At 44.5% G+C, this 57,671-nt stretch carries 51 protein-coding genes, 4 tRNA genes and 1 other RNA gene (2 of these 56 only partly in view); 33 read left to right on the forward strand and 23 right to left on the reverse strand.

All coding sequences use genetic code 11. The annotated features are described in order from the left end of the window. Positions 1-482, forward strand: partial view of a polyprenyl synthetase family protein gene (locus tag RTL34_RS01570; RefSeq protein ID WP_312114258.1) — the 3' portion only. The gene continues 439 nt to the left of window position 1, outside the view; the window shows 482 of its 921 coding nt (coding positions 440-921); its start codon lies off the left edge, out of view; it ends in the stop codon at positions 480-482. Between the two features lie 183 nt (positions 483-665). Then, the gene (locus tag RTL34_RS01575; protein ID WP_312114028.1) at positions 666-1,775 is read left to right on the forward strand and encodes an alpha/beta fold hydrolase; all 1,110 of its coding nucleotides are present in this window, start codon (positions 666-668) and stop codon (positions 1,773-1,775) included. Here the strand turns inward: RTL34_RS01575 and RTL34_RS01580 are convergent. After that, positions 1,772-2,350 (reverse strand): TetR/AcrR family transcriptional regulator, encoded by a 579-nt coding sequence (locus RTL34_RS01580; RefSeq protein ID WP_312114030.1) that lies wholly within the window; start codon positions 2,348-2,350, stop codon positions 1,772-1,774. The two genes, RTL34_RS01575 and RTL34_RS01580, sit on opposite strands and share 4 nt — an antisense overlap. A gap of 286 nt (positions 2,351-2,636) precedes the next feature. Here RTL34_RS01580 and RTL34_RS01585 point away from each other — a divergent pair, with 286 nt between their 5' ends. The 3 genes from RTL34_RS01585 to RTL34_RS01595 all read left to right on the forward strand — a co-directional run bounded on the left by RTL34_RS01585 (position 2,637) and on the right by RTL34_RS01595 (position 8,978). Continuing rightward, positions 2,637-4,022 (forward strand): efflux RND transporter periplasmic adaptor subunit, encoded by a 1,386-nt coding sequence (locus RTL34_RS01585; RefSeq protein ID WP_312114032.1) that lies wholly within the window; start codon positions 2,637-2,639, stop codon positions 4,020-4,022. A 14-nt stretch (positions 4,023-4,036) separates the two neighbouring features. Continuing rightward, a complete protein-coding gene (locus tag RTL34_RS01590; protein WP_312114033.1) occupies positions 4,037-7,309 on the forward strand; it encodes an efflux RND transporter permease subunit in 3,273 nt (1,090 codons plus the stop codon). 76 nt (positions 7,310-7,385) lie between these two features. Next, on the forward strand, positions 7,386-8,978 hold the full coding sequence (locus RTL34_RS01595; protein ID WP_312114035.1) for an efflux transporter outer membrane subunit: 1,593 nt from the start codon (positions 7,386-7,388) through the stop codon (positions 8,976-8,978). Positions 8,979-9,077: 99 nt separating this feature from the next. Here the strand turns inward: RTL34_RS01595 and RTL34_RS01600 are convergent, their stop codons facing one another. After that, positions 9,078-9,686 (reverse strand): thioesterase family protein, encoded by a 609-nt coding sequence (locus tag RTL34_RS01600; RefSeq protein WP_312114037.1) that lies wholly within the window; start codon positions 9,684-9,686, stop codon positions 9,078-9,080. Between the two features lie 150 nt (positions 9,687-9,836). Here RTL34_RS01600 and hemB point away from each other — a divergent pair, with 150 nt between their 5' ends. From hemB to RTL34_RS01640, 8 genes are all read left to right on the forward strand, one after another. Continuing rightward, complete coding sequence (gene hemB / locus RTL34_RS01605) at positions 9,837-10,841, forward strand: porphobilinogen synthase (protein ID WP_278932168.1); 1,005 nt, start codon at positions 9,837-9,839, stop codon at positions 10,839-10,841. A gap of 423 nt (positions 10,842-11,264) precedes the next feature. Further along, on the forward strand, positions 11,265-11,477 hold the full coding sequence (locus RTL34_RS01610; RefSeq protein WP_050324060.1) for a hypothetical protein: 213 nt from the start codon (positions 11,265-11,267) through the stop codon (positions 11,475-11,477). Between the two features lie 207 nt (positions 11,478-11,684). After that, complete coding sequence (locus RTL34_RS01615; protein ID WP_312114041.1) at positions 11,685-13,724, forward strand: UvrD-helicase domain-containing protein; 2,040 nt, start codon at positions 11,685-11,687, stop codon at positions 13,722-13,724. Between the two features lie 399 nt (positions 13,725-14,123). Next, complete coding sequence (locus tag RTL34_RS01620) at positions 14,124-14,693, forward strand: porin family protein (RefSeq protein ID WP_312114042.1); 570 nt, start codon at positions 14,124-14,126, stop codon at positions 14,691-14,693. A gap of 187 nt (positions 14,694-14,880) precedes the next feature. Next, positions 14,881-15,345 (forward strand): dUTP diphosphatase, encoded by a 465-nt coding sequence (gene dut, locus RTL34_RS01625; RefSeq protein WP_062334233.1) that lies wholly within the window; start codon positions 14,881-14,883, stop codon positions 15,343-15,345. A 110-nt stretch (positions 15,346-15,455) separates the two neighbouring features. Continuing rightward, a complete protein-coding gene (locus RTL34_RS01630) occupies positions 15,456-17,024 on the forward strand; it encodes a phosphomannomutase/phosphoglucomutase (protein WP_312114043.1) in 1,569 nt (522 codons plus the stop codon). A 61-nt stretch (positions 17,025-17,085) separates the two neighbouring features. After that, positions 17,086-17,982 carry an acetylglutamate kinase gene (argB, locus tag RTL34_RS01635; RefSeq protein WP_065252347.1) on the forward strand — a complete coding sequence of 299 codons (897 nt, stop codon included), beginning with the start codon at positions 17,086-17,088 and terminating at the stop codon, positions 17,980-17,982. A gap of 337 nt (positions 17,983-18,319) precedes the next feature. After that, positions 18,320-18,826, forward strand: a complete 507-nt coding sequence (locus tag RTL34_RS01640; RefSeq protein WP_050324054.1) for a BLUF domain-containing protein — start codon at positions 18,320-18,322, stop codon at positions 18,824-18,826. A gap of 133 nt (positions 18,827-18,959) precedes the next feature. On the opposite strand, the gene rnpB is transcribed toward RTL34_RS01640, so the two are convergent. The 4 genes from rnpB to coaD form a co-directional block, all read right to left on the reverse strand. Then, positions 18,960-19,314: RNase P RNA component class A (gene rnpB, locus RTL34_RS01645), an RNA gene on the reverse strand. A gap of 28 nt (positions 19,315-19,342) precedes the next feature. After that, positions 19,343-19,756: a PaaI family thioesterase gene (locus RTL34_RS01650; protein ID WP_007115445.1), complete on the reverse strand. Its 414-nt coding sequence runs from the start codon at positions 19,754-19,756 to the stop codon at positions 19,343-19,345. Positions 19,757-19,821: 65 nt separating this feature from the next. Further along, the gene (locus RTL34_RS01655; protein WP_007115444.1) at positions 19,822-20,085 is read right to left on the reverse strand and encodes a YfhL family 4Fe-4S dicluster ferredoxin; all 264 of its coding nucleotides are present in this window, start codon (positions 20,083-20,085) and stop codon (positions 19,822-19,824) included. A gap of 43 nt (positions 20,086-20,128) precedes the next feature. Then, positions 20,129-20,653 (reverse strand): pantetheine-phosphate adenylyltransferase, encoded by a 525-nt coding sequence (gene coaD, locus RTL34_RS01660; protein ID WP_051500269.1) that lies wholly within the window; start codon positions 20,651-20,653, stop codon positions 20,129-20,131. Between the two features lie 449 nt (positions 20,654-21,102). On the opposite strand from coaD, the gene smpB reads away from it, so the two are divergent. Further along, positions 21,103-21,573 carry an SsrA-binding protein SmpB gene (smpB, locus tag RTL34_RS01665; protein ID WP_007115442.1) on the forward strand — a complete coding sequence of 157 codons (471 nt, stop codon included), beginning with the start codon at positions 21,103-21,105 and terminating at the stop codon, positions 21,571-21,573. Further along, positions 21,570-22,361 (forward strand): methyltransferase domain-containing protein, encoded by a 792-nt coding sequence (locus RTL34_RS01670; protein ID WP_203171596.1) that lies wholly within the window; start codon positions 21,570-21,572, stop codon positions 22,359-22,361. Before smpB ends, RTL34_RS01670 begins: the two co-directional genes overlap by 4 nt. Here the strand turns inward: RTL34_RS01670 and RTL34_RS01675 are convergent. Both RTL34_RS01675 and RTL34_RS01680 read right to left on the reverse strand, forming a co-directional pair. Beyond that, positions 22,358-23,545, reverse strand: coding sequence for an extracellular solute-binding protein (locus tag RTL34_RS01675; protein ID WP_312114049.1), 1,188 nt, complete (start codon positions 23,543-23,545; stop codon positions 22,358-22,360). The two genes, RTL34_RS01670 and RTL34_RS01675, sit on opposite strands and share 4 nt — an antisense overlap. Positions 23,546-23,712: 167 nt before the next feature. After that, positions 23,713-24,393 (reverse strand): alpha/beta fold hydrolase, encoded by a 681-nt coding sequence (locus RTL34_RS01680; RefSeq protein ID WP_312114050.1) that lies wholly within the window; start codon positions 24,391-24,393, stop codon positions 23,713-23,715. Positions 24,394-24,667: 274 nt separating this feature from the next. Between RTL34_RS01680 and RTL34_RS01685 the strand changes: the two genes are divergently transcribed. Both RTL34_RS01685 and RTL34_RS01690 read left to right on the forward strand, forming a co-directional pair. Beyond that, positions 24,668-25,540 carry a rhomboid family intramembrane serine protease gene (locus RTL34_RS01685; RefSeq protein ID WP_312114052.1) on the forward strand — a complete coding sequence of 291 codons (873 nt, stop codon included), beginning with the start codon at positions 24,668-24,670 and terminating at the stop codon, positions 25,538-25,540. Positions 25,541-25,690: 150 nt separating this feature from the next. Continuing rightward, positions 25,691-27,229 (forward strand): fumarate hydratase, encoded by a 1,539-nt coding sequence (locus RTL34_RS01690; protein ID WP_312114054.1) that lies wholly within the window; start codon positions 25,691-25,693, stop codon positions 27,227-27,229. 223 nt (positions 27,230-27,452) lie between these two features. On the opposite strand, the gene RTL34_RS01695 is transcribed toward RTL34_RS01690, so the two are convergent. Further along, complete coding sequence (locus RTL34_RS01695; protein ID WP_096488610.1) at positions 27,453-27,674, reverse strand: PspC domain-containing protein; 222 nt, start codon at positions 27,672-27,674, stop codon at positions 27,453-27,455. A 485-nt stretch (positions 27,675-28,159) separates the two neighbouring features. On the opposite strand from RTL34_RS01695, the gene nadR reads away from it, so the two are divergent. From nadR to RTL34_RS01730, 7 genes are all read left to right on the forward strand, one after another. Then, positions 28,160-29,233 carry a multifunctional transcriptional regulator/nicotinamide-nucleotide adenylyltransferase/ribosylnicotinamide kinase NadR gene (gene nadR, locus RTL34_RS01700; protein ID WP_312114056.1) on the forward strand — a complete coding sequence of 358 codons (1,074 nt, stop codon included), beginning with the start codon at positions 28,160-28,162 and terminating at the stop codon, positions 29,231-29,233. Positions 29,234-29,354: 121 nt separating this feature from the next. Then, on the forward strand, positions 29,355-30,101 hold the full coding sequence (gene pnuC / locus RTL34_RS01705; protein ID WP_219333776.1) for a nicotinamide riboside transporter PnuC: 747 nt from the start codon (positions 29,355-29,357) through the stop codon (positions 30,099-30,101). Between the two features lie 183 nt (positions 30,102-30,284). After that, complete coding sequence (locus RTL34_RS01710; RefSeq protein ID WP_095356396.1) at positions 30,285-30,740, forward strand: Mpo1 family 2-hydroxy fatty acid dioxygenase; 456 nt, start codon at positions 30,285-30,287, stop codon at positions 30,738-30,740. Positions 30,741-30,890: 150 nt separating this feature from the next. Further along, positions 30,891-32,081, forward strand: coding sequence for a hypothetical protein (locus RTL34_RS01715; RefSeq protein WP_312114061.1), 1,191 nt, complete (start codon positions 30,891-30,893; stop codon positions 32,079-32,081). A 428-nt stretch (positions 32,082-32,509) separates the two neighbouring features. Then, positions 32,510-32,881 carry an HAD-IIIC family phosphatase gene (locus tag RTL34_RS01720; RefSeq protein ID WP_219330920.1) on the forward strand — a complete coding sequence of 124 codons (372 nt, stop codon included), beginning with the start codon at positions 32,510-32,512 and terminating at the stop codon, positions 32,879-32,881. A 43-nt stretch (positions 32,882-32,924) separates the two neighbouring features. Next, the gene (locus tag RTL34_RS01725) at positions 32,925-34,499 is read left to right on the forward strand and encodes an aminoglycoside phosphotransferase family protein (RefSeq protein ID WP_312114065.1); all 1,575 of its coding nucleotides are present in this window, start codon (positions 32,925-32,927) and stop codon (positions 34,497-34,499) included. Further along, entirely contained in the window at positions 34,490-35,233 is a 744-nt protein-coding gene (locus tag RTL34_RS01730) for a glycosyltransferase family 2 protein (protein ID WP_312114067.1), read from the forward strand. Before RTL34_RS01725 ends, RTL34_RS01730 begins: the two co-directional genes overlap by 10 nt. A 102-nt stretch (positions 35,234-35,335) precedes the next feature. Here RTL34_RS01730 and RTL34_RS01735 read toward each other — a convergent pair whose 3' ends face one another. The 6 genes from RTL34_RS01735 to RTL34_RS01760 form a co-directional block, all read right to left on the reverse strand. Then, positions 35,336-36,412 carry a WavE lipopolysaccharide synthesis family protein gene (locus RTL34_RS01735; RefSeq protein WP_239741660.1) on the reverse strand — a complete coding sequence of 359 codons (1,077 nt, stop codon included), beginning with the start codon at positions 36,410-36,412 and terminating at the stop codon, positions 35,336-35,338. Between the two features lie 188 nt (positions 36,413-36,600). After that, a complete protein-coding gene (locus RTL34_RS01740) occupies positions 36,601-37,572 on the reverse strand; it encodes an HpcH/HpaI aldolase/citrate lyase family protein (RefSeq protein ID WP_312114071.1) in 972 nt (323 codons plus the stop codon). A gap of 93 nt (positions 37,573-37,665) precedes the next feature. After that, positions 37,666-38,805, reverse strand: a complete 1,140-nt coding sequence (locus tag RTL34_RS01745; RefSeq protein WP_312114072.1) for a cysteine protease StiP domain-containing protein — start codon at positions 38,803-38,805, stop codon at positions 37,666-37,668. A 2-nt stretch (positions 38,806-38,807) separates the two neighbouring features. Next, entirely contained in the window at positions 38,808-39,638 is an 831-nt protein-coding gene (locus tag RTL34_RS01750; RefSeq protein WP_312114074.1) for an HAD family hydrolase, read from the reverse strand. Between the two features lie 96 nt (positions 39,639-39,734). After that, complete coding sequence (locus tag RTL34_RS01755) at positions 39,735-40,922, reverse strand: phosphoribosyltransferase domain-containing protein (RefSeq protein ID WP_312114075.1); 1,188 nt, start codon at positions 40,920-40,922, stop codon at positions 39,735-39,737. A 29-nt stretch (positions 40,923-40,951) separates the two neighbouring features. Continuing rightward, positions 40,952-42,034, reverse strand: a complete 1,083-nt coding sequence (locus RTL34_RS01760; protein WP_312114077.1) for an ATP-grasp domain-containing protein — start codon at positions 42,032-42,034, stop codon at positions 40,952-40,954. Between the two features lie 452 nt (positions 42,035-42,486). Between RTL34_RS01760 and RTL34_RS01765 the strand changes: the two genes are divergently transcribed. Beyond that, positions 42,487-44,538, forward strand: coding sequence for an OPT family oligopeptide transporter (locus RTL34_RS01765; protein WP_312114078.1), 2,052 nt, complete (start codon positions 42,487-42,489; stop codon positions 44,536-44,538). A gap of 181 nt (positions 44,539-44,719) precedes the next feature. Here the strand turns inward: RTL34_RS01765 and RTL34_RS01770 are convergent, their stop codons facing one another. Further along, complete coding sequence (locus tag RTL34_RS01770; protein ID WP_312114080.1) at positions 44,720-46,234, reverse strand: aminoacyl-histidine dipeptidase; 1,515 nt, start codon at positions 46,232-46,234, stop codon at positions 44,720-44,722. A 231-nt stretch (positions 46,235-46,465) separates the two neighbouring features. Here RTL34_RS01770 and RTL34_RS01775 point away from each other — a divergent pair, with 231 nt between their 5' ends. Further along, positions 46,466-46,648, forward strand: coding sequence for a hypothetical protein (locus RTL34_RS01775; RefSeq protein ID WP_007116939.1), 183 nt, complete (start codon positions 46,466-46,468; stop codon positions 46,646-46,648). On the opposite strand, the gene RTL34_RS01780 is transcribed toward RTL34_RS01775, so the two are convergent. Further along, on the reverse strand, positions 46,617-47,606 hold the full coding sequence (locus RTL34_RS01780) for an extracellular solute-binding protein (protein WP_082168221.1): 990 nt from the start codon (positions 47,604-47,606) through the stop codon (positions 46,617-46,619). The genes RTL34_RS01775 and RTL34_RS01780 overlap by 32 nt on opposite strands. A 182-nt stretch (positions 47,607-47,788) precedes the next feature. Between RTL34_RS01780 and RTL34_RS01785 the strand changes: the two genes are divergently transcribed. Further along, entirely contained in the window at positions 47,789-49,390 is a 1,602-nt protein-coding gene (locus RTL34_RS01785) for an ABC transporter permease (protein WP_219330910.1), read from the forward strand. Continuing rightward, on the forward strand, positions 49,387-50,463 hold the full coding sequence (locus RTL34_RS01790; protein WP_312114085.1) for an ABC transporter ATP-binding protein: 1,077 nt from the start codon (positions 49,387-49,389) through the stop codon (positions 50,461-50,463). Before RTL34_RS01785 ends, RTL34_RS01790 begins: the two co-directional genes overlap by 4 nt. A gap of 325 nt (positions 50,464-50,788) precedes the next feature. Here the strand turns inward: RTL34_RS01790 and RTL34_RS01795 are convergent. Beyond that, positions 50,789-50,864: transfer RNA gene (locus tag RTL34_RS01795), tRNA-Arg, on the reverse strand. Between the two features lie 290 nt (positions 50,865-51,154). On the opposite strand from RTL34_RS01795, the gene RTL34_RS01800 reads away from it, so the two are divergent. From RTL34_RS01800 to nagZ, 5 genes are all read left to right on the forward strand, one after another. Continuing rightward, positions 51,155-51,748 carry a c-type cytochrome gene (locus tag RTL34_RS01800; protein ID WP_076774537.1) on the forward strand — a complete coding sequence of 198 codons (594 nt, stop codon included), beginning with the start codon at positions 51,155-51,157 and terminating at the stop codon, positions 51,746-51,748. Positions 51,749-51,897: 149 nt separating this feature from the next. Further along, the gene (locus RTL34_RS01805) at positions 51,898-52,857 is read left to right on the forward strand and encodes an ABC transporter ATP-binding protein (protein ID WP_312114088.1); all 960 of its coding nucleotides are present in this window, start codon (positions 51,898-51,900) and stop codon (positions 52,855-52,857) included. Position 52,858: 1 nt separating this feature from the next. Further along, a complete protein-coding gene (locus RTL34_RS01810; protein WP_007116373.1) occupies positions 52,859-53,632 on the forward strand; it encodes an ABC transporter permease in 774 nt (257 codons plus the stop codon). A gap of 29 nt (positions 53,633-53,661) precedes the next feature. Further along, positions 53,662-54,513, forward strand: coding sequence for an NADPH-dependent 7-cyano-7-deazaguanine reductase QueF (gene queF, locus RTL34_RS01815; RefSeq protein WP_007116374.1), 852 nt, complete (start codon positions 53,662-53,664; stop codon positions 54,511-54,513). A 135-nt stretch (positions 54,514-54,648) separates the two neighbouring features. Then, positions 54,649-55,689 (forward strand): beta-N-acetylhexosaminidase, encoded by a 1,041-nt coding sequence (gene nagZ / locus RTL34_RS01820; protein WP_312114094.1) that lies wholly within the window; start codon positions 54,649-54,651, stop codon positions 55,687-55,689. A 161-nt stretch (positions 55,690-55,850) separates the two neighbouring features. Here the strand turns inward: nagZ and RTL34_RS01825 are convergent, their stop codons facing one another. The 5 genes from RTL34_RS01825 to nadA all read right to left on the reverse strand — a co-directional run. Beyond that, positions 55,851-56,411, reverse strand: a complete 561-nt coding sequence (locus tag RTL34_RS01825) for a hypothetical protein (protein ID WP_312114096.1) — start codon at positions 56,409-56,411, stop codon at positions 55,851-55,853. A 255-nt stretch (positions 56,412-56,666) separates the two neighbouring features. Continuing rightward, positions 56,667-56,742: transfer RNA gene (locus RTL34_RS01830), tRNA-His, on the reverse strand. A gap of 31 nt (positions 56,743-56,773) precedes the next feature. Next, positions 56,774-56,847: transfer RNA gene (locus RTL34_RS01835), tRNA-Arg, on the reverse strand. A gap of 62 nt (positions 56,848-56,909) precedes the next feature. After that, positions 56,910-56,986 (reverse strand) — tRNA-Pro (locus RTL34_RS01840). A gap of 153 nt (positions 56,987-57,139) precedes the next feature. Beyond that, positions 57,140-57,671 carry the 3' portion of a quinolinate synthase NadA gene (gene nadA, locus RTL34_RS01845; protein ID WP_312114097.1) on the reverse strand. 605 nt of this gene lie beyond the right edge of the window, so 532 of the gene's 1,137 nt are visible here — the last part of the coding sequence; its start codon lies beyond the right edge, outside the window — the gene reads right to left on this strand; the stop codon is at positions 57,140-57,142.

The following is a 57,671-nucleotide window of genomic DNA, read 5'->3' on the forward strand; positions in this document are numbered from 1 at the left end:
ATTATATGAAAATCATCGATGGTAAAACCTCTCGTCTATTTATGATGGCAAGTCAAGGCGTGGCTATTTTGGAAAATCGCCCTGAATACAATGACGCCTTCGCCAAATTTGGTCAGCACTTTGGTAATGCCTTCCAAATTATTGATGATATCTTAGACTTTGTCGGTGATAGTGAGGTGCTCGGCAAAAACGTGGGTGATGATATTGCTGAGGGCAAGCCCACCTTGCCGCTGATTAAAGCGCTTGAAATGACCACGGGTGATACGCATGAAAAATTACGGATTGCTATTCAGACAGGTGAAGTGCAAGACACGGGCGAGATTATTGAGATTGTCAAAAACAGCGGCGCACTGGCGTACTGCCGTGACAAAGCGATGCAAGAAAGCGAGATTGCTAGACAAGCCGTGCTGACCTTACCTGATTCACGATATCGCCAAGGTTTACTCGATTTGATGACGCTTGCCAGCCAACGGCTTTATTAATTGTTAATAAAGGCTGTGTGGTGATCAGTTTGATGTCCAATTCGATGGGCGGTAAATAATACGTCATTAAATCGTCATACAAGTTTGCTAATTTTTTGATAGTTTTTTGATTGATACTTTTATCATTAATAATTTTGTGATTGATGGCTTTTTGATGGTTAGCTTTAAGATTATGGATGCTGTATGTCTAATACTATCCCCTCTTCATTATCAGATATTAAACAACAACTTATCGAAGATAAAGCCAAAAAAACTCAAGAACTATCGGCATTAGATACCATTCAATCACTTGCCACGATCGACCCTGCTAACCCCACCACCATTGACATTAAATTTCGACCTTCCAAACACGCGGATTTTATGCAAGCCGCCAAGGTGCACACCCCAAAGTATAAATTCTACGTTGAAGTCGGTGGCGACCCTACCCACCCTACCATCGTACTGATTATGGGGCTAGGCGCGCAAAGCTTGGTATGGCCCAATGAATTCTGCTATGCATTAATCAATGCTGGGTTTCAGGTCGTACGATTTGACAATCGCGACATTGGCAAATCCAGCAAGCTTAAGCACAAAAAACTGACTCCCGCTCATGATTCGCCCATTTATAAAGCCAAATTGCTCGGCAGATTCGGACTGGGTTTACCGCTTAAAAACCTGCAAACACCGTATGATTTGTACGACATGGCAGAAGATGCCTATCAACTGCTCAAAATGTTGGGCATCAAAAAATACTTTGTGATTGGTCAATCGATGGGCGGTATGATTGCGCAAATCATGGCGGTGCGTTATCCACACCAAGTAGAAAAATTGGGACTATTATCCACCAGTAATAATCGACCCTTTTCGCGCCCGCCCGCCATTGAAGCCATCAGGGCCTTTACCCAGCCACTACCCAAAAGCCAAGATGCGGATGCATTGACCCAGCAGTTCGTGCAAACCATCAAGACCATCGCCAGCCCCAACTACTTTGATGAACAAGCGGCGTTCAGCAAAGCTAAAAAACTATTTAAACGACGTTTTTACCCAAAAGGTACGCAGCGGCAGTTACTGGCGATTTTGGCGACGGGGTCACTGGTCGATATTGACAAACAAATCCACCAGCCCACCCTCATCATTCATGGCAAACAAGACAAACTCATTCCATTTAGTCATGCCTATTCGCTTGCCAAGCATATTGCGCATAGTCAATTGATACTCATTGATGAGCTTGGTCACGATATGCCCGTGGCACTGGTCGAGGTATTAGCAAGTTATTTTATTAATCATTTTCGTTATGATAGCCAACTGGGCTAGCTTTTTATGATGTCCAGCATTTGTTGCCAATCCACTGGCAATTTCTTCGGTAATGGCAAATCTTTTTCAAAATAGTATTTCAAACTTGCCATAAAAATAGTTGCCATCATGGTGGCTTGGTAATCAATCGCCTCCGCCGTTAAATAGTCGGTCGCCTTTTGTTTTTTAGCCAGTTCAATAAAGTTTTGCTTACCCATCAAAAACATATCATGATAAAGATTGTGGTGTTGGGTACGGATTTTCCACAGGGCAAGCATCTGTTGGCGGCGTTCAAACAGCTTTTGTGAATGATTTTCCATAATCATTTGTAGCATTTGACTATCAGCATTGAGCCTGTCTTGAAATAGCTGGCTGACTTCCTGCTTGAAATCATCAATCATCTGCCCAGCCAAATCACCCTTACCACTGTAATATTTATAAAAAGTAGCGCGATTGACTTTGGCGCGCTCCAAAATTGCTTGGATAGCGATATCGTTGTACTCCTGCTCGGACAACAACATAATAAAGGCTTCACGGATGGCTTTATGGGTTTTGACAACACGTAAATCAGGTGACTTGTTACGACTTAAAGTCATGCGCAAATGCTTCCTTATTAAAAAAATCTATCAATGGCTTTGACATTTTAAAATTTTTATCCATACAAATAGGCGATAATTGTTGCTTAAACACTTACTTTGTTTAATATTGTTGGTTTCCCAATTGGAGATTTTTTTTTAAAATAATGGCTGCCGATAACTGGTAGTAATGTAGCTATCATTTAGTTATCCTAAAGTTTTGTGTCTTATCGTAAATATTGCAACAACAATGTCGCATTTATTTTATAATATTTTTTTAAAATTCCCTACTTTTTATGAGGTTGGTATGAGATACCCAGTGTTGTTCATGGTGTCATTAGCGAGTTGTAGCTTATTAATCGGGTGTAATAAGTCAGACACAGCAGCCCAGCAACAAAGTGGCGGCGGCGGTGCAGGAGCACAGGCGCAAATGCCACCCACAATAGTCAATGTACAGCCTGTAACATTCCAAACGATTCCACTTACCAAAGAGTTATCAGGTAAAGTTGTCGCCTATCAAGAAGCCACCGTTACGCCGCAAGTATCAGGTATTATTGACCGCCAGTTGTTTCGCGAAGGCACTTTTGTCAAACAAAATCAGCCGTTATATCAAATCAATACTGATAGCTACACCAGTGTACTTGCCGGTAGTCGCGCAAGCCTTGACCAAAGCCTTGCCAGTGTCAATACCGCAAAAGCCAACTATAATAATGCCTTAGCGGTGCTAGAAACCCGCCAAGCCGAACTTGCGCTGGCTCAAACCAATTTAAACCGTCTAAAACAGCTACGTGGTACTGAGGCTATCTCCAGTCAAGAATATGACCAAGGGGCGACCGCCGTGCGTACCGCGCAAGCAGCGGTTAAAAATGCGCAGGCGCAAGTCGGGGTGGCACAAGCCAATATTGATGCTGCCCAAGCAGCGGCTCGCGGCGCACAACAATCAGTGAATAGCAACCAGCTCACCATGAGCCGTACTGTGGTTAAAGCGCCTATCAGTGGTATCACCAGTCGCTCAAATGTCAATGTCGGTGCGCTTGCCACCGCGGGCACGACGCAGATGGTAACTGTTTCTCAGCTCAATCCAATTTATGTCGATATCAGTCAGTCAGCCGCCGAGTTATTGGCGCTTCGTCAGCAATTTGCGGCTGGTAAACTTAGCACACCGCGTACCGCACAGGTTCAGTTAAAGCTCGCCGATGGCTCAACCTACCCGATGGTGGGGCAACTTCGCTTTGAAGAAGCTAAAGTGGATAGTACCACAGGCACGGTCAATCTGCGTGCGGTATTTAGCAATGATAACTTTGTGCTGTTGCCAGGGATGATGGTGAATGCCCAGTTGATTCAAGGTATTATCAATAATGCGGTATTATTACCACAAAGTGCCATTAATCGTACAGCCAAAGGTGAATCAACCGTGTATGTGGTTGACGCCAATAATAAAATCCAATTACGCCCAGTTACGGTTCAAGGCACGCACCAAGGTCAATGGATTGTCACTAGCGGTCTAAAACAAGGTGAGCAAGTGGTGATGGTTGGTGGCGCCAAAGTCAAACCAGATCAGCAAGTCAAAGCCATGCCTTATGTGGCATCGCAGCCAGCCTCAACCGCGGTACCGACCAATGCTTCTACCACGACGACGACCAAAACGACCGTAACAAATAGCTCAACTACCGCCAAAACTGCGCAACCATAAGCACGGGAGATATCATGTCACGCTTTTTTATTGATAGACCCATCTTTGCTTGGGTGATTGCCATGCTCATCATGCTGATGGGTATCTTAGCAATTTTTAAATTACCGATTGAGCAGTATCCACGTATTGCCCCACCTACCATTAGTATCTCAGCCACCTACCCAGGTGCCGCTGCCCAAACCATTGAAGACTCCGTCACTCAGGTGATTGAGCAAAAAATGAAAGGGCTTGATGGATTGATGTATATGTCCTCAAGTTCATCATCAAGTGGCGCTGCGCAAATTACCTTGACCTTTGAGAACGGGACAGATCCCGATACGGCACAAGTCCAAGTCCAAAACAAACTGCAATCTGCCATGAGTTCGCTGCCAGAGATGGTGCAGCGCATGGGGGTCAACGTCAATAAGTCCACGAGTGGCTTCTTGATGGTACTGGCGATGACATCTGAAGATGGCAGTATGGATCGTGCCGATATTGCCGATTATCTCAACTCCAACGTGGTTGACCAGATCAGCCGTGTCGAGGGTGTGGGTAACGTCAACGTGTTTGGCTCTGCGTATGCCATGCGTATTTGGTTAGACCCTGAAAAACTGCGTACCTATGGTTTAATACCCTCGGATATCACCAGCGCAATTCAAGCGCAAAACGCGCAAGTATCAGCCGGTCAGCTAGGACAAACGCCGACTGACGAAGCCCGTCAAGCCATTAATGCCACAGTGACCGTGCAAAGTTACTTACAAACCCCAGAGCAATTTCGTAATATTTTGCTTAAAAGTAATACAGATGGTGCGCAAATTCGCTTGGGTGATGTCGCCAAAGTGGAAATTGGTAGTGAAAGCTACAGCGAGATTGCCCGCTACAATGGCAAGGATGCGGCAGGTATCGGTATCTCACTGTCATCTGGCGCCAATGCTTTAAGCACACGTAACGCCGTAGAAGCCAAACTCAAAGAGCTTGAACCTAATTTTCCTGCGGGCTTAAAAGCCTCGGTTGCTTATGACACCACGCCATTTGTACGTTTGTCGATTGAGGAAGTAGTCAGAACACTTGCTGAAGCGATTGCGCTGGTATTCTTAGTGATGTTCTTGTTTTTACAAAGCTGGCGCGCAACGATTATTCCTACGTTGGCAGTACCTGTGGTAATACTGGGTACGTTTGGTATTTTGTACGCATTTGGCTATACCATCAATGTGTTGACGCTGTTTGCCATGGTGTTATCCATCGGTCTATTAGTCGATGACGCGATTGTCGTGGTCGAAAACGTTGAGCGTTTGCTGGAAGAAAATCCAGACATGACGCCACTGGAAGCCACCCGTGAATCGATGCGCGAAATCAGTAAAGTGGTGATTGGTATTGCCTTGATTTTGTCGGCGGTATTTTTACCGATGGCATTCTTTGGCGGCTCAACTGGGGTGATTTATCGACAGTTCTCAGTGACGCTTATCAGTAGCATGGTACTATCTGCCCTAGTTGCCTTGATTTTCACCCCTGCCCTATGTGCGACTATCCTCAAACGCACTAAAGCCCATGACAAACACAGCGAGCATCAGACCGGTTTCTTTGGCGCATTTAACCGTATGTTTATGCGTCTTAGTGAAGGCTATGAAAAATTTGTGGGTCGCAGTATCAAAATGCGCTGGCTATATATGATTCCTTATGCCTTGGTGATTGCGGCATTGGTGTTCTTATTTACCCGTATTCCAAGTTCATTTATTCCCGAAGAAGACCAAGGTGTGCTGTTGACATTGGTGCAACTGCCTGCCGGTAGTACCCAAAATCAAACGCAAGCGGTTATCGAAAAGGTCAACGCCTATTATAAAACCCAAGAAAAAGACCTTGTGCAGTCTGTATTTACGGTCAATGGCTTTAGTTTTGCCGGTCAAGGGCAAAACATGGGATTGGCATTTATCCGCTTAAAAGATTGGGATGAGCGCCCTGGTAAAGAAAATACCGCACAATCGATTGCCAAACGCGCCATGGGTTATTTTATGACCCAAGTCAATGAAGCCCAAGTATATGCCATTTCACCGCCTGCTATTCAAGGTTTGGGTACGGCAACGGGTTTTGATCTGCAGCTACAAGACTCAGGCAACTTAGGTCACGAAGGCTTATTGCAAGCCCGTAACATGCTACTGGGCATGGCGGCGCAAAATAAACAAGTCAGTGGCGTGCGTCCAAATGGACAAGAAGATTCACCCCAATATAAAGTCAACGTCAACTATGATGCTGCTGCTGCGATGGGTGTCGCGCCGAGCCTGATTAACAGTGTTCTTAGTACCGCTTGGGGTAGTAGCTACGTCAATGACTTTATGGATCGTGGTCGTATCAAAAAAGTGTATATGCAAGGTGAAGCTGAGAGCCGTACCACCCCAGAGGACATCAACAAATGGTATGTACGCAACAGTGATAATCAGATGATTCCGTTTAGCTCATTTGCTACCGGTGAATGGCAGTATGGTTCACCTACGCTAACGCGTTATAACAGCTTGTCATCAATGAACTTACAAGGCAACGCAGCGCCAGGACTGAGTACCGGTCAAGCGATGACTGCGATGGAACAAATGATTGCCAAACTGCCAAAAGGCATCAGTTATGAATGGACAGGTTTATCATTGGAAGAGAAAAAATCTGGCGCCCAAGCACCCATGCTGTACGCCATTTCGATTTTAGTGGTTTTCTTATGTTTAGCTGCGCTGTATGAAAGCTGGTCAATTCCCTTTGCAGTGCTGCTTGTTGTGCCACTTGGGGTATTAGGTGCTGCGCTGTTTACCGGTTTACGTGGGCTTTCAAACGATATTTATCTGCAAGTGGGTCTGCTGACCGTTGTAGGTTTATCAGCCAAAAATGCGATTTTGATTATTGAATTTGCCAAAGAACGACAAGATTTGGGACATAATCTATATGATTCGGTTACGGTCGCTGCTCGCCAACGCTTACGCCCGATTATCATGACATCATTGGCGTTTGGTATTGGTGTGGTGCCCTTATTCTTGGCAACGGGCGCAGGCTCAGGTAGCCAAAATGCGATTGGTACAAGTGTATTAGGCGGCGTGGTCAGTGCAACTATCCTAGGGGTGTTTTTTATCCCAATGTTCTATGTGTGGGTACGCTCACTGATTAAAGGTAACAAACCGCACCACCCCAATGATGGCAATGACGGCAACGTTGGTGACTTACAACCTGTATCACCTTACTCACCTAATCCTGCTGAACCTGTCGCTGTCACACAGCCAACACAGGTGAGTATCTATAAGCCTGATGACAGTTCACAATCCAACCATCAATAAGACATAAATGGGTAAACATTTTACCCATTTAATCTTTTACAATAACAAACACATTATGTTTATACAGGTAAGTTATATGGATTCTACCTTTCGCCTAGTGCCCCTGACTGCCATAGTAGCCACCCTACTATCGCTCAGCGCTTGTCAAACCATTCCAAAAGCCAAAACTGAGCCTGTCGTGGCGCAGCCGCATATCGCAATTAGCCAGCCTTATGAAACCTACGACAGTCAGACCGTCAGCGGTACCAATCAGCCTAGTATCGCGTCTCAGCGTTGGCAGGACTTTTATAGCGATGCCAAGCTAAAACAACTGATTCAATTGGGGTTAGACAACAACAAAGACATCAGTGCCACGATTTTGGCGATTCAAAAAGCCCGCGCACAATACCAAATCCAAGATATCGCAGATGTGCCTACTATCAATAGTTCTGGCTCATATTCTTACGGTGCAACAAATTCAAGAGATGCGAATCCTAGTAGTACTTACAATGTCGGTCTGGCAATGTCAAGTTACGAGTTTGACTTTTGGGGACGTATTGCGAGCCTCAAAGATGCCGCCTTACAAAACTATCTTGCGACCACCGCTGCCAAAGATGCCGCGCAAATTAGCTTGATTAGTAACATTGCGCAAAGCTATGTGGCATACAGCTATAGTCTGGCACAACTGCAACTTGCCAAACAAACCTTAGCCACGCGCCAAGATTCACTTCGCATTAACCAGCTGCGTTTTAAAGCAGGTCTTGATTCACAGCTAACTAGCGTACAAGCCCAAGCGGCGGTTGAAGCCGCCAAAGTGTCTATCGCCCAAGCACAAACCAATTTGTTGACCAACCAAAATGCCCTGCGCTATCTAGTAGGCGCCCCTGTGGATAATAGCCTACTACCCGCAGCGGGCATTAGTAGCATCACTAATAATCGTATTTTTGGCACGGGCTTACCCAGTGATTTATTATTGTATCGTCCTGATTTGCGTCAAGCGGAATATAACTTAAAAGCTGCGGGCGCAAATATTAACGCCGCGCGCGCTGCGTTTTATCCAACGATTAGCCTATCGGGCAATGTGGGTGCGGCCAGTTCAAGCTTAGGCGATTTGTTTAAAACAGGCGCATTTAGCTGGGGTTTTGGACCGAGTGTGAGCTTGCCGATTTTTGATGCAGGTCTACGTAAAGCCAATTACCAAGTGAGTGAAATCGAGCAACAACAAGCGCTAAATACTTATGAAAAAGCGATTCAAACCGCTTTTAAAGAAGTCAATGACGTATTTGCCAATCGCGCAACGTTAAATCAGCAGTTGACCGCGTACAACCAGTCGCTTGCTGCCAACCAAAAATACTATCAAATTGTTCAAGCGCGCTTCAAAGCAGGTTTAGACAATTATTTGGGCGTATTAGATGCACAGCGTTCGATTTATAGCAGCCAACAAAGTATTCTAAATACCAAGCAGTCGCAATTGCTCAGTCAAATTCAGCTATACCAAGTTTTAGGTGGCGGGGTGAGTCGCGATGTACCGCTCGAAACACCCACAGAAAAACATACGAATTTCAGCACCAAGTTGTCACAGGTTGCCAACAATGCCCAGCAAAAAATTACTGATGCAGCCCATCAGCCTAACCAAGCGAGCACTAAAACGACCTCAACAACGACTACTACAACCACCGTCCAACCTTAATAAATTAGACCTCAGGCCTTAGAGTAGCCTTAAGCTGTTATAGTAAAAAACCCACACTGATGTGGGTTTTTTATGGGTTTTTTACTATAAATGGCTGTTTTAAAACGCATAACTGGCGATGCCATGCGCGATGAGTTTTCCTTCATCATTGACCAACATCATCCGCGTGGTACAGCCTTTGCGTCCCATACGAATCACTTCGGCTGTGACCATAAACTCATGACCGCGACCGGGGGCTAGATAATCGACGCGCAAATCGACGGTTGCCATGCGTTTTATTTTTTTGGTCTGCTCTTCAAACGTGCCTTGGTCACGACGATAGATTTCCAGCATGCCTTCAAGCCCGCCTATGGTATCTAATAGCGTCGCCGTCATACCGCCATGCAGAATCTCAAAATTTGGATTGCCGATGAGGGAGGGATTGGATTTGACCTTACCATATACTTTGCCTGCTTCATAATGATAGGTAGTAAAGGTATGCGCCACAAATGGGCTTTGGGACATGATGTTGGCGAGCTGCTGCCCTAGCACATCAATACTAGGTTTGCTGATAGCGTGATGCTCACTGTCTTCATTGAGCTGCAGTTGCGACTCGTTTGCCAAATCAGAATGCTCGTCATTTTCTTTAGACATCGTGTCAGTCATGTTAGTGCTATCAGTCGATGACTGAGCGGCTAATTGATTGGCATTTACAGGGTTTAAACTCACGGCGCCCTCCATGCGTAAGTAGATTGTGTTAAGATAGCTTTTTAAAAAATGATCATTCTAGCAAATTTTGCTTATTTAGCCTTATACAATTTCTGCGTTACTTGATAACATTACTTGATAATAAGTATCACTCGATAATAAGAGGTTTTTATGAGTTATATTTTTAACCGTTCATTCCCCAATACTCGCTTACGTCGCCTACGTTACAACGATAATATTCGCGCCATGGTGCAAGAAACTAGCATTGAACCCAAGCATCTGATTGCACCCGTGTTTGTCATTGAGGGTAAACAGCAGCGCCAAGCTGTGGCAAGCATGCCAGGCGTTGAGCGTTTGAGCGTGGACTTGCTGATTGAGTATGCTAAGCAACTACTCAGTCTAGGCGTCACCACCATTGATTTATTCCCTGTCATTAGCCCAAGCCTCAAATCGCTACAGGCTGAACATGCCTATGATGAGAACGGTCTTGCCTGCACTGCTATCAAAGCAATTAAAGACGCCTTACCTGAGATGGTAGTGATGACTGATGTGGCGCTTGACCCCTATACCACCCATGGTCAAGACGGTATTGTCGACGACAATGGCTACGTGCTCAATGACATCACCGTTGACATACTCGCCAAACAAGCCCTGAGCCACGCCCGTGCAGGGGCGGATATCATCTCACCAAGCGATATGATGGATGGTCGTATTGCCGCGCTACGCCAAGCATTGGATGGAGAAAATTTTATTAATACCGCCATTATGGCGTATTCTGCCAAATACGCGTCTGCGTATTATGGACCGTTTCGGGATGCCGTCGGCAGCGCAGGCAACCTTAAAGGCGGACACAAAAAACAATACCAAATGGATTTTGGTAATCGCGCCGAAGCCCTGCATGAAGTCGCCCTTGACATCCAAGAAGGCGCCGACATGGTAATGGTCAAACCAGGTCAACCTTACCTTGATTTGGTACGCGAAGTCAAAGACACGTTTGGCGTGCCGACTTATGCGTATCAAGTATCAGGTGAATATGCCATGCACATGGCAGCTATACAAAACGGCTGGTTAAGCGAGGACGTTATTTTGGAATCACTGTTAGGGTTTCGCCGTGCAGGTGCCGATGGTATCTTAACTTATTTTGCAATGACAGCAGCCCAAAAGCTCAATCAATAATATCTTAAAATTTGATTAAAACTTAAAGGCGACACTGGTTTATCAATCAGTGTCGCCTTTTTTTGATGTTACATTTATTAACTTAAAAGCATCGAGCGCTATAACGAGCCCTATAAAAACTTACTTAATGTCATAGAGAATAACAAATCTGTTAACTTTAATTATTTTTTTACCCATTTATTTACTAAATAGAAACTTAGTTTATCCCTCAATTTCATGCACAATAAGGTAAAGCAACAATATACACTTTTATTTACCCCTATTGACTAAGCTTACTAATTTTGGACGAGTCATTTTTAGCGTTTTGCAATAATTGATTACTTTTTGGCATTATATTTTTGAAAAAAATAAGCAGATAATGAGGTTAATAACAAATAAAAGACGAGAGTGGTATCTGCTAGCTGATTAATCGAGGATAAGATGATGAGTAATGCACCAATTTCTAATAGTTCGATTGCTAATAGCCCAATCAAAAACGCCATGATGGCAGTGGCTATGATGTCATTTTTGGCACTCAGCTTTAAACTGTCAAGCGATTTGACAAAGGATACTCAGCCATCGATAAGTCCGACTGATGCGGTTGTTAGTACCTTAAATCAGCCGAGCCAACAGGTGGTATTGTCTACCCATAATTAATATATTGTTATTAGTTCAATCAATAGAAGATGCGATGCCGCATCTTTTTTTTATGGCAGTCATTGACGACCACCGGCTTATGGATTATTGCACGGATTAATTCTTAAAATTTTACCGTCAACTATGCCCTTATCTTTTGCGCTTTAGACTATAATAGTCGATTGTCCATTTTTTACTGAGCAACTTTTATTAACGGTGGAAGCGACTATGAGCCAATTAAACCCTCGCCAACAAGAAGCCATGCAATATGTCTCTGGACCCTTGCTGGTATTGGCAGGTGCAGGTTCGGGTAAGACATCCGTGATTACTCGTAAAATCGCTTATCTGATTGAAGAGTGCCAAATGCCAGCTGAGCGTATTACCGCGGTCACCTTTACCAACAAAGCGGCTCGCGAGATGAAAGCCCGTGTGCAAAAATTATTACCGAGTGACAAAACCAAAGGCTTAACTGTCTCGACTTTTCACCAATTTGGCTTGCAGTTTTTACGTTACGAGTTATTGCATACACCGCTTAAAGGCAATTTTTCCATCATGGATGCCGAAGATAGCAAGCGGCTGTTGATGGATTTGATGGTGCGAGACAACATGAGCGGTGCCGAGAGCCGCGAATTGGTCGGTAAAGCTATCAAAATGATTTCGGATTGGAAAAATGACCTAGTCCCGCCTGAAAAAGCAGCGGATACGCTGACCGACCCTGAAGATATGCTATTTGCAACGCTGTATCAACTCTACGAGCGTAACCTACGTGCCTACAATGCGGTGGATTTTGATGACTTAATTGTGATGCCGACACGGCTGTTGCAAGAAAATACCCAAGTACGTGATAAATGGCAAAATCGGATACGCTATCTATTGGTAGATGAATACCAAGATACCAATACCGCGCAATATGAATTGATTAAACTGCTCGTTGGCGTGCAGCCGCGTTTTACGGTGGTGGGTGATGACGACCAATCCATCTATGCATGGCGTGGGGCAAAACCTGAAAACATGGCATTGCTGCAAGAGGATTTCCCCAAATTAAAGGTGGTTAAGCTTGAGCAAAACTATCGCTCGACGTCGCGTATTTTGCACGCTGCCAACTCAGTGATTACCAATAATGAGCATTTATTTGAAAAAAAATTATGGTCAGATAAAGGGCATGGCGAGCTGATTCGCATCATCAATTGTCGTAACGATGATGATGAAGCAGAGCGCGTTGCCAAAGAAATCATCACCCACAAACTTCGCAACGCCAATGAATGGCAAGATTATGCGGTACTGTATCGTAGTAACTTTCAGGCGCGTATGTTGGAAGCTCAGCTACGTCAGCTGCAAATTCCTTATAAGTTATCAGGCGGCACGTCGTTTTTTGCCCGTAGTGAAATCAAAGACATTATGAGCTATTTGCGCTTGATTCTAAATCCTGAAGACGACAGTGCCTTTTTACGCATTATCAATACCCCAAAACGTGGGCTTGGACCTGCCAGCCTTGAAAAGCTCGGATTATTTGCCCAAGAACACCAAGTCTCGCTCTTGATGGCAAGTGGTCATAGTGGACTGACGCATGTATTACCCAAAAAAGCCAGTGGTGAGCTTAAAGAATTTGCTGATTTTATCGAGCGTTATACCCAAGAGCTATACCAGCATCCCGACCCTGTGCCGCTGGTCAAGCAAATGATTGATGAAACTGGCTATATTGATTTGGTACGAAGCGAAGCAAAAACCCCACAGCAAGAAAAAATTCGTATTGATAATATCGAAACCCTTTACGCCAGTATCCAAAACTTGATTAGCCGCGCGGATGATGACGATGATCGCACCATTGATGCGGTCATTCGTAAGCTTGTGTTACTTGATATGCTAGAGCAGCAGCAGGAAGAGGAAAATACCAATAAAGTCAATCTGATGACGCTACACGCCGCTAAAGGGCTTGAGTTTGATTATGTCTATATCATGGGACTTGAAGAAGAACTATTACCGCATAAAAACTCCATTATTGCTGAATCCATCGAGGAAGAACGACGTTTGATGTACGTGGGGATTACCCGTGCCCGTAAAGAGCTGACCATGACGATGGCTGCACAGCGCCGTGCAGGCGGGCAAATGAAAACCACCACCCCTAGCCGATTTATCGACGAACTGCCGGCAGAACATATCGATGCCCCTGGCATGAAAAAATCAGCGGCAGCGCACCAACCCAAAAAAACCGCAGAGGATTATTTGGCCAATATTCAAGCGTTACTCAAAAGCAAAGCCGCCAAATAATTAATTGATAAAAAAACGGCATAAAAGAAAGGGCGTAGAGGAAAGGGCAAAAAAGGTGACTTTAAGTCCTTTTTTTATGCAAAAACAGCCCGTATGACAAATATTTGACCCAAGCATCCAAGTAAATGTAACTAAATATTTCTTAGAAATAGGATGCTTGACAGGAGATGTAACAAAAAATTTCAAATAAGTAGCTTATTTACCTTTTTGGCAAATTTCATTTCATAATTTAACGTCCGACCTGTTAAACACAGACAGTAATCTAAATTTATTTTGCTATGATGGCTTTAACAAAACAAGCAGGGCAATATTTGAATTCCAAAGATTCAAATTAACTTAACTAATAATTTTACATGGCTTGTTATGATGCTTTTCAAAAAACTTCTAAAGGAGAAGACGATGAAAACTTTAAATAAAACCCTTTTAGCCTTAATTGCAGGTACAGTTGTGACTGCAGGTGCAAACGCTGCCCTTTATCAAACCAATACTGTGGGTTACGCAGGTCAACCCTATGTAGGTGTTAAAGCGGGTCAATTTAATACTGATGTTGACCGTCTTGATACTGACAACCAAACCGCTTATGGTGTGTATGCAGGTTATAACTTTACCCCTAACTTTGGTGCAGAAGTAGAATATGTGGATTCTTCAAAAGAAGATCTAAAATATAGCGGTACGAAAAGAGGTGAAATTAGCACTAACACGGCGGGTTTATATGGTACTTATAAATACCAATTTCCAGCATCGAATGTTTATGCCAAAGGTAAATTAGGTATTGCGCAAACCCAAGTTGATTTTGGTGATGATAAATATGACAAGTCGGGTGTAGCAGGTGGTGTCGGTTTAGGTTATAACCTTTCGCCAAATGCATCTGTAGAAGCTGAATATACGCGTCTGCCTTCAGTTGACGTAACAAATAATGTTTCAGTGGATTCAGACTTAGTCACTGTCGGTGCTCACTATAAATTCTAATTGAATTGATAGATGAATAGTGAATAAAAAAGAGTAGCCTATGGCTGCTCTTTTTTTTGGTTTCTTTTTTGGGTTAAGAAAACTTACCTTGGTATTCGCTTAGTATTTACTCAGTATCGTGCCATTTAGGTTTATAATATAGTGGTTTTTATACATTTTTTTATAAATTTAAGAAAAGTTGGTAAGCATGAAGCAAGTACAAGTCAAGATTTTAAGCCCTAAAATTGGTAATGATGATAAATTTCCCCTACCTCATCGGGCGACAGACGGCTCGGCGGGTATAGATTTGCGCGCTTGTATCGATGAGCCTATCACCATAAAAGCTGGTGAAAGCCAGTTGATTGGTACAGGACTCGCCATCTACATCCAAGACCCGGATTATGTCGGTTTTATCATGCCGCGCTCAGGGCTGGGACATAAGCATGGCATTGTACTGGGTAATCTGACGGGTGTGATTGATGCGGATTACCAAGGCGAATTAATGGTCTCTATCTGGAACCGTAGTCAAACCGATTATGTGTTACAACCTAGCGAGAAAATGGCGCAGTACTTGGTCGTGCCGATTGCGCGTCCGACTTTTGAAATTGTAGCGGAGTTTTCTGATATCAGCGTACGCGGTGAAGGCGGTTTTGGTTCTACAGGTACTCATTAATTGTTACTGTTTTCTCATTTTTTTTAACAATTTATAACAGAGTATTTGATTATTTTGCCAAATTTCAATGCTATGATTCTGGTGGTATAAAATCAGTTAGATGTTTTTTTATGAATACTCTGTTTATTCATCCTTTCCTCCCACAAAAATCTCTTTTTAAAGCTTACGATATTCGGGGTGATGTCACCTTATTTACTGATGATTTTGTGTGGTCATTGGCAAGGGTATTTGCTGAGCTTTTTGTCTATGCTCACCAAACGACAGCAACAACGCCAACTTTAGCGGTGAACAAACCTACGGTTGTCATCGGCTACGATGCTCGCCACCAAAGCCAAGAAATTGCCAAATATATGGCGTATGCTTGCCAGCAAGCCGGTCTAGTAGTGCAGTGGTTGGGATTGACAACCACGCCGATGATGGCATTTATGGCACAGCAATTTTCCGGTAATGGGCTGATGGTCACCGCCAGTCATTCGCAAAAACATATCAATGGCATTAAATGGCTTATCAATCATGAGTCGCCAAGCGGTGATGATGTGCAGCAGCTTTATGAGGCTTTAATTGGCTACAAAGCCATCGTGCCTGATGACAGGCTTATTGATGCCATCAGGCAAACCCACTATTCAACGCCCAAAGATTTTTTTGCAGCTTATATCCAAGCTATCCAGCAGGCTTTTACTCACATCAATCAAGCCAAACTCACTCAGACCACCTATTTTCATGCCCCACAGCAAATTGTCATCGACTGTATGCATGGTGCGACCAGTGATTTTGCAGAGGCTCTATTTAGCCAGCTTGGCTATTATTGCATCATGCTAAACGCCTCCCCCGATGGCAATTTCCCCCAAGGTAACCCAGACCCAACGCAATCCAATCGCTTGACACAATTAGCTCACACAGTCAAAGCTACAGGCTCAGATATTGGCTTGGCTTTTGATGGCGATGGCGATCGGGTGATGGTAATTGATGCACAGGGTCAGATGATTAGCCCTGACAATTTGCTTTATCTACTCTCTCGCATTGCCATTGAAGAATTGCCCAGTACGTATACATCAACTGATAAAAAAGTCATTTTTGATGTCAAATGCTCGCATCACGTACCCAGTCTCATCGCTTCGCATGGTGCCACCCCGATGATGACCAAAACTGGCAGTAGCTTGATGCGAAAGTCGTTACAAAACAAATCAGACAACGCGATTTTTGCAGGTGAGTTATCAGGGCATTTTATTTTTAACGATGGCTATTTTGTGCTACATGACGACGCCATGTACGCAGCTGCCCGCTTGCTCAATTGGCTGAGCCATCAACCTATCAGCCTTAACGATATTCTAGCAAGTTTGCCCATTTGTATTAGTACGGCAGATATGTACTTACCTATCGCCGATAACCATTATGGTCAAACCGTGATTGCTCGTATCACGGCACTGGGGAAAAAGCCGTTTAAACGGTTAAAATCCTCATTTGCGGTCAAAAATGTCAATACGATTGATGGGTTGCGCTTGGATTTTGCGGAGGGATTTGGTATTTTACGCAAGTCAAATACGGGCAGTTTTTTGACCGTGCGTTTTTCTGCCAATGACGTTGCTGAGCTGCGGCATATTCAATCTATTTTTGTTGACTTATGCCGTACGATTGATGACAACCTTGCCGAACAAGTCGCACAAATTCAGCCTGTATAAACACCGCTGTTAAAAACGCATTTTAAAAAACGTCTCTAGCAAAATTATATAAGGATTTGAAATGGCATTAGATCTTGAGCAGGCCATGCATACCGCTGACGTATTGACCGAAGCACTACCCTACATCCAGCGTTTTGAAGATAAAGTGATGGTGGTCAAATACGGCGGCAATGCTATGACTGATCCGATATTAGAGAGTTCTTTTGCCAGAGATATCGTCATGTTAAAGACTGTAGGCATTCATCCTGTGGTGGTCCATGGCGGCGGTCCACAAGTCGATAACTTGCTTAAAGAATTGGGGCGCAGCTCTGACCGCATTGATGGCATGCGAGTGACCGATAAAGCCACCATGGATGTGGTGGAAATGGTACTTGGTGGTAGCGTCAACAAATCTATCGTCAATCTCATCAACAAACACGGTGGTCGTGCTATTGGCTTAACGGGTAAAGATGCCAGTCTCATTCGCGCTAAAAAATTACCGATGACCAAAACGGATGAACAAGGCAACCAACAACAAATTGATTTGGGATTTGTGGGTGATGTGGTCAGCATCAATCGCGATGTGATTGATTTGATGATTGCCTCTAACTTTATTCCTGTCATCGCACCGCTTGGCGTGGATGATGAAGGCAATACTTACAATATCAATGCCGATGTGGTGGCGGGGAAAGTCGCTGAGTTCATGCTCGCGGAAAAACTGATTTTACTCACCAACATCAAAGGGGTGCTTGATAAAGAAGGCAATGTTGCCACTGGACTTACCCCAAGCAAGGTGGATGAGATGATTGCCGATGGCACTATCTCTGGCGGCATGATTCCAAAAATCAGCTATGCACTAGAAGCGGTAAAAAACGGGGTAAAAAGTGCGGTGATTGTCGATGGTCGTGTTCCTCATGCGACTTTGCTAGAGGTCTTTACCGATAAAGGCGTTGGCACCCTCATCAGCCGCCATCCTTGAAGTAACTTTTGCGTTACTTCTGGATTATTTCTGAGTTGTTTTTGGGTTAATAAACCGCTGATTTAAGCGGTTTTTTTTCGCTCACGATATTGGTCAAATATTGTGCTTATTAGCAATATTACCTCTCTCAACAATAATCGCCCAGTTGCGCTAATCTTTATACCAACGATAGGATATATTTTAGTATTACAACACAAATGTAGTTGGTATTTTTTCTAATATTGACTATCATGACTATTTTAATTTGCAAATTTATATAATGTTGCAAGCGGCTGTAGCGGATAGTAGCAATTATTTAAAGTTGATATTCACGTACCACTTACCAAGGACTATTGGGATGTCGCAAAAATACTTTATGGCTTATTGTAGTGAGATAACGCTAACTGCAGCGTTAAATCAACATACGTTTACCCACATTCTGAACCAGTCGATTAAAAATAATACCCGCTCTGGTATCACTGGTTTTTTGCTGTACGATGCCGGTAAGTTTTTTCAGTATTATGAAGGCGATGAGTTAGCATGTGTAAACTTGCTGCATGCTTTAAAACAAGATAATCGCCACACCCATATCAAAATCATTGGTCAAGGCTATATTTCAAACGCCGTATTTGACAACTGGTTTATGGGTTGTTTTGATTTATCCAAGCATTCCTATCTCTTTAAACACCATGCTTTTATCGAATCATTTGATGTCTATAGTTGGTGTATGCAAGAAGTCGTCAAGCTGATTGATATCATGTCAGAGCAAAGAATCACTTACATCACGCCGCAAAAACCTATCAAATCACTGTTTAGTAAACGCTTTATGCGTATTCGAAATTTCACCCTGCCGTTTCAAGGTTAGTGGCTAATGTCAAATCTACTAAATCGAGAAATTAAGCTAGCTATCAGGGTTTGTAATAATCAGGAAGTTAAAACGATATTATTGCCACCCGTAAAAATAAAAAACCTATTGATAACAATAGGCTGATTAAAATAAGCATGGCAAACCGATAAGCCGGGTTCTGTCTAGGACGAACATTCATCTAGGCGTATCGTTACCAATACGCTCAAGCAACCTACCCGTGTCCAACGCGGGCAACGCCATACGGACACCTATTTGGTCTTGCTACGAGTGGAGTTTACCTTGCCATGAACTGTTACCAGTCATGCGGTGGGCTCTTACCCCACCCTTTCACCCTTACCTTATTGCTAAGGCGGTCTACTCTCTGCTGCACTTGTCGTAGGCTTACGCCCCCCAGCCGTTAGCTGGCACTCTGCCCTGTGTAGCCCGGACTTTCCTCCCCTTACCCACTGTAAACAGGGACAAGCAGCGTTCGTCTGGTCTGCCAAGGCAAGCATTATAGCAGGCTTTATCTATTTAGTCACGGTCAGCAGGCAACGCATACGTACCGACTGCATGCGCCACAGGTCTGTCATCACCTTCTGAATAAATCAATACATCGCCTACCGCAAGCGTGCGCCCGACTTTGATAAGCTGGCATTTGGCGATAAGGTTGGCTTGTGCAGAGGGTTTTCGCAGAAAAGACACGTTAAGATTGGTAGTCACTGCCAATGGCACGATACCGATTTCACCCAAAATAGCCACATATAGCGCCACATCGGCCACTTTCATCATCACAGGCCCTGATACCGTGCCACCCGGTCGTAATTCATCATCACCGATAGGATGGGATACAATGGCTTGACCGTTACCAACCGATTCGATATGGCAGTTGGCTTGGGGGAAAGATTGCTTCAGAAAAGCACTCAGTTCTGCTTTATTGGCGGGCATAGACATTCCTTATCTACAATAGCGTTGTTAAAAATCGACGCTGTGAAAATAGCAGTTGTGAAAATTTATTGACTGGTTTTAGTTTGGGTGATGCGCTCAAATTTGAGCAGCAACTGCGCTGGCGTCTCTAGATAGTTGGGATCTTTTGGGATACAATCAGGTACAGGACAAAACAGCGAACACTGCGGCTCATCAAAATGACCGACACACTCGGTGCACAGCGCAGGGTCAATCTCATAAATCAACTCGCCCACATAAATCGCATCGTTGGGGCAAAGGGGCTCGCAGACATCGCAGTTGATACATTCATCAGTGATTATTAATGCCATAGCTTTTAAAACATTTACCAAGAAACGGTTATTTTACCACGACTTACCAACCCTGTTGTTTTTTTCGTTCAAACGCCTCTTCGACACATGGCGGTACAAATTTACTCACATCACCGTCTAATTTGCCAATTTCGCGCACCAGCGTTGAGGAGATAAAAGAATATTGCTGCGATGGGGTCAAAAACACCGCTTCAAAATTTGGGTCTAGTTCACGATTGAGATTGGCGAGCTGAAATTCATACTCAAAATCTGACATTGCCCGTAGTCCACGCAGTACACCGGTGGCTTGTTGATTTTTTGCCAAATCCACCAACAACCCATCAAAGCCAATCACAGATATATTGCTCAAATCTTTATCATGACAGGCTTTTTCTACCAATCCAATCCGTTCCTCTAAAGTAAATAGCGGTTTTTTATGATGCCCAATCGCCACTGCGACAATCACCTCATCAAACAGGCGGCAAGCGCGTTTAATCAAATCAAGGTGCCCTTTGGTAATCGGGTCAAATGTACCCGGATAGATAATTTTAGTATAAGGGGTGGCAAGTGGCTGGCTGGCTGCTGACATGGCTGTCTCTTTATGATAAATAATGCGCTATTTGGCGCTAACAATACGGCTAAAACAAAGATTGCTAGTTTGTTGCTAATCCTAGCAAAATTTGACCCCAATTAACAATCAAATCTCACTATCAATTTGTGTTTAGCGTGTTATCATGACAGCTTTGCAGCATTTTACCCAAAGCTTAATGAAAAATTAGGGTAACGCCTAGCAATCAAAAACTTAGTAATGAAAAACCTAGCAATCAAAAACTTAGTAATCCAAAGCCCCATAATCAAAAACTTAAACTTAGCAATCAAAACCCAAGAATTGATTTATTGGGATTTATCGCCATATTAAACGGCTTGTCATACTGATTTATGCAACACGACTCTTGTAATAAGATTATGGCAAAAAAATTATTAACACACGCTGTGCAGCATTGGGTACGTCCGCGATGTTGCAGCAAGGAAACCTAAATGACTAAAAAACCAAAAATGCCTAGCCTGATTGCCAGCAACAAAAAAGCGCGTCACGAATACTTTATTGAAGAAAGCTTTGAAGCAGGGCTTGAGCTACTCGGCTGGGAAGTCAAATCCATCCGTGCCGGTAAAATGCGTATCACCGAAAGCTATGTGATTTTTAGAGATGGTGAAGCCTTTTTGTTTGGCGCGCACATTCAGCCGCTGTTATCGGCATCGACTCACATTGTCGCTGACCCCCTTCGCACCCGTAAGCTGCTACTACACCGCCGCGAGATTGATAAGCTCTTTGGCATGGTCAACCAAAAAGGTCATACCTGTGTAGCGCTCAAAGTGTACTGGAGTCATGGCCGCGTCAAATGCGAAATTGCCCTTGCTAAGGGTAAAAAACTGCACGATAAACGCGCCACCTTAAAAGAGCGTGACTATCAACGCGAAAAACAGCGCGGACTGAAAAATCTTGTATGATGAACCAAGACCGCAATTTTGATGACATCAGCGCGCATTTTGAAAAAAAAATTTACGGCGGCTTAAAAGGTGAAATTCGCCTTGCCGTGCTGCGCCATGATATTTTTGGCTGGGTAAAGTCATGGCAACAGACACACACCCGACCCCTTCGCATGTTGGATGTTGGTGCAGGCTTGGCGCAAATCAGTATCGAGCTTGCCAAAGACGGTCATGATGTCACCATCAATGACATCTCTGCCAATATTCTTGAGATTGCCAAACAAAATGCAGGCGAGGCAGCACAAAATATCACTTGGCATACCTGCCCCTATCAGCAATTGGATGATAAATTAACGGGCAAATACGATTTGATTCTGTGCCATGCGGTGCTTGAGTGGTTGGCTGAGCCCAAACTGATTATGGATTTTTTTGATAGGTGGCTTGTCGATGATGGCGCTGAAAAAGGGGTGCTATCGCTGTGTTTTTATAACCCTGCCAGCTTTGTGTATCGTAACTTGGTGATGGGCAATTTTAATCTACTACATAATAAAGATTTTAAAGCCGATAATGGCAGTTTGACCCCCAATCACCCGGTGGCAAAAGATGAGGTGATTGCTTGGATTGGCGACCATCATTACCAAATCTTGCATACCTCAGGGTTACGGGTGTTTCATGATTACTCACCGCTCAAGCGTGGTGGACATACCAATCCACAAGCGGTGATTGATATGGAAGTCGCCTATAGCGGACAAGACCCATATAAATGGCTAGGGCGTTATTTGCATTTTTTGGTGAGCAAAGCTAATTAGTAATAACCCGCTTGCTGCATTGAATCGACTGCCAACGCTTGTCTTTCGCCATACAGTCTGACAGGTATCGGGCTGACTTCGATATCCCCCCAAGACTTGAGTAATACTGAGGCTTCGGCATTGGGGTCAATTGGAAAGGTGTTACTTAAACTGGCATACAGTGATTGCTGATCTTTGGCAGCCAGCCATTCAATCAGCCCCAGCGCCAACTCGGTATGCTTGGCGGCATGGGGAATGGCAACCCCTGTGATGTTGGTACTGACGCCGCCGTAGCCCTTATTGATCCATTTGATTTTAATCGGGGTATCGGGATGCGCTTGTAGATAGCGTCCGTAGTGGTTGCTGTTGACCAGACCGATTTGGCATTTGCCGCTTTCTATGGCCTTTAGCACTTCACTGTCATCCAGCAGCACAGGGACACTTATATTGGCAAGCCAGCCTTGCATCACTTCTTGGGTGCGTTTATCGCCCAGATTATTGATGAGATTGACCACCAGTGACTGATTAGGGATATATTTGCCTTGGCTTAGGCACAGTTTTTGTGACCATTTTAGTTTAGACAAATCGGCATAGCTTGAGATGTCATTGGTGTGGAGTACACGACTATCATACACTGCGGTACGCGCGTAGCTCGATAACGCAATCCAATTGCCATCAGGATCGCGGTAACGCTCTGGGACATGTGCCACTGCTTTTTCGGCATTAAAGGGTTGTAACAGCCCCTCTTCGACTGCAGTGCTAAAAATACCTGCATCTTCAGTCAAGATCACATCCGCAGGGCTATTGGCACCTTCTGCTTTCAACCGTGCCAAAATTGACATTGGTTCATCTTGCACGATATGAATCGGCACATTGATTTGCCTAGCATAACTAGTTAATAACGGCTCAAGCGCTGCTTTGTCAATGGAGGTGTAAATCGTGAGTTGATTGGGCACTGCAGCAGCCGCACTCGCAATACTTGCATTTGGTGTCGCATTGGTATTACTGGCATTATTGCCATTAGCAGTCGAAGCCGATTGTGACGTTGTGGATGGCGGCGTCGAGGAAGGACTACAGGCAGTTAACGCACCCGATATACTCACCAAGGCAATTAACAAAGCGCTGATGGCTGATGATTGCGCATTGACATTGGTACGCACCTTATGACCCATCATACAATCCATCCCATCACTTGCTTTCAACACAGCTTAACCTTCTTCAACAGCTTTGCCTGACCATCGCTCAATGGATGATGGCTAAATACATCATCGCTCAATAGAGCGCCTAAAAAACTTTGGATGATTATAGCATTTTGCCCCAACATAATTCTTAAAAAAACTTTGAATGAATAGTTTTTTAACCCTAGTTTGTCTCAACAATTTTTTGTATGCAAAAAATACCCTTGTTGCAAAAAGTGATGGATTTGCATCGCCACTTCATCATTTATCAGGAGTCCCGTATGGGACGCATTGACGATGATATGGTCTTTGGCAGCGGCAAGCTGGGTTTCATGCACAAATACCGTGCCGTCATTGGGCTGCAGATGCGGTTCAAGCTTGGCAAGTTGACGGTTACGGGGCAATACCACTTTACCGAGCCCCACCGAACGCACCCCCGCAATACTACCTAGCTGTACTTCATCGTTGAGTGCCGGCACATTGCCATCTAGCCCCTGCAGATACGAGCGACCGACGAATTTGGGCAGGATTTTGACGATATTATTGGCACTGATGCTACCATTATGCGGCGTTCCAAGTGTCACACAGCGCGTAATCTGCCACTGTGGATAGCGCTGCAAAAAGTCTCGAATGACCAGACCACCAAGACTATGACCGACCAAATAAATAGGCACACCCGCTTTTTCATGTTTGGTGAGCCAGCGGTGCAAACGGCGGCTATGGTTGGCAAGATTATGCGCGACGCTAAAATACCCAAACCTGTGACACTCGTAGCCAAGTTTGCTGAGTTTTTTGGCAAGCGGTCGCATCGCCCAGGCATGCATGTGCAAACCATGAATGAGGATGACAAGCGGTTTGGGTTGGCGTTTTATCATAAAGCCTTTTGTATCTACAATTTTTATCTATGATTTGTATTTATGATTTGTATTTATGATGCTAAAAATTTGGCGAAAATGCCTCCCGTTTAGCTTATCATTTTCTGGATTGAGCAGACGGATTTGCAAAACATTGTTACCATTTCATACTATAATTGCGATTTGTGAATTGATGATAATAATTTTATACAGGCTTTTTTCTTTTAACCTTTTGGCTTAAATTAGTTTACACTTAAATTGGCTTACACTTAAATTGGTTTACATAAGGCGCGCTATGACATTTGAATCTCCAATCCAACAAGCTTTACAACACTACCCTATCACGTTGGCGCTGGTGGTAATGTGTGTTGGGGTATTTGCATTACAGCTATTTTTTGGCGTCAATCCGACCAATCCTACCAACCAAGCGTTAATTGCTTGGGGTGCCAATTTTTTACCCTTTTCGCTGGGTGAAGCCCCGTGGCGATTGGTGACCAGCCTGTTTTTGCATATTGGTTTTATGCATTTGCTGTTTAATATGTTTGCTTTGTATTATTTTGGACAAGTGGCTGAGCGGATGTTTGGCGCTGTCAATTTTTTAGCGTTGTTTTTGTTATCAGGTGTTGGCGGCAATCTATTGAATAACTATTTGGGCTTGCATAGCGTGATGGCAGGTGAGCCGCCGATTATTAGTGCCGGTGCGTCAGGTGGTATCATGGGCATTGGGATGGCGCTATTGGTGACAGCGCTAACCAAAACATCATTCAATAATTTTGCATTAAATTTTCGCTCGTTACTGATAGTCATGGTGATTAATTTAGGCTATGGTTTTTTGGTGGGTGGTATCGATAATGCCAGTCATGTAGGCGGTGCAATTATAGGTGGCTTGCTGGGTATAGTGTACGTCATGCAGTATCGCGTTATCCGCCAGCAGCAGATATTCGCCCATCAAGCTAGTAGCACACCTTGGCCACCCCATCATCTTGGCAATGGACCAATCTCTGGCAGTACTGCCCCATTCATACCGCCTTCTTTAGTGGTGTTAAAGGGTAAAATTATCACCGCAAGCTATGTAGTGTTGATAGTGGGATTTGTGGCGATGTATGGCTGGCTACATATCAGTTTTATGCAATTATTGAATCTTGCATTGCCAAGTATTATCCACTAACTGTTAATAATTTTTTAACGGGATAAAAATTTTAGGAGTTAACCGTCTAAAACGCTTATTCCTGCGCCCTTTTGCCAATCTTGTTTGCCAATCTAGCAAGTGACAATGCTATAATAGCGCCACTATTTAGCCAGTGAAAAGGACTAGCCAATGACCGTCATCAAGAAAGACGACTTTATCAATTCTATCGCCAACGCCTTTCAATACATCAGTTATTATCACCCAAAAGACTTCGTTGATGCTGTATATGGAGCATGGCAAAAAGAAACCAACCAATCTGCCAAAAACGCCATGGGGCAAATCCTCACCAATAGTCGTATGTCAGCGATGGGTCATCGTCCGATTTGCCAAGATACCGGTAGTGCGGTGGTGTTCCTTGATATCGGTATGAACGTGCAATGGGACTTGCAAGGCTCAGCGATGAGCGTTGAAGACATGGTTAATGAAGGGGTACGCCGTGCTTACAACAATCCCGACAACCCACTAAGGGCATCTATCCTAGTAGACCCAATTGGCAAACGTCAAAACACCAAAGACAACACACCAGCGGTGGTGCACATGAGCGTGGTACCGGGTGACAAAGTTGATGTGATTTGTGCCGCAAAAGGTGGCGGTTCAGAAAACAAAGCAAAATTTGCGATGCTAAACCCCTCAGACTCGATTGAAGAATGGGTGTTAAAAACCGTTCCTCAAATGGGGGCCGGTTGGTGCCCACCTGGTATTTTAGGTATCGGTGTCGGCGGCACGCCAGAAAAAGCCATGATGCTTGCCAAGCGCTCGCTCATGGAACACATCGATATCCATGATTTACAAGCCAAAGCCCAAAGCGGTGCCGAGCTTGATAGCGTTGAGCGCTTACGTCTTAATATGTACGACAAAGTGAACGAGCTTGGCGTTGGCGCTCAAGGTCTTGGCGGCTTGACTACGGTACTCGATGTGAAAGTACTAGATTTTCCTACCCATGCCGCAAGTAAAGCGGTTGCCATGATTCCAAACTGTGCGGCGACTCGTCATATTCACTTTACCCTAGACGGTCAAGGTGAAGCGGCCTTGCCTGTCCCTTCACTATCAGATTGGCCAGAAGTGTCCTTTGGCTCCGATGATGTGATTAAAGTCAATGTTAATGACTTAACCAAAGAAACCTTAGGTCAGTTTAACATCGGTGATACCTTACTACTTAGCGGTAAAATCTTAACGGGTCGTGATGCCGCCCATAAACGCATGGTCGATATGCTTGCCAAAGGCGAAGCGTTACCCGTGGATTTACAAAATCGCTTTATTTATTATGTCGGTCCTGTCGATGCAGTGGGCGATGAAGTGGTCGGTCCTGCAGGCCCCACCACCTCAACGCGTATGGATAAATTCACCGATACAATCTTGGATCAAGGCTTGATTGGGATGATTGGTAAATCCGAGCGTAGTCCTGCGACCTGTGAAGTCATCGCCAAACATGGGGCAATTTATCTCATTGCAGTGGGCGGTGCCGCTTATCTAGTATCAAAAGCTATCAAAGGCGCTAAAGTACTTGCCTTCCCAGAGCTAGGCATGGAAGCGATTTATGAGTTTGAGGTAGAAGATATGCCTGTGACGGTTGCTGTTGACAACCAAGGTAACAGCATCCACCGTTTTGATAAAGTCGCAGAACGCGCCCAGCAAGTGATTGCCGAGCCTGTACGTTTTGTGCCTTAGTCAATTTTTTCAAGATTTTTAATATAAACAAAAGCCTTAAGTATTTCCTTAAGGCTTTTTTTAGGTTAAAAAAATACCCAGATAATGTATTATCTGGGCAGGAGGAAAAGTGGAGAAGTTTATAGTTATTGTTATAGCTAGTTGTTATTATTCATAATATTTTTAATTTTTTTGGCTATTCTTTTTGCTACCTAACAGTTATACAAAGAAACCTATACACCCATCAAACCGTACGATAGGAATTTTGGGTAGCATTTGGCATGACAATCCATAGCACGATATATATCAAAATACCTGGCACTGCGACACTCGCGGTTGAGATAATGACAAACAACAAACGCACCAATGTTACATTCCAGCCTAAATACTCTGCAATACCCCCCATCACACCTGCAATCATACGATGATTCTGAGAGCGATGAAGTTTTACCAGTTTATTTGCCATTCAATTTTTTACCTGTTAAAAATAGAGAAAACCACTTACGACTTAGTTAAAACCTAACATCTCTAAAATTTAATGCCTTTAAAACTCAATGCTAAAACTTAATGCCATCAGCTAAAATTATTGATTAAAAATGCTATGTTTTGGTTATGATTTATTATAAGCAAATGCAGGGGGTTGTTGGGTGACAAAACGTAGAATGATGTTTCTTTTAGTAACTTTTTCTACCGCATTATTATCATGAGCGATTATAACAAGCGCAGTTTTGCGGCTATATAGTGTGTTTGGTAGCGTTTGTGCACTGATTCTTACAAATTGTGATACTAGCGTTACAAACGATTGTAACTTCGTAGCGGCTAATCGATTATCATAGCGTTACTTTATATCCTTATTCTTTATATCCTTATTAGGGATATCTATCCAAGTAATCAAAAAATCAAGCCGATAAAGAATAGTTTAAAAAACCATGATAAAGTATTGAGGAAAGCATGATGCAAGATGTGGGTATCATTATTGGACATTTTGAGCCGCTGCATTTGGGGCATGTAAGAACGATTTTGCATGCGTCTGGGCAAGTCAAAGATTTATATATTTTTATTACCGCTCACCCTGCGCCAAATCCAAATTTTTCCATTGATTTGAAAGATAAAGCGCGCTGGATGACGATGGCATTTGCTGATTTGCCATTTGTGCATATAGAGATTTTACCTGATTTGGTGACCCCCTCGTATGAAGACAATTATCAAGATTTGAGCGTTGATCAGGTCAATGCGGTATTAGCGGATTTGCAACAACGTTATCCTAAGTTGAGCGCGTCTAGCCATGACACAGAGACAGTAGCCCCGGTGGTGTTTATGGATGAAACCCATCCGTTTGTCGATTATGATTTACATTTACCTGTGGTCACCACGCCACGCCAGCACGGCTTTGATAGCCGCAAGATTCACAATAACCCCGCGCTGTATTGGTCAGCCATTCACCCGCAAGCGCGAGGTGACTACACCAAAACTGTGGCATTGGTGGGTGGTGAAAGCTCAGGTAAAACCACACTACTGCATAAATTAGCCAACTATTATGGTGCAAGCTATGGCTTAGAAATGGGGCGCTTGTTTGTGCAAACCGATTTGGGGGGTACTGAGCTTGGTATGCAATACGATGACTATCCGCTCATGGCAACTGACCATGAACAAGCGATACGCACCGCCAAACGCTTTGCCCCTGCCCCAATCACCTTGGTGGATACGGATTTTGTGACCACGCAAGCATTCTGTGAAGAATATGAAGGGCGTACCCACCCGTTTTTGACCGCCTGTATCGATGAGTTTCGCTTAGATTATACCCTGATGCTTGCCAATAATACCCCTTGGGTCGCCGATGGGATGCGCTCGCTAGGCAGCGAGTCCCAGCGTGAGCGTTTTGAAAATCGTTTAAAACAAATCTTTGCCCGTCATCATATTGCGCCGCTGTTTATTGATAGCCCAGACTATCATCAGCGATTCTTGGATGCGATTGCGCTCATTGATGCACACGTTTTTCACCACTACCAAGATATCGAGGCATAAAATAATTTTCTAGACATACTTAGTAGACATGCTTGATAAATATATTAAAAATTTTTGATTTTATTTTTTAAAGCTTAATTAAAAAAATGTTGTTATGGTTGTAATGACTGTTGGAGGCGAAATGCGAATTGCAATTTTGGATAAAATTACCGGTGAATGGGCACAAGAATGGACGGTGGTATGGTTCTTTTTTGGGGTGGTGGCATTGGCTACGGTCTTTTGGTTGACCACAGAACATCGAGCGTTAGACTGGTTTTATTTGGGGGTGTCTTTTATCGGGCTATTGTGTGTGGTATCGCTGAGTTTTCGCCGCAATATCGCAGGTAATGGCTTTGGTATGTTGGCAACGGCGGGGGAAACTATTGTACAGGGAACCGCGGGTGCGGTGGGTTTGATGCTCGCGCCATTGTTTAACTTTTTTACCCATTTATATGGCATTTTTTATTGGTCAAAAAATACCGATGGCGATGGCAATATGATTCCCAAATCAGCCAATAAAATTGTGTGGTTGGTAACCATTGCCTTTATCGCGATTGGCTTGGCATTATTTCCAACTGTCAATAATTGGCTAGCGTCGATGGGTTATGGCGTGGTCGCCAACGATGGCAGTAAATTTTTGGGCGTGATTGATTTTTTTTGGATTAACGTGTTGGCATTTGTGCTATCTATCACCGCGCAAGCCACGATGATTTTACGCTATTCATTCAACTGGTGGTTATGGATTGCGGTGAATTTTGTTTGGCTGATTGTCAACTTGATGTCGCAAAATTATATTTTTGCCATTCAAACCATGGTGTACCAAATCAATGCGTTTGTGGGGCTGTATGAATGGTATCGCAGTGAGCAAAAAGCCAAAGGCTTGGCGTAATAGTCACTGATATCAAAAGCCAGTAGTATCAAAAGCCACTGATATCAAAACCTATTAGGGTAAAGTCGCTGATTTGACAAACGACTAGGGTGTGATACGATTCAGGGGTAACTGATGGGCTTCACACCCATTTTTTATCAGCAATTTTTTTCATTGTTTTTATTATCTTTAAGGAAGAAGATTATGGCAACCGTGACCCTGCTTCATTCAAAAAAATCCCTACAAAGCTGGCTGGCTGACTACGCTGTGAGCCACCAACATCCTATCAATAAAAAAATTCATTGGCTGTGCGTACCCACGATTTTTGCCAGTATCTTGGGCATGGGAATGTCATGGCAGGCGGCGTTTACGTTGGTATTGATTGCTTTGGTAATGCTGTTTTATCTACGCTTGTCTACGCAATTATTTATTGCTATGGGCATGTTTGTGCTGTTTTGCTTGGCAGCGATTGCTATCTTGCCATTTGGGTTTAAGTTTTGGTTTGGCGTATTTGTGGTCGCGTGGATTGGGCAATTTGTCGGTCACAAAATTGAAGGTAAAAAACCGTCATTTTTTGAAGACTTACAATTTTTGTTGATTGGGCCTGCCTGGGTCGCGAATTCGTTGAGTGAAAAATTGGCAAAACCTAAAACGTCATAAAAAACTTCATATTCACTAAGAAAACCCAACATATTACAGCGGCTATTTCCTAGATAATTGCAATGGCTTTGACTATCGCTAGGTTTTTTGGCGATGTATGGTCGACCTACTCATTTTGAGTACCATATCACTTGTTAGCTTGCTGTTATTATGATTAAAAAAGTATCCAACCGTTGGCAACGTATTGACGTGCCGCAAACATTACCGACTATTCACGCGGCTTTGGCTTATTGTAAAAGCCAATTAAATAACTTGGGTGATAAAGGCTTTATCCAAATCAAAATTGCCGATGGCGAGTATTATTTAAGCCAAGTTGAAATTGATTTTTTTAGTGATCGGGTAGAGATTATTGGCAATTTGGACAATCCTGATAAGGTGCAGTTACATTTTGATGATGCCCATAACCGCTGTGGCTTTTTGATGCAGCGGGGCAACGGTATTTTTAAAATCGATGGCATGACTATCAATGGTACTAAGGCATTTTTGGGCTATGGACAGTGGCAAGATGAAGGCTATGGTGCCGGTATCATGTGCAATTACAATAGCCAAGTGCTGGTCGGGTCAAAGGTCCGTATCAATAAGTTTTATTATGGGGTTGCCGCCCGCTTTGGCTCAAGTATCCGCTGTGAACCTGGGGTGATTGTACAGTTTGCGGGGGATGTCGGTTTTTTTGCGTATGGGGGCTCGATAGATGCCCAGCAATGCGAGGCTTATCACTGTGCGCATTTGGATGAAGACTTGGGTTTTGGATTCTGCGCGGAATCCAGCGGCTTTGTCAATGCCGATAACAGCGTGTCTGCACACAACCATATCGGAGGGTTTTATGCACTCACCAATGGCTCGATGTGGTGTCATGATACCAGTGCCAGCGAAAACAAACATGGCTTTTTGGCGCTGCACAGTGGCATGCTAAGCTGCAATAGCATCAACCGACGTACCAATGCCTTTCGCAATTATGGCTATGGCTATTTTGCTGACAATGGCGGGCGTATTTTGGCTAATCGCAGTCTTGGCAATGAAAACGTGGTCGGTGGCTATTTTGCCCGTCATCACGCCAGTATCGATATCACCCACGCCAATGCCAACCACAATCAGGGTCACGGCTATACCGCAATCAATGCTACCTTGCTCGGTAACGGTGCTGAAGCGCGATTTAATCAAGGTAACGGCTTTGTCATAGGGCAGTCAGGCTTTTTGGATGGCAGTTTTTTGATGGCGTATGGCAATGCAGGCTATGGCTATCACTTAGATCATTGCCAAGCCTTTATGCCCTATGCCCGTGGCTGGAAAAACGCGCTGGGTCGTATGTACAAAGTCCATAGTTACGTCGCTATCAAATAAATTTTCCACGCCTTGCTGTGTGTTTTTGCTTACTGTTCTTTTAGCTTTTTCGCCTTTTAATCTTTTAGCCTATCAATCCATCATTAGTAAAAGCCAATTTTTCATCAAATCACAACCTATTTCATTTAGATTCGTCAGGCTCTCACCCGTTTTTCTGCTCTGGCTTATTCTCAAAAATTGTCAACATCGATTGATTGATTGGTTAAAAACGGTTTAACCAATATTAAGCATTATGATTAAGCACTACAATCGATTTTTTTCTTGTATTCTTACCTAAAATTACAATAAGTAATGAATAAGTAATATCATTTGGTAGGGATTCGTTTTAAGGTATTGAAGTTAAAATAACAATCAAACACTTGATTTTATTAATAATACAAAAAATTTTAGTTTAAGTCTATCACTGCAATCTTAGGAACATAATAACAATGAAGCGGCTAATCTTTGACCTAGATGACACCCTATGCACCACCCAAAATGGCGACTATGCCAATGCCCAACCTATCACCGAAGTTGTCGAAAAACTTAAAGAATACCATCGACAAGGGTTTACCATTGTCATCAATACCAGTCGCAATATGCGCACCTATCAAGGCAATATTGGCGCTATTAATAAAAACACGTTGCCAATTATCACTGAGTGGTTGGTACGTCATGATATCCCGTATGATGAATTATACGTGGGTAAACCTTGGTGCGGCTTTGAAGGGTTTTATGTGGATGACAGAGCTATTCGACCCGACGAATTGGTCAAGTTAAGCTATGCAGAGATTTGCCAGCTACTTGATTTAACACCTTAATAAAAAATAAAAACAATAACGACCTTTAAGGTAATTTAACGCCATGATACTCATTAACGCCTCTTCCTATGTCAATGCCGAATTTGAGGCAGAAATTGGGCGCATTCCGCCTTGCATGCTACCCATCGGCAATAAAAAACTGTTACAGCTGCAAGTCGATGTGGTACGCCAACACTTTCCCAATGAAAAAATTCTATTGTCACTACCTGAAGCTTATACTTTGACCATCAATGAAAAAGCGGTGATTGAGTCTCTGCCCATTGAAGTGGTGACAATCCCTGAAAATTTGGCATTGGCTGAGACCATCTTATATGTGCTTAATCTAGCCATTGATAAATCTTACCAGCATATTCGTATCATCCAAGGGGATGTATTTTTACCCCAGTTAGTTGATTGCTCAGATTGTATTGGCGTGTCGGATAAAACGCGCCAATACGATTGGCAACAAACCAAAAAAGTGAAAGAAAGTCCCACCGATTGGATTGGGTATTTTGCCTTTTCCTCACGATTGGAGTTGATTAAAGCCCTAGCGATTAGTAAGAAAAATTTTGTGCGGGCGATTTATTTGTACCAACAGACGATGCCAATGAAATCGGTCAACATTGAGCCGTATTATGATTGCAGTAATTTTGTGCATTATATTCATGCCCGTGCCAATATGACCACCGAACGCGCCTTTAATTCACTGCAGATTCGTGAAGGCATGGTCACCAAAAGCAGTGATGACAACAACAAAATTGAAGCGGAAATTTATTGGTACACCCATATTCCTGCGCCACTTAGACGTTTTACCCCGCAGTTGATTGATTATCAGCAAGTGGACGGACAGTTTAGTTATAGCTTAGAGTTCTTGCCATTATTACCGCTCAATGAGTTGTATGTGCATGGGTTAAATACTACTGAATTTTGGCAACATATTTTTCAGCTATTAAAAGAATTTTTTAGTATGGCCAATCAGTCCGACGTGCATCGTCATATCGAAACAGGGTTTGCCAAATCGTATGCCGAAGATTTGTACCATAAAAAAACCTTAAAGCGCTTGTACGCGTATGCCGATGATGCCGATGTCGATTTGAATAAAGCTGTGATTTATGATGAAACGATGCTTGGCAGTACGCTAGAGATTGCGCAGGATTGTATCGACAAAGCCTTGGCACTGCCAAACACCGTGAGTGTCATGCATGGCGATTTATGTTTTAGCAACATCATGTATGACATGCGCGGTCGCCGGGTAAAAGTTTTTGACCCACGCGGCACGGATTCTAACGGCAATTTTAGTATTTTTGGTAACGCAAGCTATGATTTGGCCAAGCTCACCCATTCTGTGATTGGTATGTATGATTTTATCATCGCAGGGCGTTATGAAATTATCGATAGCCCTAGCGGTAGCGATATAAGATTTGATATTGATAAGCGTTTGGAGCAAATCCAGCAAGAATTTTTTGCCGGCACCTGGGTCAATGACATGACCACAGAATCTATCATGCCAGCGGTGGTGTTATTGTTTTTATCCATGCTACCCTTGCACGCAGATAGACCCGATCGCCAGCGCGCCATGCTGCTCAATGCGTATCGTTTATATAAAATGTATGTGATGGAGGCAGTGACATGTTCGTAATTCCGATGGCAGGGCTAAGCAGTCGTTTTTTTAAGGCAGGCTTTGAGGTGCCAAAATACCAATTGTCGATTGCCGATACCATTGTGTTTGATTTGGCAATCAAGTCGTTTGAGCGCTATTTTAGCACCGATTTATTTTTGCTTATCGTGCGCGATGTGTATGATACCCCGCAATTTGTTGCTGAGCGATTAACGCGCTTGGGTGTGCGCAATTTTATGATTCATACCCTTGATGGCGAGACAGCAGGACAAGCTGAAACAGTAGCGCTAGGACTCGGAATGGGACTCGGCAATCCTAGCATTGATGACGATGAGCCGATTTATATTTTTAACATCGATACCTTTCGCTATGGGTTTGAAAAACCTGACTGGGTAGAGTCCGTTGATGGCTATTTAGAAGTATTTGAAGGCGAAGGCGACCATTGGTCATTTATCGCCATCGATGACGATGACGGGGTGATTAAAACCACCGAAAAACAGCGTATCTCCAATCTTTGCAGTGATGGCTTGTATTATTTTAAATCCAAGCAGCAGTATCTATCGTTGTTTCAACAAGCGATTGCCCAACAGTTGACGGTTAACGGCGAATATTATATCGCCCCCATGTATAATTTATTAATCGCACAAGGCGGTCGGGTTGGCTATGTCAAAATCACGAAGGACGACATTGATTTTTGCGGTACGCCGGATGAATACCAAGCGCTTAAAGCCCACGGTTTAAAGATTAATGTTTAAAGGCTCATGGTTAAAGGTTGATGTTTAAAAATTGGCGTTTAATTGTTTAACTGTTGAAAAAAAGCTTACCATCTGTTGGGTAAGCTTTTTTATTTAGCGGATTTAGGGATAAAGACGCGAGAAAATCTGGTGTTGATCCACTGGGCTATTTTGATAAAACTCTGCCGCGGCAATACTTTTCATCACCGCTCGTTCATCCGCATGCGCCAAGCGGGTTTCGTCAACTTGGTTGGGGTACCAATATTGATAAAACAGCTGATACCAGTCATCATGGCTGATGCAGTTCATTGCCATAAAAGCATCGGTCAATGTCCACTCGTATTTGGGTAACCGTAGTCCGTAGTCTGTCATATCAAGCACAATCACTTCACTCGCCAAAAATGCCTTATGCGCGTCTAGAATCTGCTCGTTGAGTTCATTATAGTAGCTTGGCGTGGCAGCGTAGCCGATTTGATTAGCATAATGACTGGCAATATGCTGCTCGACAGCCAACCGCGTGCGAAAGGTATTGTCCGCAAATTTGGCATCGATATCTTGTGCATGCGATTCAAAATAAGTGGCATTGTCACGACTCATCAGAGGTGCCGACCAAAACGCCTGCAGTCGATCGGTCTTGCCAAATTGCGCCCAATCGCTAATATGAAACGCCATATGCTCAAACATGCTGGGGTCGATGGTAAAAAACGAAGGCACTACAATCGGCGAATAGTCAGTTCCTTTACTTTTTGAGGATAAATGGCGCTGGGAATGTAATGTTACTTGCTGGGTATAATAGCGATAAAATTGTAGCAGATTGTCATTGAGCAAGTAGCTATCGGTGCGCAGTTTGAGCGCATATTCGGTGCTGACTTGGTTGAGACCCGCTTGCGTTGAGATGATTTGTCGATTGACGTTGTTAGGGGCGTCGTAGCCAAATTTGATATTGGGTAGCCCACCAGGATCTGGGTTTAAAATCAGCTGATCGATACCCAATTTGTCGGCGCTGTCAAACTCGGTGGGCAACGCAAGCGTATCCCAAGTCGATAACACAATGGTTGCATGGGGCAAAGCTGCTCGGGTTTTAGCGACGTTAGCGATAAAATCACTGCCGTCATCGCCGCCCTGCCCTAGCTGGTGAACGTTGATGCCGCCTTGAAAAATAACCGTCACTGACTGACTGGGGAGAGTATTTGCTTGCATAGGTTTCCATCATGCTGGTTATCAATTAAATTGTTATCATAAATTATTGTTATCTGCTAACCCGTCATCATACCGCAATTTTGTTCAATTATCGGTCAGTGATTTGTTATCTGACTTTGATATAACAAACTGTTAGACAGTGGCTTTTAGACCTTGGCTGTTAAACCTTGGCTGTTAAACCTTAGCTTTTAGACATTGGCACGGAGCATCACACTGGTCGCCCACGCGCGATGCGTGGCTGGCTCAAGCATACTGTTGTCTTGCTTGAACACCGCCTTGGCATCAGCAGCAAGAATCGCGGTGGCTTGACTGCGCTCTATGTCATTGACATAAAAAGCGTGTTTGACTGCAGCAATTTGCTCAGGGTGAATGATGGTCTTTCCCACCAGTCCCAAGGCGACATCTTGCCGCAATTCTTCAGCAAACAAGGCAGGTTTATCCAAATATTCAAACACCGGCGCGGTCAAATAAAAACCCTGCGGTACAAAACACGCAATTAACTGATAGATGAGTATGCCGACTGGGGTTTGATAGATCGTCACATCGGACGGGCGACGCAAGCGCAGCGAGGCAAATAAATCATTGCCGCCAATACGCAGTGCCAAAATCGACTGGCTAAACCCTTCACTAAAAGCTAGCGCCAGTTCTTGGTTGTGTATCGGGTTAAAGATAAGCCGAGTCTCAAGGGTCGGCATCAATAGCTGTGTCGATGGCAATGCCTGACAAGCCAATCGCCAATCAGCAAGGCTTTGCATATCGATTTTTGGTAATACAAAGCCATCCACTAAGGCAATCGTCTGCCAACTGGCAAGCTCGCTGAGCATCAACGCACTACGGGGTCGGATAAATACCATCGGGCGTGAGACTCGCGGTGAAATTGGACACGATTCATCACCAAAACCATGCCTCTCGGCGTGCTGAGCCCATGTCGCAAGCAGCTGCTTTAAGTTTGCAAGCGCGGCAGGAATTTCACTTTCACTTACCGCATCTTCCAAACAAATCACGATACTATCAATCTCAGCCAATTTTTGCTGGCTAATAATTTGCCAAATATCTTGGCGCGTGGCTGGCATATAAAGCGTCGCACCCAGCTGGTAGGGATTGATAGTCGGCGCAACAGACGCAGATAAAAAATGATTTATAGGGTGCAATAGTGTCATAAAAGTACAATGTGCGTAAAAGAGCGATTAGGATAAAGGGGCGGTTTACAAGGTCGATGAGCGCAAAGACGCGGTTATCATTGGCTTCTGTCCTTAATTTTGGCTTCTGTTCTTAATAATGGTGACAGCTTGGTAAGGTGCAATGCTGGCATCTGCAATTAATTGAATATTTTTTTCCTCACAAAGATGACGCAGTAATGCTGTATCTTGTCCGTCTGCCATCTCATTGACCAACACACACTCAGGGTCGCGCCGTAATATCGCACGGGTCGCCTCGGCAATGGTGGGTTTGATACGGTTGCGATTGCTGATGGCAAAGCGCGCCGCCAAGTCATCTATCACAGACTGGGTGGCAAAAGTCGGCAATAACTTGCCCGTTAGCGGCGTTGGTGAGGGCGTTTGCTGACGCAGCGCATCAATGGTTTGGATAAAGTCGCCACTGCGATCCCAAGGCTGTAACTTGTCATAATACACTGCTTGGTGCAGTCCATCACTGGGCTCACGATACAGGGTACGCGATATCAGCCCAGAGACAGTGCTGTTGAGCAAACTTGCCGGCATCAGCCAATCATCATCACTCGCCGATAGCCAAGCCACCCCAGCAGGATCTGCCAACGTCACCAGTGGAATCACCCCCTCACCTTGGTGAAACAGTTGCGCTTGTTGCCGCTTATCAGTGATTTGGGCTAAACTTCGTTGCAACTCACCATAGATAGCCCCTTTACCCGTCCAACCATCGACAAACACAATCGGGCTATGGGGATGCTGCTGCAAAATATATTGCAAGGCAACAGGGTCAAGTCCGCGGTCACGGATGATACTCACCCCGTAATGCTGACTGGCTAACGCATAGCTGGCAGATGCATCACTAAGCGCTTTTTGTAGCAAGACCCCAATCGGCAATCCTGCCCGCACGAGACTGACCAATATCAGCGGCTGCGAGGCACTCACAAAAGCATGAAATAGCTGATGTAAGCTAAAGGCAAGGCTTGTGACATCATTTGCCATGCGCTGTTTGCCTGCCATCAATGCTTGATTGTACAAGGCTTCATGGGTGGCGCTGGGCGGTTTTTCAAGCGTCAGCATATCTGAATAATGGCGCTGACCTGATTGGATTAACGCTTCTTTTTGCGTTGGGCTGATATCATTGACGCTATCAGCACTGACGATATCGAGCAGCAAGGTAACCTCAGAAGGTAAATAACTACCCGAAAAATTCACCTGAATTGTCATGATTATACACACCCTTGACTGATAGCATCATGCAGTTGCCCTCGATTGGGCGTGCCATACCAGTCCAATAATTGTAAAAACGGCAAATCCGCCAAGCTATCACCAAAACCAAAACAAGGGCGGTTTTTATCCAAATGATAATCGAGCAAAAAACGCATCGCGTGATGCTTATTGACGACGTGCGGCAAGATTGCCAAGTTATTGGCATTGACATGGATATAAAACTCATCGCCCAAATCAGGCGCCTCATTTAGCACACTCGGCAGCTGTGCCGCAAACTGTAGCAAAGCATCGTGGTCTTTATGCCGATGTTTTATGGCGACATACACCATCAAATCCGTCGCGTTATTGTCTACTATAAAGTGTTCATAATGTGGGGTTATGCGCATTGCTTCAAACCCTGCCAATCGCGCCATAAGCTGGGTTAGTTTGGGTTGTAGCGCTACCAATTGCCCTGCCATTAGCCGCTGCCAACGCGCACAAAGCTGCCCCGACGGTGCTACAATCACCGCACCATGGGTCAAAACTTGCCAACTATCAAACGGCAGTTTGACGCGCATAATCTCAGTGGAATCTCTTGCGGTGACGGGGATGAGCTCCGTTGATTGGGATAACCAATTAAAAAAATGGCGCTGCTTTGGCGTCAAAAAGCTCAATGGCGCATTCTGCTTATCGACGGTCGCCGCCACCAACCCATCCATTGGCAAATGCCAAGCTGCAATTTTTCGCTGGGTTTGAAACAAGGTATCATCCAAATCCATCAAAGCATAAGGCTTGACTAGCGCGACTTTTGATTCAAAAAAACGGGCTTCGGGTTTAAAAAAATCGGTCATTCACACTCACTTTTATCAAACTTAACTTTTATCGTTCTTGTGCTTAATTAGCTTTCGGACTTCAGGTATCGGACTCCGGTTGTCGGGTTTAGAATGTCAGATTTTGGGTCTTGGTGAAATTACCATGACATTATCAAAACGCTGCCAAATCTCATCCACGCTATCTTGGGGGGTTTCCACGCACAACAGAACCCAATCCCACGCCTCAGGCGTCACGTTGTAAACAAAATTGGTCATGCCCAAGCCATAATGGTCAAAGAACTTGATGACGCTAGTCACGGCACTATCATCATGGATGGCGATGGGTGAGCGCGTCAAGGCGGAAAATTTGACATCCGCCTGATGCTGCGCCAAGCGTTCGGCAAGCAACAACGGCAACCAAACAAACTCATTACTGCCCAGTACCAAGATTTTTTGATGGGCGAATGACGCTAGGGTCAATTGTCTTTGGCTCAGCGTATGCTGCAAACCTCGCAGCAAAAAATCCAATCCCGATGTACTATCGCGTGTCGGTTGTCTCCCCCAATTGCCGGTAGGCAGCAGAGGCTGACTGCCTGCCTCTGTGGTTGACACATTTGGCATGGTAACCGCGGGCGCATTCACCCTATCTGTCCACGTCCAATCTCCTGCCAGCAAATGATGGCGAAAAAAGGCGATGTCATTAAAAATATTACCATCCTTTTTGCCCAGTTTTTTGTCCAGTGACCAATCAACTAACGTCGCCAAATGCACTTGCTCAAGCTTACTCATTCCTGCTTGACGCAGGGCGTTGACCACATTTTGGCAGGTATTACCTGTGGAGGCTTCATCATCGACCATAATCAAGGTTTTGGCGTTTTCAACGTTCGCTTGTAGCGAGCTGTCATCACTTTGGTAAATCAAATGCACACTGGCATGACTATGATCTTCGCTAAACGTGGCAAACAGCTCTGCTGCCTGTGCATGCCGCGTCGAGTTGAGCAAAATAGCTTGTGGATAACGCGCCTGCAGCACTTGATGCACCCCTGCCGACAGTCCGACTGCGGTCTCCGCCATACCAATTACCACAATCGGCTCAGGCAAGTCATCGGGTATGAGAGTTGCCAACTGGGTGAAGGCTTGTCGCATCTTATCGGGAGATACCGGAATATGTCGCCCCAATACTTTGGATACAAACAAAAACGCGCGCTTGGGATTGATACGCTCAGCAAACCCCAATAACTCATCGAGTTGATAATCAGCGCTGGTTTGATAGCGTAAAGTAAGCTCGCCACGCGATAACGAAATGGTTTTTTGCTCGGTCATGGCGTCTGTTGTCCTGTTATTTTTATCCGTTAGCCGATTTTGACACTGGTCATCAGCGGACGCACGATGCAAGGGGTGATGGTATCACGTACCGCTGGCAGATGCGGTTTGGTAATACAGCCTGACCAATAGGCAAAAGCTAATTGGGTTAAATTCAGCGTGCCGTTGTCAAAGGCATGATCGGTGTAACCAATCCCACCCGACGCGCGGCTATTGATTTCCAGTACCTTGTGCATCCCATTTTCATCAGCCTTGGTTTGGATGCTCACAATACCATCGGCTTTTAGGGCTACCGCCAGACGCTTGACAAGTTCCATCACTGCCTCGTCATAGCCCACATGCTGTTCACTGCCGTCTTTATAGCGCGTCACTGCGGCCAACACTTCCCCTGTCTCACATACCACATCAATCGAATATTCTTTGCCTGCTAAATATGGCATCAGCAGCATGGCAATGGGTTTGTCAGTTACCATTTGGCTATGGTTATAGGCGTGTAAAAATTGTGCAAGATGAATTTTTTTAGCATCGGTGAAATATAAATGCTCAAAACTATCCCACGCATCGACCGCTGCCGTATCGAGTCGCCAAAACCCTTGCGCAAATATGCCTTTGACGGGTTTTACACATAACGGCTGCCCACCATGCAAGGCTAGCAGTGCCATTAACTCATCTGCATTAGCAAACTGCCAGCCACTTGCCACAGGGATGTCATGTTGCTGGCAAAAAGCTGTAAAAGCGGCTTTATCGTCCATTAATTCAAGCGTGGCTGTGTCAGTTGCGCCTGTCAATAACCGAATACCGGCTGCTTTGAAGTCTTGACGTCTGGCTTCGTAATCTTGGCTATTGCGCCCTGTGAGCACCACTTTACTATTGTGCTTTTTGGCCTGTGCAAGTACAAACCCAACCCGCTCACTTGGCTCGGATGGCTCTTGGTACGCTATATCGGCACAGTTTAAGATTTCTGGTCGTGGTTGTCGATGGGACGCCACGATGGTCATGGGTAAGTTATATTGGCATTTCATGGCTTGCATGGCAAGTAGCATCTCACGCTGGCTTGACTGCCCTTCTGCCAACCAAATTGAAAACGGGGTATTACTGGGGTTTAAAATCATTCAATTTCCATTAGCAAATCTTCATACAACTGTAATCGATTGTCATTGAGATATAACATGCTGAGTGTGTAGCAAGAATTATATAGCAGGTGGTGCAAAATTTTAATCTATCTTGCTAAATAAATCGTGGCTTCCACTGCAGGATATGCTTGACTACTTATCTTTGCTTAACTTTTCTTTGTTTAGTAGGTAAGACTTATTATTTTACCAATCACCTAGGTATCTTATATCTATATGCATGAGGTGCAACTATTATTGGCGTGCTTTGCCAAACAATATTTGCCAAACAACGTTTGCTACACAATGATAGCCATATTGAGACCGGTAGTGTTTCAATGTTTCGAGGGTGAGGGTGCTAGATAAAAGTTATTGTTTTAGCCATAAAACGCAGTATAATCCATAAGATTTTTTTTACTCACCAACAACTTTTGCTTTTACATGGAGATTTGCCCATGCAAGTTCAGCCTATCGGTGATATGTATGCCAATCACAAAGAATTGACGCTAAGGGGCATTATTCTTGGGGCATTAATCACTGTCATCTTTACCGCGTCCAATGTATATCTTGGACTTAAAGTCGGTTTAACGTTTGCCTCGTCCATTCCGGCGGCGGTGATATCAATGGCAGTTTTAAAATTTGCCAAAGATAGCAATATTCTTGAAAATAATATTGTACAAACCCAAGCTTCTGCAGCAGGTACTTTATCGTCCATTATCTTTGTGTTGCCAGCGTTATTAATGCTCGGTTATTGGACAGGGTTTCCGTTTTGGCAAACCACTATTTTATGTATCGCTGGCGGCATCTTGGGGGTGATTTTTACTATTCCGCTTCGCTATGCGATGGTCGTTAACAGTGATTTGCCCTACCCTGAAGGCGTTGCCGCTGCTGAAATTTTGCGGGCAGGCGAACAGGACACCGCAGATGATACCCCCGCTCAGTCAGATGCCTCAACAGGCGCCAAGGATATTGTGATTGGTGGCGCGTTGTCAGGCATTGTAGCGTTTTTGACGGGTGGACTCAGGGTATTGGCAGATTCGGCAGGCTACTGGTTTAAAGCAGGCTCGGCGATTACCCAATTACCCATGGGGTTTTCCTTGGCGCTACTTGGGGCAGGTTACCTAGTTGGCGTAGCAGGCGGTATTGCTATTTTGCTGGGTATCCTTATTGCTTGGGGTGCAGCGGTACCGATGTTGACGAGCATGACGCCTCAGCCCAGTGACATGGAAATGTCGGCATTTGCCATGAAAATTTGGAAGGAAAATGTTCGATTTATCGGTGCAGGTACCATTGGTGTTGCCGCGATTTGGACGCTACTCACGCTAATGAAGCCAATGATTGAGGGATTAAAAATTTCCATGCAGGCGCTCAAAGGTGGCAATTCATCAAACCTCAGTCGTATGGATCAGGATTTATCGCCCAAAGTCATGATCGGCTGGACGGTAGTAATGACGTTGTTATTGGCAGTTAGTTTCTATCAGTTTGTGGCGGATGCAAGCTTGCCAGCGGGTTTGGCATGGCTCCTAGTATTGGTTTGTACTGCGGTCACCTTTATCATTGGTTTCTTGGTAGCGGCAGCGTGTGGTTATATGGCGGGTTTGGTTGGATCGTCGTCTAGCCCAATTTCAGGTATTGGTATTATCTCGATTGTGGTGATTTCGCTCATTTTATTGCTGGTTGGCAATGCTTATCCGCAATTGTTAACCACGGGCGATGGCAAATTTGTCACCGCGTTGGCGCTATTCTGTGGTTCGGCGGTATTATGTGTGGCGACGATTTCAAATGATAATTTGCAAGACTTAAAAACGGGTTACTTGGTAAAAGCCACACCTTGGCGTCAGCAAGTTGCGTTAATGATTGGTGTCGTGGTAGGTGCATTGGTAATCTCCCCTATCTTAGAACTACTGTACAAAGCTTATGGCTTTACTGGGGCATTGCCTCGCCCTGATATGGATGCCTCACAAGCCTTGGGCGCACCGCAAGCAACCTTGATGACCACGATTGCCAAAGGGATTTTTGCGCATAATTTGAACTGGGACTTTATCCTTATCGGTGTGCTGATTGGTGCGGTACTGATTGTCGCTGATACCTTATTACGCAAAACTTCAGCGGGTAAATACAGCTTGCCAGTATTGGCAGTGGGTATGGGTATTTATTTGCCACCTACCATTAATATGCCGATTTTTATAGGCTCGGTGTTGGCATGGTGGATTAAAAACCGTATCACCAAAAACAGTGCGGCGGCGCAACGAGAGCGCAACTTAAAGCTTGCAGAGCGTAAAGGTACGTTATTTGCTGCAGGGTTAATTGTGGGCGAAAGCTTGATTGGCGTTATTATGGCGTTTATTATTGCCGCGTCAGTCACGACGGGCGGCTCAGATGCACCGCTGGCGCTTAAACTTGCCAATTGGGACAATATTGCCCAATGGCTAGGATTATTGGCATTTGTATTGGCTATCGTGATACTAGCAAGACGCGTGCTGAGCAGTGCCAAAACATCGGGATAATAGGCATTAAACTCCAACATCCCTATAAATCCTTGAAAATCATTAAACCCTTGAGAATCAATATTTTCAAGGGTTTTTTATGTATCGCGGTGTAAGAAAATAGGCGCAACACCATAGATTTAAAAACTTAGCGACGACATTTTTTCGCGACTGGGATAGCAGCATGAGCAATCATTAGAAATTATAAAACTTTTAATAAGTCTAATAACACCTGCCAAGTTTTTGCCACGCTGGCGATTTCTACGCGCTCTTTGGGTGAGTGTGCCGCACGGATATTTGGACCAAAAGAAATCATGTCCATGTTTGGTGCTTTACCTTTAAATATGCCGCATTCAAGACCGGCATGAATCACCTGCAGCTTTGGCTCGCCTGCAAAATGACTCGCCATCACAGATTTTGCCACTGCCAATAGCTTAGAATCTGGGTCAGGTTGCCAGCCTGGATAATCATCGCTTAACTCTAGCGCCGCCCCTGCCAAATCTGCTAAAGCTTGTAGCCGCTGGGCGATGTCATCTTTTGGGGTTTCACCCAAAGATCGCATCAGACAACGTATCTCAAGGGTGGCGATTTGATTATTGTCGTGAGTTTGGCCAAGCTTAACCACACCCGTGCTAATTGATGTATCTACCACGCCGGCAAAACTATCGCTCATGCGTATCACGCCATTGGGTAGGCTACGCAGCAAGTTAAGCATACGCTGACTGTCGGCTATACTAAGGGCGGAAAGGTTGCTAGATGTCGGTGACAGCGCGTCCGTGGCTACTAGTTTTTCAACAGTGACGGTGAGGTTGGGTTCCGTGATTTTATATTCAGCTTGTAGCGTTTGCAAGATAGTAGGAAGCAACTGGCTAATACGCTCAAAATCACCCAACACCGCCGCAGAGGCTTCACGTGTAATCACATTTCGCAGTACCCCACCTGTCCAGTGTTGTAGATGAAAAGGCGATGAGCGAAACAGGCTTGCTAGCACGCGCGCCAGTAATAAGTTAGCATTGGCTAAGCCTTTATGAATATCAATGCCAGAGTGCCCACCTTGTAAACCGCTCACCTTAATCACCATCGGCGTGACATCTTCGGTTACGGTAGTGAGCGAGGAAGTTAACTGGAATGTGGCATCACGCCCGCCAGCACAGCCAATAAACAGTTCACCTTCATCTTCTGAGTCAAGGTTAATCATCGCAGGTGCGGTCAGCCACTCAGGATGAATGGCTTGGACGCCGCCCATACCGATTTCTTCTTCACAAGTCAAAATCAACTCAAGTGGTGGATGGACAATATCATCACTAAACGCCACCGCCAATGCCATAGCAAGCCCAATACCATTATCTGCCCCAAGCGTCGTATCGCTTGCCCAGACCCAATTGTCTTTAATGACAGGTTTGATAGGGTCAGTGATGAAATCATGGTTGGTGGTTTCCCCTTTTTGTGCCACCATGTCAAAATGCGCTTGGATAGCCACCGCAGGATGGTTTGCCATATTGCTATCAAGCTGTACGCTTGCTGGTTTATAGATAAAAATATTGCCTTTTTCATCTTTTTTGACCGTTAACCCGTATGGTTGTCCGCGGGTTTGGACTGCTTGAACAATAAAGTCACCCAAAGCGTGTTCATGAAAAGTAGGATGTGGAATAGCACAAATTTGATCAAACCATTGCCAAACAGCAGTGGGTGGCAGTTGAGAAAGAGTGGTTGTCATGGTATTGCCCGATTTTTAGTGTATTAACTATCAAAGGCAATATTGTAGCGAATTTTAGATAGGAATGGTCAGCTTATTTCTGGTTAGCATAGTTATAGCGCGATTACTGGCAAATCTACAATGCCATTCCGTTTTAGAAAATATAATATTGTTAATATTATTTTACAGAATATAAAGGTTTTTACATAATAATTCACCTACAGAATATCTATGATGAATTAAAATGTAAAAATGACTAAGAAAAACAAATTATTCGCCGAAGGATTGACGGCAACGCACAATATTATTCAATCCTTTGCGCAACAGCGATTTGGCAATATCACCGAGGGCTTTGCCCAGTGGCAACAAGCCCAAATTGACAACCCGCCTGTGAATACCGTGTTTATTTATAACCCGCTTTTTTCATTAGCATAATCGCATGGCGTTGGTTTTTACCAGCCACGGATACATTGATAATGTCCTGCTTAAAGCTGCCCCATCTGGCGACTTTTGGATCTGGTGCGATGCGTGGGTTGGCTGGGTATTCACTGTTCAAGTCAGCAAATAAATTCTGTGCCTCTGCGCCACTGAGCCATTCCATAAATTTTTGTGCTTGTGCCGCGTTTTTGCTGTGTTTAACTACGCCAATACCCGATACATTGACATGGGTGCCTTGCCATTTTTGGTTGGCAAAATAGGGTTTGACCTTAATGTTTGGCTTGGTATCAAGCAGCCGACCATAGTAGTAAGTATTGGCGATACCGACATCACAGCGACCTGCGTCAATTGCTTCAAGCAGCGCTGTATCATTAGCAAATGGCGCGGTGGCTAGATTACTGACCCAACCTTTTAAAATACGCTCCATTTGTGGTAAGCCGTTGTGCTGAATCATGGTGGCAACCAAAGATTGGTTATAGACATTGTCCGACGTTCTTAAACACAGCTTGCCTTTCCACTTGGGGGTAGATAAATCTGCGTAAGTTGATAGCTGGCTTGGATTGATTTTGGTTGGGTTGTAAAAAATGGTACGGGCGCGCACTGACATACCAAACCAACGATTTTGTGGGTCTTGGAATTGCGGCGGGATATTGGTTTCGAGTACTTTTGAATTGACAGGTCTTAAGATGTTTTCTTGCGCCGCTTGCCATAAGTTACCGCCATCGACGGTGATGAGTAAGTCAGCTGGGGTATTAGCACCTTCTGCTTTAATTTTTTCGATCAGTACGCCTGCTTTATCGTTGACCAGCTTGATTTTTACGCCTGTTTGCTGCTCGTATTTTGCCACAATCGGCTTCAACAAATTATCAGCACGCGCCGAATAAATCACCAAATCACTTGCTAGCGCAGGTGTTACCGCGCCCATCAACATGCCAAAAGCCATTAAGCGTTTCATAATTTACCCTTTTATTCGTCCTAAAAAATTATACCGAATACCCTACTAAAAAGCAGACCCTGACGATGCGACGGTGCAAGTTAAAATCGCCGCCAAACGTATTGGTTTCGTAGTATAATATAGAATATTTATTTAAACGATAATAATTATTATTTACATTAAGGTTAACGATTTGGGTGCACATGAATAAGGGTATTGGTTTGGCTCGGTTTTGGCTGGTGCTATGTTCGACTCTAGTATTGCTGCCGCTTTTGGTGGTACTTACTAGCTTTGGTGAGATTGACCAAGAGATTTGGCAGTTTTTGCTTGATTATCAGTTGGGGTTACTACTTAAAAACACCCTGATATTGCTAATCACGACGTCCGTCGGGATTTTGCTACTTGGCGTGACCACCGCATGGCTAACGGCGATGTACCAGTTTCCAGGACGTAAGCTATTTTTTTGGGCGATGATGCTGCCACTTACTGTACCTGCCTACGTATTGGCGTTTGTGCAATTGGGTATGTTTGACTATACAGGTGCGATGAGTACCTATTTGCGAGAGCAGCAGGGGTTTGCACAAGGACTGCCCGATATCCGCAATATTTGGGGATTATCGATTGTGCTGATACTAGCGTTTTATCCCTATGTGTATCTTCTCGCTCGCAACGCCTTTACCAGTATGGGGCAACAGGCGCTGGAGATGGGCGCATCGCTTGGCTTGACGCCACGCGAATCGTTAGTCAAAATTGCCCTACCGATGGCGCGTCCATGGCTCATGGGTGGCTTGCTGCTGGCGATGATGGAAGTCCTCGCAGATTTTGGTGCGGTATCTGTCTTTGGGGTAGAAACCTTTACTACTGCCATTTATCAAGCTTGGTTTGGCTTTTTTTCCATTGATACTGCCAAACAACTGGCTTCTTTACTGGTGCTATTTGTATTTGTCATGATTGTGCTGGAGCAGCTGAGTCGCGGCCGCCGTCAATTTGCCACCAAAAAATCCACGGCAATCCAGCCAAAGCCGCTACCTAGGGGTTTGGGTTGGCTGACAACGATGTATTGCGGTGTGATTTTGCTGGTCAGCTTTGTGCTACCTGTCATCCAGTTGATTGTTTGGGTGGTCGCGCATTGGCAGCAGGGCGATGTGAGCGCGTTGCTCCAGCCGATGGGCAATTCATTAGTGATTGGGCTTGTTGGTGCGGTATTGGTCATGGTTGTGGCATTGCTACTTGTGATTGCCAAGCGCAGTGATAAGTCATTGTTTGCCACGATTTTGATGCGTATTACCACGCTCGGCTATGCCATCCCCGGTTCGGTATTGGCGATTGGTATTTTTATCCCAATTGCAGCGATGGACAATCTGTTATTACAATTTTTGCCCGTCAGTGATGGTACGACCGCTGTTATCAAAGGCACGTTAATTGTGATGCTTTTAGCCTATATTATTCGCTTTTTGGCGCTGGCAGTGTCGAGCATTGAGGCAGGTTTTGAGCGTGTCCGCCCAAGTCTTGTGGAGTCGGCAGTCATCCTCAATGTGCGCGGTGTTGCGTTGATTCGCCGTTTGTATATCCCTTTGGTCAAAAGTTCACTAGGCGTTGCCATACTCATGGTGTTTGTCGATTTGATGAAAGAAATGCCCATCACGCTGATGACCCGACCTAGTGACTGGGACACACTCGCGGTGCGAATTTATGCCTTTACCATGGAAGGGCAGTTTCAGCAAGCCGCATTGCCTGCACTGGTCATTATACTAGCGGGACTGCTGCCCGTGATTTTGTTTTCCAAGGAAAGTAACGTAACATGAACTTCAATGATTTATCGCAGAACGCAGTATCGGATGCGCATTTGACTGTGAATGAGTTATCGCTCAGTTATCACCCGTCTAGCAAAACCGTCCTCGATCAGATTAGTTTTGAGTTGCCGCAAGGGCAAATTGCGTGTTTGGTCGGTCAATCTGGCTGTGGTAAAACCAGCCTGCTACGCTGCATTGCAGGTTTTGAAACCCCGACAGCAGGCTCAATTCAATTTGGCAAGCGGACGCTATTTGATAGCCGCACCCACATCAATATCCCTGCTTATCAGCGCCAGATTGGCATTGTGTTTCAGGATTATGCGCTGTTTCCGCATTTGACGGTGGCAGACAACATTGGTTTTGGGCTTCAACACTTGTCAAAAACTGACAGACAGGGCAACATTGATGCTTTACTTACCTTGATAGGACTGGAACATTTAGCATGTCGCTACCCGCATGAATTATCTGGCGGGCAGCAGCAGCGGGTGGCATTGGCACGGGCGATTGCCCCCAATCCGCAGCTGATTTTGTTTGATGAGCCATTCTCAAGTCTCGATGCCGATATGCGAGAAGCGTTGGCGATGAGCATTCAGCAGCTACTTAAAGCCAAACAAATCAGCGCCATTGTGGTGACCCATGACCAGCAAGAAGCCTTTATGATAGCCGATAAAATCGGTATGTTGGCAGATGGTCGATTGCAGCAATGGGACACGCCAATTCAATTGTATCAAGCCCCCAGCACCGCCACGGTGGCAAAATTTGTCGGCAAAGGCAGCTTTCTACAGGCGCGGCAACATGGCAATGAGTTGCTGACCGCAATCGGTGCGTTGCCAATGAGCAATTATCCTTATTTTGCAGACAGTCACCAAGTGCTGATTCGACCAGAATGGCTATCGGTGGTACCCCAAACAAACAGCGCGGTTAATGGATTGATTACCGCCAAGCAGTTTAAAGGCAGTCATGTGGTTTATGAAGTGCAGCTTGCTAGTCAAGAGCGTGTGTTGGTCTACTCACCCACAGATGTTGCCATATTGGGCGAAACTGTGGGGCTGCTGATCGCTCACCTGCCTGAAAGCCGTCAATAAAGGCTAAGAGCCTTGTCAAATAATTTTACAGGGCTAGCGAGTAAAATTAAGTGTTTTATAGTCTATTTTGATATTCTGAACTGCCCCGGAATTGTCGGAGACCTAAAACTCTGAAACAATACCCTTATGAAAACTAAAAAACACTCAACAGAAGTTAAAAATAGAGCCGTCGAGTTGCTGATCGAATTGCAAAAGACTATCCTTCTCTATGGGCAGTCATAAAAGCAATTGCATTCTACCAATGGATATATATCGCCTATTATATACCCATAAAAACATGAATAAATCAGAATCCTCATGAAATCAATAATTTATGCATTAAGAATGGTGCGCTCGGCGGGACTCGAACCCACGCCACAGGCTTCGGAGACCTGTACTCTATCCAGTTGAGCTACGAACGCTTTGATTGGTATTAAAAAAAAGCAGTGGGCTATTTTAGCAAACTTTTCGTGCAATAAGCAAATCATCAAAATTACTGCCAGAAACTGCTCGGCAAAGTTGATAGCACATATCAAATAAGCATAGCTTTTTCAGATAATTTTCCCTTATAATAGTATGGAAAATAAATCTGTGTAACATTTATCGCATCAATATTGCATCAACGGATACAATCGAGCAATCTAATGGCTCATATTATCCGTTTTAAAAGTATTACGATAATTTAATTCACCTGTTTGAGAGAACGTGACGAATGAAAAAAGTAGTGATGTTATCAGCGGTTACTATGCTAAGTCTTGCGGGTATCGCTGTCAGCCAAGCTGAGGATAAAGCCAGTGCCCCTGCAGCGGCATCAGCTACCGCTAGCGCTTCAAGTACCGCGACAGCCTCAAGTACTGCAACTGCTTCAGCCCCTGCATCCTCTGCCGCTCCCGCAAAAAAGGAAGCAGAAAAAGCACCTGAAGACCCACCTCAAGTTGCAAAATTGGTTGCATTATACCCAAATCTAATCGCACGTATTGCCCCACAAGGTAAAGTTTGTTTTGAAGGTAAAGAGTGTGATATCACTATTGCCGCTGCATTGGGTGCCGCTGATCCAGATAAACCACGTGAAGGCAAAGTAATTTATGAAGGTGTTTGCCATACTTGTCATACTGCAGGTCTGTTAGGTGCACCAAAATTTGGTGATAAAGGCGCTTGGGGTCCCCGTATCGCTAAAGGTACCGCTACCCTTCACCAACACGCGCTACAAGGCTTTAATGCCATGCCAGCTAAAGGCGGTAACGCTGATTTGCTAGATGTGGAAGTGACCAATGCGGTTGATTATATGGTGTCTCAAGCCAAATAATCATTTTTAGCCCAGATGAAGCCTATCAACTGATAGGCTTTTTTAATTGTATCATTGGTATAATTTAACTTAACTTAGTTCAGTCAAATCTTTAAACTATCCAACCCATCCCCATTAAGGTCTCACCTTTAACCAGAACCTGCATTGCTATGGCAAACTTTGACACTACCATCCCTGCTCTAAAAATCACCCAGCTTACCAAAACCTACCCAAATGGTTTTGCCGCACTCAAAGGCATTGATTTGACCGTACCCCAAGGTGGATTTTTTGCCCTACTTGGTCCCAATGGTGCGGGTAAATCCACCACCATTGGTATTATCAGCTCGCTATTTAAACCCAGCTCAGGCTCGGTAGAAATTTTTGGGGTAGATTTGCTTAAACAGCCTGCCAAAGCCAAGCAGTTCTTAGGCGTGGTGCCGCAAGAATTTAACTTTATGCAGTTTGAGAAAATCGAAGATATTTTGATAGCCCAAGCGGGCTATTTTGGCATACCTACCAAGGAATCTCGCCCGCGTGCCGAAAAACTGCTTAAAGCATTGGGGCTTTGGGAAAAACGCGACGACAAAGCGCGTATGCTGTCTGGCGGTATGAAACGCCGTTTGATGATTGCGCGTGCTTTAATGCACCATCCCAAACTGCTGATTTTGGATGAGCCGACTGCAGGGGTCGATATTGAACTGCGCCGCTCGATGTGGGATTTTATGCAGCAAATTAACACGGAAGAAGGTACGACCATTATTTTAACCACCCATTACCTAGAAGAAGCTGAGCAGCTGTGTAAAAACATTGCTATCCTTGACCAGGGTGAAATTCGTATCAATACCGATATGAAAAGTTTGCTTACCAGCCTTGATGTGGAAAGCTTTGTGTTTGATTTGGCGCAACCTTATCTGTCATCAATTGCTTTAACCAATGTGGTAAAAACCAAGCAGCCAGACCCGTTGACCCTTGAAGTCACGCTCAAAAAAGGCGACAGTTTAAATGATGTCTTTGCCCAGTTAAATGCTCAAAATATTCAGGTAGCGAGTATGCGTAACAAAGCCAATCGCCTTGAAGAGCTGTTTTTAGGGATTGTTGAAAATAATTTGACTGAAAAATTGGAGAATTAACATGGATTTTCAGCACCAGTTGGTCGCATTTAACACCTTGTTAGTCAAGGAAATCCGCCGAATTCTTCGCATTTGGCCGCAAACGCTGTTGCCCCCTGCCATCACCATGAGTTTGTATTTTATCATCTTTGGTAAAATGATTGGCTCTCGGGTTGGCGATATGGGCGGTGTCTCCTACATGCAGTTTATCGTGCCTGGCTTGATTATGATGTCGGTGATTACCAATAGCTACTCCAATGTGGTATCGAGTTTTTTTGCCACCAAGTTTCATGGTAATATCGAAGAGATGCTGGTCAGTCCGATTTCTAAACATACCATTTTACTGGGCTTTATCGCGGGCGGTTTGTTTCGGGGGTTGACCATTGGCGCGATTGTGACGGTGCTCGCGTTGTTTTTTACTCAGTTATCACTGGTGCATGCGTTTGTCACGATTTTTACCGTGGTGATGACCTCGGCATTATTTTCACTGGGCGGTATGATTAATGCGGTATTTGCGCGCTCGTTTGATGATATTTCCATCGTACCCAGTTTTGTGTTGACACCCTTGACGTATCTAGGCGGCGTGTTTTATTCACTTAAAGATTTATCAGGATTTTGGCAAAACATATCGCTACTAAACCCCATTGTTTATATGGTCAATGCTTTTCGCTATGGTATTTTGGGTCATTCAGATGTCAATGTATGGTCATCTTTGGTGGCGATTGGGATTTTTACCGCGATATTTTATGGCATTGCGTATTATCTTTTAGCAGATGGCTCACGCGTTCGTTTATAACTTAGATAACTTAGTTAAATTAAAAAAATATGAAACCACTTGAAACTCACGGTATTTTGGGTCAATCCACTAGCTACCCAAAAACCTATGCCCCCGATATGCTCTACCCCATTCCGCGCGCATTAGGACGGGCGAAGCTAGCGCTGCCTGCTGACGCCTTAAGTATCGGCATGGACTGGTGGCAGGTTTTTGAAATGTCTTGGCTGAATTCGCACGGTATTTCACAGGTGGCAATGGTGCGCCTTGCCATCCCTGCCACATCAGACTATATTGTCGAATCAAAATCACTCAAACTTTATTTTAATAGCCTAAATTTCACTGAATTTGACAATCAACAAGCTGTTAAAGCAGCGGTGGAAAAAGACTTATCCGCTTGTCTAAAAACTGATGTGACGCTTGAGATTTTTGAGGTAAACATCGCAAATAGCTTACCCATCAGCGCGCCACAGGGTGACTGTATTGATAACGCGTTAGATAATAGCGGTAAAAAAATCGCCATTGTCAGTGATGTCGATTCCTCAAGCTTGACCGTTGCCGATCAAGGCGCCTCGGATAGCCAGTTACAAATTTTGCATTCGCATTTACTGCGCTCAAACTGCCCTGTCACCAATCAACCAGATTGGGGAACACTGGAAATTCAGATAGATAGCCAACCAATTGACCGAGCAGGACTGCTTGAGTATATTTTGAGCTTTCGTCAGCATAATGGCTTTCATGAACAATGCGTTGAGCAGATTTTTAGTGATTTAACCCAAGCCTTTGCGCCAAAAACGCTCATGGTACGCGCATGGTACACACGCCGTGGCGGGATTGATATCAATCCTTGTCGGGTGAGTGATATCAGTTTGTTGCCGCCACCATCACGGCTTAACCGTCAGTAATATTCGCTAATTATAATCGCCAGTAAGCTAGTCGCATTTTTATTAAAAAAAGCGTATGCTATGTTTTTTCAAAATTTTTCTGCCGCCAACTATATCTAACAGTTGGCGGCAGGCAATACCCAGAAGGATTACCGCATGCAAGCAGTCGGTCAACTTATGCTCGATATTGAAGGCAAAGCGCTTAGCCTAGCAGATGAAGCACTGCTACGCCAACCGGAAGTTGGCGGCGTGATTTTGTTTGGGCGCAATGTAGAAAGCCCTGAGCAAGTGCGCGAATTGACTGATAGTATGCGTGCCATCAAACCCAATATTTTAATTGCGGTTGACCAAGAAGGTGGACGTGTCGCTCGCTTGCGCGCGGGTTTTTCGCCGCTACCTGCGATGGGTAAACTCGGTGAAAGGTTTGAGCATGACCCTATCACTGCGCTTGATCTTGCTTATTGCGCAGGCTATTTGATGGCAAGCGAAGTACTAGCAGTTGGGATTGATTTTAGTTTTGCGCCTGTACTTGATATCAATGGGGTTAGCCGCGTGATTGGTGATCGCGCGTTTCACGTACATCCGATTGCAATCACCGCCTTATCTGCTGAATTCATGCGTGGGATGAAGCTTGCCGGAATGGCAACCACGGGCAAGCATTTTCCCGGTCACGGCTCAGTTGCCCCTGATTCTCATGTGGATGATGCCACCGATGAGCGCAGTTATGATGAGATTCGCCAATACGATATGCAGCCATTTATTCGCAACAAGCCGCTACTGGATGCACTCATGCCCGCTCATGTGGTATTTAGCACAGTTGATAACAAACCTGCAGGGTTTTCATCGATTTGGCTGCAGCAAATTATTCGTGGCAAATTAGGGTTTAATGGGGTATTGTTCTCCGATGACCTGTCGATGAAAGCGGCACATGTTGCAGGTGATGCAGGTGACCGTATTGCCGCTGCTTTAACGGCAGGTTGCGATATGGGACTATTGTGTAATGACCGCCCTGCTGCCTTGGTCGCGCTTGAGCGTTTGCAAAAACAGCCGACACTGCTCAATACCACCAGCCAACATCGGTTATCTAGCATGAAAGGCAATATCAAAGGCTGGCGGGGCTCGCTGGCCGACTCAGCCAAAGACTGGTCACACTGGCAAAGTAGTCAGCGTAAAGTGCTAGAAAATTTCTTTGCATGACTTTTCTTAAAACAAGCAAATTTAAAACAAGCAAATTTAAAACGAGCAAATTAAAAAAAACAAATTCGAAAAAAGCAAATTTCAAAAAAGGCAACGCGGCAACGTTGCTTTTTTTATGGCTACTTTCTTGTAGCTAATTTTTATAGCTACTTTTTGATTCATTAATTGACATAGCGTAAGTGAGCTATCATTTTTTGCAAATGCTCACTACTTAACTGACTCCAGATGTTATAAAAACAGCCATTGTTCAGCACGAGGTAAGCCAGCATTTTACCCTGTGGGTTATTGCCCTCTCGCCCAAGCGTCACATAACTGCCATCAGCATAGTTTTTACGATAGGCCCAGCCCTGATACAAGTCACGCTTAGACGTCGTACCGGCATTGGCTACGCCATAAGCACTGCGTAAAGGCCTGCCTTTATATTGCGCCAAATCATACGCGACCGCAAAGCCACCTGAAAAATTGGCAGCGCGTGGTTGTGCAGTTTTGATATTGATTGATGAATGATTAGCAATGGCTAAAATTGGGCAATATTTATAATCAGATTGTCGCCATTGCTGGTGGTAAATTGGGCTAACTTGATTACTTTTGAGTGATGCATGCGATTGCCAAGGGGATTTTGGCAGCCTAGTAGCCGCTTGGGCAGTATTGACAACTATGCAGCCACTTATCGCAACACTGGTCATAGCAAGTTGATAAAACATCGTTGTACTTCGTATCATATTCAGGGTCTCACGCCATTTTATTTGAGGTTTTCCATCAGGTAAAGTTACGCTATTGGCAATTTACCTTTACGAGCTTATCTTCTAGTACACTATATGACCCTAGTATATAAAATAGATAATAATTCATCCTAAAAAAGTGTAGCACAACCATTGTTTTTTATAACAAATTTGCAAACGTGATAAATAGATAAGGGAAAAGACAAGGCATAAAAAAAGCCCCTAATTCAATGAATTAGGGGCTTTTTTAAAATATGGGGCGAATGATGGGACTCGAACCCACGACAACCGAGATCACAACCCGGGGCTCTACCAACTGAGCTACATCCGCCATAAGGTAGGTTTTACAGACTAGCAAAATGCGCGCCTGACAGGATTCGAACCTGTGACCACCCACTTAGAAGGCGGGTGCTCTATCCAACTGAGCTACAGGCGCATAAAAAAAGCCTGCTCGGCTCTTGATTCATCTTTTCAACTTGGGTAAGTTTAAAGAATGAATGGTCGGAGTGAAAGGATTCGAACCTTCGACCCCCTGGTCCCAAACCAGGTGCACTACCAAGCTGTGCTACACTCCGATTGCCTAACTAGGCTTTAATTGTTACTTCAATACCTTAGCAATAGTGAGCTTAAAGGCTATCATCGCTAAGTGGTGCGTATATTAAAGCAAGTTAGTTAGGCTGTCAACGACTTTTTTCAATATTTTAAAAACAGACAATGGTTTTTAATGTCTATTTTTTGAGCGTGGCGCCAAACGCCAACATTCGATCTAGGGGTTTTTTAGCTTGTTCGATTAGCTGCGCATCAACAAAAATCTCGTGCGGTACAGCGTCAGGCGTGCCTACTTTCTCCAGTGCATGGATTATTTGGTCTAAATCATTCATCGCCATCCACGGGCAATGCGCACATGAACGACAGGTTGCACCTTCCCCACGCGTCGGCGCTTCGATAAACACCTTATCTGGCGCTGCTTGCTGCATTTTATAAAAAATACCGCGATCCGTCGCGACGATGAACATCTTGTGCGGTAGGGTTTGCGCCGCTTTAATCAGCTGACTGGTGCTACCCACAGCATCTGCCATTTGGGTCATCTCAATCGGCGATTCGGGGTGCACTAGCACCGCCGCATCGGGGTACATCTCTTTCATGGTTTTTAGGCTGCGGCTACGGAATTCTTCATGCACGATACAAGCGCCATCCCACAGTAGCATATCTGCACCCACTTTTTGCTGGATATAACGCCCCAAATGCTGGTCAGGTGCC

Origin of the sequence: Moraxella sp. CTOTU47915 (genome assembly GCF_031986685.1) — a bacterium.
GTDB lineage: Bacteria > Pseudomonadota > Gammaproteobacteria > Pseudomonadales > Moraxellaceae > Faucicola > Faucicola tetraodonis.

Excerpts from the sequence above, each read along its gene's own strand:
- RTL34_RS01595 (WP_312114035.1), top strand. The coding sequence starts at position 7,386 with ATGGATTCTACCTTTCGCCTAGTGCCCCTGACTGCCATAGTAGCCACC.
- coaD (WP_051500269.1), bottom strand. The coding sequence starts at position 20,653 with ATGTCAGCAGCCAGCCAGCCACTTGCCACCCCTTATACTAAAATTATC.
- pnuC (WP_219333776.1), top strand. The coding sequence starts at position 29,355 with ATGCGAATTGCAATTTTGGATAAAATTACCGGTGAATGGGCACAAGAA.
- RTL34_RS01590 (WP_312114033.1), top strand. The coding sequence starts at position 4,037 with ATGTCACGCTTTTTTATTGATAGACCCATCTTTGCTTGGGTGATTGCC.
- RTL34_RS01720 (WP_219330920.1), top strand. The coding sequence starts at position 32,510 with ATGAAGCGGCTAATCTTTGACCTAGATGACACCCTATGCACCACCCAA.
- RTL34_RS01585 (WP_312114032.1), top strand. The coding sequence starts at position 2,637 with ATGAGATACCCAGTGTTGTTCATGGTGTCATTAGCGAGTTGTAGCTTA.
- argB (WP_065252347.1), top strand. The coding sequence starts at position 17,086 with ATGGCATTAGATCTTGAGCAGGCCATGCATACCGCTGACGTATTGACC.
- RTL34_RS01610 (WP_050324060.1), top strand. The coding sequence starts at position 11,265 with ATGAGTAATGCACCAATTTCTAATAGTTCGATTGCTAATAGCCCAATC.
- nagZ (WP_312114094.1), top strand. The coding sequence starts at position 54,649 with ATGCAAGCAGTCGGTCAACTTATGCTCGATATTGAAGGCAAAGCGCTT.
- RTL34_RS01695 (WP_096488610.1), bottom strand. The coding sequence starts at position 27,674 with ATGGCAAATAAACTGGTAAAACTTCATCGCTCTCAGAATCATCGTATG.
- RTL34_RS01640 (WP_050324054.1), top strand. The coding sequence starts at position 18,320 with ATGTCGCAAAAATACTTTATGGCTTATTGTAGTGAGATAACGCTAACT.
- RTL34_RS01825 (WP_312114096.1), bottom strand. The coding sequence starts at position 56,411 with ATGATACGAAGTACAACGATGTTTTATCAACTTGCTATGACCAGTGTT.
- RTL34_RS01680 (WP_312114050.1), bottom strand. The coding sequence starts at position 24,393 with ATGATAAAACGCCAACCCAAACCGCTTGTCATCCTCATTCATGGTTTG.
- RTL34_RS01725 (WP_312114065.1), top strand. The coding sequence starts at position 32,925 with ATGATACTCATTAACGCCTCTTCCTATGTCAATGCCGAATTTGAGGCA.
- RTL34_RS01790 (WP_312114085.1), top strand. The coding sequence starts at position 49,387 with ATGAACTTCAATGATTTATCGCAGAACGCAGTATCGGATGCGCATTTG.
- RTL34_RS01670 (WP_203171596.1), top strand. The coding sequence starts at position 21,570 with ATGATGAACCAAGACCGCAATTTTGATGACATCAGCGCGCATTTTGAA.
- RTL34_RS01775 (WP_007116939.1), top strand. The coding sequence starts at position 46,466 with ATGACTAAGAAAAACAAATTATTCGCCGAAGGATTGACGGCAACGCAC.
- nadR (WP_312114056.1), top strand. The coding sequence starts at position 28,160 with ATGATGCAAGATGTGGGTATCATTATTGGACATTTTGAGCCGCTGCAT.
- RTL34_RS01760 (WP_312114077.1), bottom strand. The coding sequence starts at position 42,034 with ATGATTTTAAACCCCAGTAATACCCCGTTTTCAATTTGGTTGGCAGAA.
- RTL34_RS01655 (WP_007115444.1), bottom strand. The coding sequence starts at position 20,085 with ATGGCATTAATAATCACTGATGAATGTATCAACTGCGATGTCTGCGAG.
- RTL34_RS01715 (WP_312114061.1), top strand. The coding sequence starts at position 30,891 with ATGATTAAAAAAGTATCCAACCGTTGGCAACGTATTGACGTGCCGCAA.
- RTL34_RS01730 (WP_312114067.1), top strand. The coding sequence starts at position 34,490 with ATGTTCGTAATTCCGATGGCAGGGCTAAGCAGTCGTTTTTTTAAGGCA.
- RTL34_RS01800 (WP_076774537.1), top strand. The coding sequence starts at position 51,155 with ATGAAAAAAGTAGTGATGTTATCAGCGGTTACTATGCTAAGTCTTGCG.
- RTL34_RS01765 (WP_312114078.1), top strand. The coding sequence starts at position 42,487 with ATGCAAGTTCAGCCTATCGGTGATATGTATGCCAATCACAAAGAATTG.
- RTL34_RS01615 (WP_312114041.1), top strand. The coding sequence starts at position 11,685 with ATGAGCCAATTAAACCCTCGCCAACAAGAAGCCATGCAATATGTCTCT.
- RTL34_RS01750 (WP_312114074.1), bottom strand. The coding sequence starts at position 39,638 with ATGACCGATTTTTTTAAACCCGAAGCCCGTTTTTTTGAATCAAAAGTC.
- RTL34_RS01735 (WP_239741660.1), bottom strand. The coding sequence starts at position 36,412 with ATGCAAGCAAATACTCTCCCCAGTCAGTCAGTGACGGTTATTTTTCAA.
- RTL34_RS01785 (WP_219330910.1), top strand. The coding sequence starts at position 47,789 with ATGAATAAGGGTATTGGTTTGGCTCGGTTTTGGCTGGTGCTATGTTCG.
- RTL34_RS01755 (WP_312114075.1), bottom strand. The coding sequence starts at position 40,922 with ATGACCGAGCAAAAAACCATTTCGTTATCGCGTGGCGAGCTTACTTTA.
- queF (WP_007116374.1), top strand. The coding sequence starts at position 53,662 with ATGAAACCACTTGAAACTCACGGTATTTTGGGTCAATCCACTAGCTAC.
- RTL34_RS01580 (WP_312114030.1), bottom strand. The coding sequence starts at position 2,350 with ATGACTTTAAGTCGTAACAAGTCACCTGATTTACGTGTTGTCAAAACC.
- RTL34_RS01685 (WP_312114052.1), top strand. The coding sequence starts at position 24,668 with ATGACATTTGAATCTCCAATCCAACAAGCTTTACAACACTACCCTATC.
- RTL34_RS01810 (WP_007116373.1), top strand. The coding sequence starts at position 52,859 with ATGGATTTTCAGCACCAGTTGGTCGCATTTAACACCTTGTTAGTCAAG.
- dut (WP_062334233.1), top strand. The coding sequence starts at position 14,881 with ATGAAGCAAGTACAAGTCAAGATTTTAAGCCCTAAAATTGGTAATGAT.
- RTL34_RS01745 (WP_312114072.1), bottom strand. The coding sequence starts at position 38,805 with ATGACAATTCAGGTGAATTTTTCGGGTAGTTATTTACCTTCTGAGGTT.
- RTL34_RS01650 (WP_007115445.1), bottom strand. The coding sequence starts at position 19,756 with ATGCCCGCCAATAAAGCAGAACTGAGTGCTTTTCTGAAGCAATCTTTC.
- RTL34_RS01740 (WP_312114071.1), bottom strand. The coding sequence starts at position 37,572 with ATGACACTATTGCACCCTATAAATCATTTTTTATCTGCGTCTGTTGCG.
- RTL34_RS01780 (WP_082168221.1), bottom strand. The coding sequence starts at position 47,606 with ATGAAACGCTTAATGGCTTTTGGCATGTTGATGGGCGCGGTAACACCT.
- smpB (WP_007115442.1), top strand. The coding sequence starts at position 21,103 with ATGACTAAAAAACCAAAAATGCCTAGCCTGATTGCCAGCAACAAAAAA.
- RTL34_RS01575 (WP_312114028.1), top strand. The coding sequence starts at position 666 with ATGTCTAATACTATCCCCTCTTCATTATCAGATATTAAACAACAACTT.
- RTL34_RS01710 (WP_095356396.1), top strand. The coding sequence starts at position 30,285 with ATGGCAACCGTGACCCTGCTTCATTCAAAAAAATCCCTACAAAGCTGG.
- RTL34_RS01630 (WP_312114043.1), top strand. The coding sequence starts at position 15,456 with ATGAATACTCTGTTTATTCATCCTTTCCTCCCACAAAAATCTCTTTTT.
- hemB (WP_278932168.1), top strand. The coding sequence starts at position 9,837 with ATGAGTTATATTTTTAACCGTTCATTCCCCAATACTCGCTTACGTCGC.
- RTL34_RS01690 (WP_312114054.1), top strand. The coding sequence starts at position 25,691 with ATGACCGTCATCAAGAAAGACGACTTTATCAATTCTATCGCCAACGCC.
- RTL34_RS01770 (WP_312114080.1), bottom strand. The coding sequence starts at position 46,234 with ATGACAACCACTCTTTCTCAACTGCCACCCACTGCTGTTTGGCAATGG.
- RTL34_RS01805 (WP_312114088.1), top strand. The coding sequence starts at position 51,898 with ATGGCAAACTTTGACACTACCATCCCTGCTCTAAAAATCACCCAGCTT.
- RTL34_RS01620 (WP_312114042.1), top strand. The coding sequence starts at position 14,124 with ATGAAAACTTTAAATAAAACCCTTTTAGCCTTAATTGCAGGTACAGTT.